We start from the raw sequence: 55635 nt of genomic DNA on the forward strand, positions 1-55635 counted from the left end.
GCACGGCCCCGGCGTTGTTCGGTTGTGTCCGGCTTCGTGGTAGTTGATCAGATGCCGTAGACGGCGAAGGCGTCGTTGTGGTTGAGGAGATCGCGGCGGGCGTGGGCGATGTTGGCTCGTCCGGCCAGGCGGAGCGTGCTGATGCCCAGGTTGCGGAAGCTGGCCAGTGCTCGGGGTGCGGTGCCGGTCCTGACCTGGGAGTTGTCCTCATGGAAGGTGACGTCCCGCACCCAGTGGATCTTGTTTTCTATGGACCAGTGGACCCTCTCGTAGTGGTTGAGGTGAGCGGGGCCTGCGAGGTGGGCGGGCAGGCTGGTGACGCCGAAGACGATCTCCTTCCCGGTCCAGGTTCCGTCGAGGCCGCCGGTGTCACGGCGCAGGCGGAAGACCTGTCCCGCGCCGGGGAAGAGGGCGTCGTCGGCTTGGGCGGTGCGGATCGTGCGACGCTCGGTGCGCCCGTGCCCACGGTCGTCCTCGGCCTCGGTGGTCTCGGTCCACTCGGCGTCGGTACCGGCCAGCAGCGCCTGGGCGGCGGCGCGGGCCAGCGGCTGGTTCCCCTTCAGGATCAGGACGTAGTGGGCGTCGAGCCGGTCCGTGATCAGGTGGGCGGTCTTCTTCGTGGTGTGCAGGGCGTCCAGGGTGAACACCCGGCCGGACAAGGCGAGTTGGGCCAGCAGCATGCGGGCCGCCTCGCCCTCGCCGCGCTTGTCCGGAACCTGCCTCTGGCCGAGGACCGCGCCGCTGGCGTGGTCGACCGCCCCGACCAGGAAGACCCGCCCCGATTCGGTGCGGGCGCCGGTCAGGGCCTTGCCGTCGAGAGCCGCAGCGGGCAGCAGCCCGGCCGGCGCCGGGTGTTCCACGGCCCGCTGGGCGGCGCGGCGCTGTTCGCGCTCGATGGGCCCCGGGGTGTCCGGGACCTCGGGCGTCGGTGCCTTTCCGGTCGCGACGTCGGTGACGTATGCGCAGGTCGCCGCGTCCAGCACGTCGGCATCCAGGTCGGCGAGCACGCGGCGGAAGGTGCGCTCGCTGGGCACAAGGTACTGGCCGGCCAGCGGGTCGTACCGGGCGCCGAGGCGGGCCAGTTTGACCTGCGGGGCGCGGGCGGACCACTGCCAGATCGCGGTCATGGAGTCACCACCGACCACCAGCGTCGCGCACGCGGCCAGCACCAGGATCACCACCAGGGGATGCCGCCGCCCACGCTCCGCACGCCGGTCAGGGACCTGCCGCAACCTGCTGACCAGCGCGGATTCCACTGCCACAGGGTCGGCGGCGAGCTCGGCCTCCCACAGCGCGAGATCGGTGAGCTGGCCAAGGACAGGGCTGATCAGGGAGGATGCGGACACGAGCGCGGCTCCTGAGACGATCTTCTGGCGTAGGAACCTGAAAGATCATCAGAGGCCGCGCTCGTCTGGCAACTCGCACCCCTCCCCCTGGGCAAACGACCCAAAACCCATCAAAGATCAACTACGCCGGGGCCGTGGCGATACCCGCGCAGCACAATCAGCTGTTCCGATCCGGTATTGGTCCTCGCCGTGCGGCTGCGGTTAGCGTGGCCGTGAAATCCAGTTTGCCGGCCACGCGGACGCTGGATTCCTATTCCCGCGACCTCCACAGGAGGACTCAATGACTGATCAGCGCGTCGTCGACTTGTTCGACGAGTTCATGGAGCTGACGAGGGACTTCATCATTCGTCACGGCCTTCAATACGAGGACTACGCCGCGGTCACGCAGTACCTGATCCGGGTGAGCGACGCCGGTGAGTGGCCCCTGTGGATGGACAACTTCCTCGAAGCCACCGTGGACACCACCAGCTACGGCGACGGACCGTGGACACCCAGCGCCATCGAGGGGCCTTACTACAAGCCCGGAGCACCACTGCTGAGCCAGCAGCCCTACACACTGCCGATGCGGCCCGACGAGGCCGGCGACAAGATGCTGTTCAAAGCCACCGTGCACAGCCCGGCCGGCGAGCCCGTCAGCACAGCCGTGATCGACGTATGGCACGCCACGGACAAGGGGCTCTACAGCTTCATCGACGCCGGCATGCCCGACGACTACATACTGCGCGCCCGCATCCCCGTCGACGACGACGGCAGCACCGAGTTCCGCAGCATCCGCCCCGCCCCCTACGAGATCCCCAAGAACGGACCGACGGGCCACCTGCTGAACTCGGTACTCGGACGGCACACCTGGCGCCCCGCCCACCTGCATTTCAGGATCACCGCCGAGGGCTACAAGCCCCTGGTCACCCAGCTCTACTTCGAAGGCGACCCCTACCTCGACAGCGACTGCGCGGAAGGGGTCAAGCAGGGCCTGATCATCCCGCTGAGCAAGACCGAAATCGACGGCGACAGCTGGACGCACGGCGAGTTCGCGTTCGTGCTGCAGCCGCAGTAGCCGCGAGAAAGGAACCGGTGCTCTGATGTGCCACGTCCACTCCGCCGCCCCGCGGCCCCCGTCGTCGGTTCGCCAGGATCTGCGCCGCACCTGCGGCACCGATCCGGTTCCGTACCTGGTGTTCGAGCCCGATACCGGCAGTGCGGGGGGCGGCGGCGAGCCGCCGCAGATCGTGATCGCGTCCGACATCTTCGGGATCAACCCGTTCTACCGGTACCTGGCCGGCCTGCTCGCCGAGCAGGGCTACCGCACGGTTGTCCCGGACCTGTTCCACCGGGTGGGTGAGGCCAGGGACTCCAGCCGGGAAGCCGCGTACGAGCGGCGTGCCCTGCTCGACGACGTGCAGGCTGTCGACGACCTCGGGAAGGTCCTCGATGAGATCGGGGGTGCGACTGGGCGCTTTGGAATGCTGGGGTTCTGCCTGGGCGGCACGTTCGCGCTGCTGACGGCGGCCAGCCGTCCGAACCAGGCAACCGTCACCTACTACGCGTTCCCGAAGGGCGTGGCGGGGGCGAAGGTCCCGACGGACGAGCCGATCGAGGTCGCCGCCCGGACCACTGGTCCGGTGCTCGCCTTCTGGGGACGGCAGGACTACATCGACCCGAACGAGGTGGACCTGCTCGAGGCGGCACTGGAGCGAGCACCCGGTGAGCACGAGGTCGTCTGGTACGAGCGTGCCGGACACAGCTTCCTCGCCGGACTGGCCGAGAAGGGGCACGAGTCGGCGGAAGCCGCCGCCGACTCATGGCACCGCACCCTGCACTTCTTCCGAGGACACCTCGGCGGCTCACCCGCGGCGGCGTGACATGCGTGCAGACGGAGCGAAGGGCGACATAGACGGGAGAGACATGAGCCGGGAAGACACGAGACGGCATCTGAGGATCGAGGGGCGAAGGCAGGCCACGGACGACGTCGTCGAAATCCGGCTGGCCGATGCTGCGGGCGAGCCGCTGCCGGCGTGGGAGCCGGGCGCACACATCGTCCTCAGCCTGCCGACCGGCCTGACCCGGCAGTATTCACTGTGCGGCCCCGACCGGGAGGACGGCAGCTGGACCATCGCCGTCCACAGGTCGCCGACTTCGCGCGGCGGCAGCACCTACGTCCACGACGAACTCCCTGTCGGGTCCGTCATCCCGGTCGAGGGTCCGTACAACAACTTTCCACTCGTGCACGCGGAAAGGTACCTCTTCCTCGCCGGAGGCATCGGGATCACCCCGATCCTCAGCATGCTGCGGCAGTTGCGTGCCGCCGGCATCCCGGATTTCGAGTTCGTCTACTGCGGTCGCCGTCGCTCGCTGATGGCCTACCACGACGAGGTCATCTCCTGGGCGGACAGCAGGGTCACCATCCATGCCGACGACGAACACGAAGGCCTGGTGGACCTCCAGGCACTCCTTGACCGGCACAGGGGCTCGACCGTGTACTGCTGCGGGCCGGAGGGGATGACCCGGGCTGTCGAGGACCTGGCGCTGGAACCGTCGTTGGTGAAAATCGAGCGCTTCCAGTCGTCGCTGCGGACCGATACCTCGAACGACACCGGCTTCGACGTGATCATGTCCGATTCGGGGCACCGGGTACGGGTCGGCCCGGACCAGTCGATTCTCGAAGCCCTCGAAAGCGAAGGCTACGACCTGGACTTCGACTGCCGGGACGGCATCTGCGGCACGTGCGAGACCAGGGTGGTCAAGGGTCTCCCCGAGCACCGCGACGAGGTGTTGAGCGAATCGGAGCGCGCCGAGAACTCGGTGATGATGATCTGCGTGTCCAGGGCGATGAGCGAGGAGCTCGTCCTTGAACTGCCCGAGTGACGAGATGACTCCTTTCCCGACACGTACGAAACACCGTTCAAGAAAGGAAGAGTCGTGAGCACGCTACGGATCGGCAAGCTGCGTACCACGATCGTCGACCTTCCGACGTCCCGGCCGCACCGGTTCGCCAACCACGAGATCCACCACCAGAGTTACCTCCTTGTGGAGGTCCACACGGACGCCGGTGTCGTCGGCATCGGCGAAGGAGTGTCGCCGGGCGGGCCGTGGTGGAGTGGCGAAAGCATCGAGGGGCAGCAGCAGCTCATCGAGATCTACCTCGCCCCGGTACTGGAAGGCATGGACTGCTTGGCGCTCCCGCTGATCCGCTCCGCGATGGACAGGGTGACCCACGCCAACGAGTTCGCCAAGGCTGCCGTTGAGATGGCGGTGCTCGACGCCACCGGCCGGGCGCTCGAAGTGCCCGTCCACCGCCTGCTCGGTGGTGCGGCACGCCTGCGCCTGCCCGTCCGCTGGGCGCTCAGCGGCAGCGGGGAGCAAGAAGTCGCCGACGAGGCCATCGAGCGTCTCGGGCAAGGCCACTCGGCGCTGAAACTGAAGCTCGGTGCGCTGCCGCCCGCCGAGGATCTCAAGCGGGCGGCCCGTCTCATCACCAAAATCGGCGCCGACTACGACTACCTCGTCGACCCGAACGGAAGCTGGGACTACCGCACTGCCGTGACCAGTGTGAAAGAGCTGGAAGCGATGGGCGTGAGCGTTGTCGAGCAGCCGGTCGATCGCCGCGACCTCGCCGGAATGGCAGCACTGGTCGAACGGTCGACGACCCTGCGCATCATGGCGGACGAAAGCATCTGCCGCCCCGTCGACGCGATGTCCGCCGTCACCGCGAGGGCGTGCGATTCGGTTTCCGTCAAGATCGGCAAGGCTGGTGGGCTGCGCGCGGCAGTGGAGGTTGCAACCATCGCCACCCACGGCGGTCTGCGCTGCTACGGCGGCACCGCCATCGAGACGTCGATCGGCACCGCGGCCGCGGCGCACGTGTTCGCCTCGGTTCCGGAGCTCGAGATGGGGTGTGAGCTCATCGGGCCGCTGCTGCTGCAGGACGACCTCACCGTGGCCTCCGTCCGCTACGACAACGGCCACCTCCTCGTGCCCGAGGGCCCGGGGCTCGGCGTCGACGTCGACCGGGACCAGGTCGACAGGTACCGGCGGCGACGGTAGCGAGAACACGGTCACGGACCTCCACGGCTCCGGCGCCGGGGTGAAGTTCCTGATCCGTGAACTGATCCGTGACCGGGACGCGCACTGCCCGGCCACCTTCGACCCCGTCCTGCAGGCCGAGGGAATCGAAGTCCAGGCCCATCTGCTCAACGCCCGCGCGCAGACGAGCAGTCCTACAACCAACACAGGCCCCACCGCATCCTCGCAAGCGCCGCACCGCTGCGTCCTGTCCTGCGCACACGGGGCCATACCTTCCCGGTCCGGCCGACGGCCGGGCCGCATCCGGCACACCGTCACCGCAAAGGAAAAACGCCATGCACATGATCGATCTCGCGTACGTCGGGCGGGGCCCGCACGAGGAACTGGTCACCTACATCGCCGACCAGCAGGGCTTCTACGCCGACGAGGGCGTCCACGTCGCACTGCGCGACGGCTGCACCTGGGACGCACAGCAACTGCGCCGCTGCGCGGTCATCGGGCTGGGGCGGACCGTGCTGTCCCGGCTGAACGACGGCATCCCCTGGGTCGCGCTCCATGTCAACACCGCCCGCCCGCTGTTCTGGTTCCTCGCCCGCCCCGGCCTGACCTCCCTGGCCGACCTGGCCGGCCGGCGGCTGGCGGTGACTCCCCCGCACACCGGTCCCGGCATCTTCACCCGGATCGTGCTGCGCCAGGCCGGCCTCGACGTGGACCGCGACGTGCAGACCATCGTCCGCTGGCCCGGCGACTACGCCATGGACCTGCGCTGGCTGCACGAGGGCAAGATCGACGCCGCCATGGTCGGCGACACCATGGCACCGCAGGCGCTGGCCGCCGAGTACGGCTGGCAGGTGCTGGCCTTCGTCGGCGACCACTTCCAGATCCCCACCGTGGGCGTGGCCGTCGACCCCACCTACACCGACCCGGACGGCCCCGCGGTCCAGGCCGTCGTACGCGCCCACCGGCGCGCCCTGCAGGTGATCCAGAAGGACCCCGACACCACGGTGCGGTACATGCAGACGTTCCTGGGCCGGCACACCGCGGTCGAAGTCCAAGCGCACTACGAGAAGTTCATCGCACCGTATTTCAGCACCGACGGCCACACCGACCTCACCGCCGCCGAAACCGGGCTCACCGCGGTCGCCGCCGAACTCGGCGTCCCCGTCACCTTCACCGCAGCCGAGTTCTACCGCACCGCAACCACCACACCGTAGACGACAGAACAAGACCCGAAGAAACAAGAGAGGAAGAGACCATGAAGGAGTTCCTGGTCGAGCTGACCGCCAGTGTGCCCGAGAGGACCGACCCAGCAGAAGTCGACCGGCGCCGCGCCGCCGAAGCCGTGCGGGCCAGGGAACTCGCCGCCGAGGGCCACCTGTTGCGGCTGTGGCGCCCGGCCGGGGAACCTCGCGTCATCGGCGTATGGCGCGCCGACGACGAGGCGCAACTGCGGGAGAAGGTCCTCGGCAGCCTGCCCCTGTGGCCCTGGGCGACCGCCGTGATCACCACCCTGCAGCCGCACCCCAACGATCCCGGCCCGACCGGCTGATCCTTCCGGCACGGCACCTCACCACCACGGCTCAGTGCGCCGGTCACGACCGCCGCACTGAGCCGGGAGTCCATGAGAGGGAAGCAGAGGGGCCACGCCTCGACACACGCCCGCCCCGTGCCTCACCCGTCGAACCGGAAACAGTAAAGCCCGTGTTCGAGCAGCGGCGTCAGGGTCCCACGGTGGAGCGCGCCGAAGCTCACGACCGCCTCGTTCTCGCCGCTGCTGACGCGAGGCGGATCCGGTGTCGGCCGGAAAGGCAGGCGACCGATGCGGCTGATTCACCGGCCGTCGGCATCGTCTCCACCCGCACCACCGTCCTGGCCGAGCCGTCGCCGGTCACACGTCCGCCGCAGCAACGCACCACCCCGTCAGCGGGGCGCTGGCGTACACCGCCCGTCCCGCTTGCCGCCGCAGTCAAGCGGGGTGACCCTGAAGGGAAGGGCCGGCCTGAGTCTTCTGCCTCTTTGAGCGGCTGCATACGGACTGTGCCTCCCGACCTCTTGTGCCCCTGCCGAGGTGGTGACAGGACGTGTCCCGAGCAGGCCGGCGCCTCGCTGATCCGCCGAAGCACTGACGCGTCGGCTCCGGCGCGACCGGGCACCCTGGAGGCGCGGGATCGCGGAGGTCACCATGTGCTTCGTCCACTCCGGCACCGTGAGAAACGGCAGCCTGATCCAGCAGACGGCCGCGAGGTCGGGCTCGACCGCGCTCTCCGGTCTGGCCACCGGCGAGGGCCGTATCGGCGGCACGGACGTCGTCGGCTCCGGCAGCCCTGACCTGACGGCCGGGCCGGGTGGGGTCAACGTCGTCGACGGATACGGCCGGGTGCTCCACAACCGCTGGAACAGAGATCTGCCTCCGGTCGCCACCGTACGGCCCGGCGAGGTCGTCCAGTTGCTGTGCCGGGACGCGTTGGACATCGGCGAGGCGGCCCGCACGATGACACCGGACGGAACGCTCACCATCGATCTGGGCCTGGTGCACCCGCTCACCGGTCCGGTGGAGATCCAGGGAGCCGAGCCCGGCGACATCCTGGAGGTCGAGATCCTGGACGTCGGTCCTCTGGTCGACTTCGGCTATGTCGTCATCAGCCCGGTCCTCGGTCTCTTCGGATCCCTTCGCCCCGAGCTACTGGCTCCGCTCGCCCCCTGGAGCGAGGCTTCCCAGTTGAGCGACCCCACGCCCGGCCCGGCGGCCGGAGCCATTCCCGAGGACCAGCCGTACAACAGCGGTGCCCCGTTCCTGCAGACGTTCAGGTTCGAGCGGGGCCAGAGCAGTGGTTTCGCCGCTTTCACGGGTGTCGACACCGGTCGGGAGGCGCGGATCCCGATCGCCCCCTTCATGGGCATCCTGGGCGTCGCTCCCCTGCGCAAGGGGATGTATCGCACCTTCTCGCCGGACGTCAGCGGAGGCATGGGCGGCAACACCGACATCCGGCAGCTGGTCAAAGGGTCACGTGTCCAACTCCCCGTGTACGTCCCGGGAGCCATGTTCTCCGCCGGGGACGGGCACATGGCACAGGGCGACGGCGAGGTGACGGGGACGGCCGTCGAGACCCTCATGGCCGTCACGCTGCGCTTCGGCCTGGTGAAGAACACCGTGATCGCCTCGCCTCGGGCCGTCGTCCCCGCAGCGGACCCCACACAGCTGGCCATGCCCGCCGAAATGCTCAACCAGGGCTACTACCAGACCGTGGGCACCGGACCCGATCTGATGGACAACGCGAAGACAGCCGTCCGGGAGATGATCGACTGGCTGGTGAGCGACCAGCGGTTGAGCCTGCACGAGGCCTACACGCTGTGCAGCGTGGCCGGCGACCTGAAGATCAACGAGACGGTGGACCTCCCCAGATGGCTCGTGTCGATGACTCTGCCCCGCGGCATCTTCGGCTGACCGACCCGCAGACGCTCCGATCCGGGTAGGGACCGGGGCCCAGACACCCCGGGATGCCCCGACGTTCCGGTGCGTCGACGTCATCAGGTGCCGACGCTCCCTGCAAAAGCAGCCGCCCGGCGGCGTCGCCGTCGAGCCGACCGATCATGGTCTCGGACGGCCCCGGGGTGGGCTGACCGCCAAGGTTCACCTCGCCGTCGAGCGGGGACAAAAGCCACTGTCCATCGTGATCACAGCCGGTCAGCCGGGTGGCTCGCCGTCCGCTACGAGGCGACCGTGCTGGCCGCAGTCCTCAACGACGGGCTGCAACCAGCACGGACCCGATAGGTCCTAGCCCTTGATGTTGAGCGCAGTTCCGTACAGCCGGTCCACCTTCAACCGGATGACCACCCGACGCTCTGCAACCTGTTGTTCCAGGAACGCATCTTCATCCTCGGGCTTCGCGGCCTTCGGGATCATCCCGAGCAGTTCCCGCCCCACCGCGTCACCGCGAACCGTCGTGATCTCGGAGACCTCGGCCTCGCCTTCGGCGACGGCGAACGACCACACGTCGCCGCCCTGCACATGCAGCGCCGCCTGCGGGTTGCGCCGCAGATGCCGGACCTTGATCCGGTCGACTGTCGTCGAGAACCGCACGATGCGAGCTTCGGCGTCCCAGCTGTACAGCATGGTGGTCAGGTGGGGGTGGCCACTGCGCTTGACCGTGGCGAGCGTACCGAACTGCTGCTTGCCAAGCAGGTTGGAGAGCGTTTCGTCGTCCAGTGGGCGAGGCGCTGGTCCTTGAGTCATGACGTGATCAACGCGCTTGGCTGCCCAGCAATTTCATGAACGCCGTAGGTTCAACGCCCCCTTCCGGTCCTCGTCATGGAAGTGTGCTGCCCCGGCCTGGCCCGCTCGCTGTCCCCTGGCAAGCCCGCGACACAAGGGACCGTTGTTCGAACGGTGGTCGCCGTCCGGCCCAGCCGCCCGGCCTGATCGGCGGCTCCGTCACTTCGAGCCGTAATACAGCCGGAGGAAGTCCTCCATCGCCGCGTTGACGCCGGCGCGGTCACCGGTGGCGAGCAGGTCGAGCAGCAGACCACGGACGGTGGCGAGTCCCAGCCTGGCGCGGTTCCGGGCCACGGCAGGGTCCGCCCCCGCGGCGACCTCGGCGGCCACGAGCGGCTCCAGCCAGTCGTTCACGAGCCCTTCGAGGACCGGGGCAGCCTCGGGACGGCCCCGCAGCGCGTGCCCGTAGATTTCGAAGAAGAGCCGCTCCTGACCGGCCAGTCGAGGGTCCGTCAGCTGCTGCCAGAGGAGCCGCGCGGCATCGGCGGGCGAGAGAGCGGGTTCCAGGCGGAGCCGGGACAGCAGATCACGCTGGCGCTGCTCCGACGTCCGGACGATCTCGACGAGCAGGTGTTCCTTGGAGCCGAAATAGTGGATCAGCATGCGGTGACTGACGCCGATCGCGGTGCCCAGGCCGCGCAGGCTCAGGTCTGCGATGCCGTGTGCCGCGACGTAGTCGACGGCCGCGTTCACCAATTGAGCGCGCCGGTCCCCGTCCGTGCCGGGCGCTGCCTCGCCCTCAGGGTGTGAGCCGACCGTATTCACCACCTCACGAGTGTACCAATTGGTACATGCCCTGTGTACCGTGTGGTACATGAAGTCTGTCACCGTGTCGATCGACGTACCGCAGACGCCCGAGCAGGTCTACGACTTCCTCGATGTCATGGCTCACCACGAGCGATTCACCGACCACTACCTGACCGACTGGCGCTACAGCGGCCCCGGCCGCGGCATCGGATCGTGCGCCACGGTCACAGTCGCGCTGGGCGGCACGAAGACCGACGTCACCGTCGAGGTCGTCGAGGCCGACCCCCCGCGGCGCATCGTCGAACGGAACGTCAGCGCGGCCGGCCGACGCCTGGCCCACGGCACCTACACCATCGAACCGCTGCGGACCGGTGGGAGTCGCGTGTCGTTCACGTACGCCTGGGCGCGCGCCCCGCTCGCCGACCGTCTGCTGGCACTCGTCGTCCGGGCCACGATACGACGCGCCAACCGCACGGTGATGCGACGCCTGGCCACCGAGTTGGCTCACCATGTGTCCGCTGCCGGATCCTGACGTCGGTCCGTGTCGGCCGGGCGCCGGAACTGGCCGCGTCCGTACGTGAAGCGCCGTCAGGTCCTCTTGGAGGTGCTCGCCGATGCCGGTCCGCCGATCGAGCCGGTGTGGTCGGCCACCGACCTCGGCGAGGCCCTGCTCTGGTGCGAGGCACTGCAGGGCCCAGGGACAGAGGCGTCCCCGGCTCAGGCCCGCGCGCCGCCGTCGACCCGTAGGACCGAGCCGGTCACGTAGGAGGAGCGGTCGCTGAGGAGCCACGCGGCGGCCTGCGCGATCTCCTGCGGGTCTGCCGCGCGGCGCAGCGGGGTGTGCGCCGTGAGTCGCTCTCGGAGACCGGGGGATGCTTCTTCCCAGGTACGTATCATCTCGGTCGACGTGTGGCCGGGGGCGATGGCGTTGACGCGGATGCCTTCCGGGCCGTAGGTGACGGCGGCCGACTCGGTGTGGCTGTTGACCGCCCGTTTCATCGCGCTGTAGGCGGGCAGCTCGGGGTTGCCCATCAGGCTGCCGACGGATGAGTTGTTGACGATGGCGCCCGTCCCTGCGGTGGTTCGGATGGCGGCGATCTCGGCGACCATGGCCAGCCAGACGCCCTTGAGGTTCACGTCGTAGATGTGGTCGAGGTCGGCCTGCGGCATCTGGTCCATCGGGCCGGGCCGCTGGATCGTCGCACCGTTGTTGAAGGCGATGTCGAGCCGGCCGTACAGGTTCACGGCTCGGTCCACGGCGGCGCGCACGCTGGTCGCCTCGGCCAGGTCGCACACCACGTACTCCGCGGTGCCGCCCGCCGCCCGGATCTCCTCGGTCACCGTACACAGCGCATGGACGTCACCCGTTGAGCTGCACCGGCCGCACTTCAGCGTCCCCTGTTTTGGACCGGCGCCGGTCACAATCGTTCGCGCACTTCTGAGCCCTGCCCTGCACCGCACGGCCCCGCTCTTCGCACTCGGCCCGAAGACCAGCGACGTGATTCCCTACGACGGCATCCGCCAGGCTGCGCGCCTGGCACCCACAGCACCGTCCTGACAGCGGGGCCGCGCCCGAAGTGGCTGTGACCGCGCTTTCGCGCGCCGGTCACAGACTCGCGAGGAGGCCCTCCAGCGGGCCCGGTACCTGTCCGGGTGCGAGGGTCTCCACCAGGAGACGGCCGTAACGGATCTTGCGGCCCTTCTTCGTGCCCAGGAAGCGCCGCAACTGCTGCTGCCGGGGCCGACCCTGCTGCGCGGGCTGGCCCAGGAAGGTCTGCCAGGCCCGCAGGTCGCCCCCGGCCCCGATGGCCTCCTCCACGCGCGCCGTGCCCAGCGCGCGGATGAGCTCGTCCTCCAGGTCCGCCACGCACACGAAGAAGCCCTCGCGCGGCACCCCGGCCCGCTTCAGGCCGCGGTCGTAGAACCGCTGCTCGCCCACGTCGCACAGTCCCCTCAGGCGCAGGCCAAGACCGGGTGGCCCGAGGAGACCGGCGTAGCGGCCGATACTCATCGCCCCGCCCATCGCCACCACGCACACCCCCTCGGCGGCCAGGTCCCGGCCACACCGTGCGGCCAGCGCCTCGACGGCCGCGAAGTCACTCGGCCCTTCCACCAGCACCGCCGTCCGCAGCCCCAGTCGCACAGCCAGATCACTCGCCGGACCGCCGGGGCCGCCCGCCGCCCAGCGGCTGACCGTGTCCCGGAATACGTGCATGTCCGCCATGGAGCGAGTCTGCACTCCCACCGACCGGCACGACACTGAATATTCGACGGCCCCGCTCGGCACGCCCGCCCCCCTCGTGCTCACCTGAGCCTGACCACCCACCCGGGGTCACGGCGCATGAGCAGACAGGGCTCATGTGTCGGGGTACCGTCAGGGCTCCGCCTCAGGACGGGGCGAGGACGCAGAACTCGTGGCCCTCCGGGTCGGCCAGGCACGTCCACGGGACGTCGCCCTGGCCGAGGTCGAGGTCGGTGGCGCCGAGGGCCCGCAGCCGGGCCACCTCCGCTGCTTTGTCGTCACCGGGGTACGGCAGCAGGTCACGATGGACGCGGTCCGGCACGGTCTTCACGCCGAGCGTGCAATGGCCGGCTCGCCAACCAGTGCCGCGACAGGCGACGTTCGTGCGTCGGCGCACCGAGGCCGACGACCATGCCGTTCGCGCCGGCGGCGAAGGCCATGTTCACGTCGATGCCGACCAGGAACCGCCGGGTACATTCGGCGCCGGTGAGGGGGCGCGCCCAGTCGTACGCCTCCTCCGCCAGGACCTCCGCCGGGCTCCGGCGGTGGAAGCGGGGCAGGCCGGCGAGGAGTGGGTGTCCGTCGGGGGCCTCGCACGGTGCCGGGTCGACCGGGTCCTTTCCCAGCGAGCCGGGGTTGTGCACGCTGTGCCGCACGCCGTTGGCGTCCGGTTCGGACGCGCGGGTCGGCGGGTGCAGCGCGGTCATCAGCTCCAGGCCGGTGACGGCGGTGGAGCCGCGCGACGTCATCACCCGCGACGCGAACGTGCCCAGGAGCCGGGCGAGTTCGGCCGGCGGAAGCTGTCCGGCCTCGCCCCAGTGGCGGGTGCCGAGTGCGTGCCAGGACGGGCTGCACAGCTGGACACAGGCCCGCTGCGAGCCCTGCGCCGGACGGTAGATCCGCGCCCACCGGCCGAACCCGCGCTTCGTCAGCTTCCAGTCGGCCAGCGCCGGGATCGACCTGGCGGGTACGTCAAGGACCAGACCGTCGACGCAGTACGCGACGACGTTGCCGTCTTCGACGTCGACGACGGCCGCGGCCCGTTCCCGAAGCAGGGGTCGGCGCCCGCCAAAGTGTTCGCCGGGGCCGCCTTCTTCACGCCCGGGCGCCGGATTTACGGACACAGCCCGCGCCTCCGCCGGGACGGGGACGCCGGCGGACGTCTCGCGCACCGCCGTGTCCTGCACGGGCGCGGCCGCGTCGGGGACCACCGGGAAGCGCGCCGCCAGGCCGTCCAGGAGCCGGGCGTAGGCGGGTGCGCCGGCCGCCTGCCACGATGCACCACCCGCACATCCCCGGCCGTCAGATGCTCGAGCCGGCCGCGTACCGCCACACCGGACGGGCCCGGGGCGACGAACGGCCCGGCCATCACCCGCAGCCCGGAAGCCGACCGCTCCCGCCGGCCACCCCGGAGGCCGCGGTCGCTGTTGAGGCCCTGGTGGAGGTTCTGATCACCGACAGCCCAGAGCCCGCAACGAGCTGAGAGTTCGGGTGTGTGCTGCGGGATCGTCAGACGGTCCTACGTTGCGGGCAGAGCCCGCTTCGGCCGTCCCGACAAGGCTTGGGGAGTGTCAGAGCTGCACCGTCTCTGTCGCCTGACGCGACGGGTCGGGCGGTGGCGCTGCGGCTGTCAGCCATTGCAGGCGGGGCGGTCCGCCCCGGCCGTCGAATTCGAGGAAGGCCGCCTGCCGGTACTGGAAAAGGGTCAGGAAACCGTCGAGCTTGCGGTAGTCACTCGCACGGTCGCAGGCCCGTACGGTGCCCTGCTTCGCTTCTACGACAAGCAGGTTGCGGCTGAGGTCGCCCGTTCCGTCGTGCACGATCAGGTCGGGACGAACCTGCAGGTCCTGGCCGTCGTCGCCCCATCCCTCGAGATACTTGGTCCGCAGAATCTCAAGGCCCTCGCGATCGCGGTCGTGCCAGCGGTTGTACTCCGAGTCGACGCGGAAACCCTCGCCGAGAGCCGCATCGATACGAGGCTGCAAAGCGCCTTCGACCTTCGCCATCACGGACTGCTCCTGCGTCCGCTCACGGACCACCTCCGGGAAGCGCAGCCACACATGGCGCAGCGCGGCGCGTAAGGCCTCCCGTACGAGACTGTCGGTCTTCGCGCATTCCTGCCGTGTCGTCATGCACGGCAGTATGACGCCGGCCACCGACAACGAGGGCGTCAGGATGTTCGCCGACAGGGTCAGGGAGTTCCGGTGCCGTCGAAGCGCTGAACCGGGTGGAGACGCCCGGCGAGCCGTGTACGGCCGGGCTGGGGTGGCCGCACAGGTGCGACCACCCTCCACCTCGCGCGACAACTCCGCCCTCGCACCCGGCCGGCTGCCCGCGCTCACGCCGTCCCTGTCGGACCCCGCTCACCCGGCCCGGACAGGCACATACCGTCACCTCCCTGCGGCCTGCCCCGCACGGCAGGCCCTCACCGTCCCGTCGCCGGCCGCCCGGCGGGTCAGTCGTCGTCCTTGCGCTGGTGTGCCGCGACCAGGGCCTCGATCATGTCGACGGTGCTGCCCTCGTGGTCGCTGCCGGCCGTTCCGCTGCCCTGCTGGATGTTCGCGGTCCGGTCCACCTCGAGGATCGAGTCGGCGTGCGAGTTGTCGAGCACGGTGATCAGGCTGTCGCCCGCGGCCGCCGGTGCTGCCGCGGCGCCCAGCAGGGCCGCCGCCAGGACGGCGGCCCTACCCAGCGGCCGCGGTGGGACGCGCCCCGGTGTCACGCGCTCACGCCCTGGGGTTCCGGCCGCAGACGCGCGATGTTGCGCTCCAGAAGCTGGGTGGCGGTCTTGACGCCGACTCCGTCCGCCGCGTCCACCACGGGCAGCCGGCCGTCCGCCGCCCTGAGGTCGGCGAGCGCGGAGTGCATCGCCTGGTGTGCGGCGAACAGACACGGCGTGCTGTAGATGGCGACGTCCACGCCGAGTTCGGACAGCTCGGTCAGGGAGAGCCTGGGTGACTTGCCGCCCGCGATCTGGTTGAACAGCAGGGGCTTGTCGCCGACCACCTTGCGGATCCGCCGGATCCACTCCACGCTGCGCACCCCGTCGACCAGCACCACGTCCGCGTCGGTCGCGGCCAGCTTCCCGGCCCGGTGCAGGATGTCGTGCTCGTCGGTGGCGTCCGTACGGGCCACCACCACCATGTCCTGCCGGGTCGCCAGCACCATCTCCAGCTTGGCGAGGTACTCGGACAGCGGCAGCACCTGCTTGCCGTCGGCGTGCCCGCACCGGCGCGGCCGCTTCTGGTCCTCCAGGATCACCCCCGACGCCCCGATGCGCTCCAGCCCCTCCACCACATGGCAGGCGACCTCGGGATCGACGTACCCGTCGTCGATGTCCACCAGCAGGTGGTGCCGGGGGAACGCGCCCCGCAGCCGCTGGACGAACGCCACCATGTCCGGCCAGGCGATGAAGCCGATGTCCGGCAGCCCGTAGTACGAGGCCGCGAAGCCGAAGCCGGAGACGAACATCCCGTCGTAGTGCTCGGCCGCGATCGACGCCGAGTACATGTCGTACACGCCGATCAGCGGAGTGGTCTGCGGCTCGGCGATCTGCTCCCTCAGCTTCTTCCCGTAAGTCAATGTCCGGCTCCTCCCTTGGGGTTCAACACGTCACACGGAAAGGACCGTCACGACACGACCACCCTTTGCCAGGACAAGAGGATCCCTATATCGATCCTGGACCCTCCCCTTGGACTGGCTTTACTCACCTCAATGGCGCAAGCGGTTCACCGGAGAAACGTCACTCGTCGCCCGTCCGCGCCCTGTTGATCCCGCCGTGCGGCCGGGCGCGGCAGCCCGGGGCCGCGCGGGCGGCCGCGTCGTGGCCGGGGCGGGGCGCATGACCGGGCCTGCGCCTGCTGCCCGCATCAGACCGGCGGGGGCTCACCCCCATGCCGCCGCCGGCGTACGGCGGTTCGCCGGCGGAGCCGAGCACCCGCACCGTGCCCCAGGAGGCCGGTGCAAAAGCCGTACCACTCGAGCACACGGCAGTACGTGGCAGGCGGGAAGCGGCCATGAAAAAAGCAGCCCCGCCTCCGGGATACCGGAGGCGGGGCTGTGCGGAGCGCCGGGCAGGCCTTGCACCTGCATCTCCCCGCAGGAAGCGGGACGTCTTTCCTTGGACCACCAACGCCAGGCCGACCGCCACATGTTCGGGCGGCCTGCTCAAGATCAATGATAACGCAGCCGCGGCGTCCCGACATCCCGGGGCGTTCAGATCAGCGGAATGGTGACTTCGTCCTCGACCGGCGGCTCGAGTTCCTGCGCGCGGTTTCCGGTGGCCGCGAAGCAGCGCAGCCGGACCGCCTCCGGAGTGACGTCCAGGCGCAGGAAGCACTTGAAGAACGGCGGGCTGTAGGTCGCCGAGCCCGGCGAGAAGAGCTGGGTGTAGATCTTCCGCACGGGCAGGCGGAAGCGCGAGGTGCGGCCGGGGCGGCCGCCCGCGCCCAGCAGGCTCGCGATCAGACGGGTGCGCCGGGTGACGGGGGCGGGCGGGCCCTGGGTGCGGGTCGGCGGGATGCCGAGCCGCTCGGCGACCACGGCCGTCGCCTCGGCCTCGGTGAGGGTGAACAGGCGGCGCAGGCGGAGCCTGCGTCCGTACAGCCTGCTGTAGAAGGCGAGGGAGTCGCCGCGCAGCGGGTAGCAGCGGAACTCCTGCTCGGTGACGTTCGCGACGCAGACGCGGGGGATGGTGTGCGTGGCGTGCATGAAGGCTCCGCCGCCGCCCGACACCACGTACTGGATGGTGCGGCCGTCCACCTGCACCGGGTAGCGCTGGTAGTTGTGGATGTCGCCGCCTATGGCCGCGACATAGCGGTGGTCCGGGTCGCGGACGAGGTCGTCGACGGTGCCGCCGCCCTCGATGGCGCAAGGGTGGTGTTCGCCGTCCACGTACAGCGGCGAGCCGGTGACGAGGATCTTGGGGAGAGGTCCCTTGGACACCTCGCGCAGCCATGCGCCCTGCTCGGCGTCGAGGGTCCCCAGCAGTCCCGTGTCGATGCCTATGATCCGCACCGGCCCGGCGTCGATCGCCCAGTACGGGCCCGGCTGGACGGCCTGTTGGGCTGGTGAGGAGCGCAACTTCCGTGCTTCGGTGAGGCGTTGTCCGCCGGACGGGTGCGGCCGGTGCCACAGCAGCGACCGCAGCCAGGCCCGCGAGAGGGGGCGCGGCGCGGGCTCAGGGGCGAGTGGCGGGGCGTCGTCGCAGAAGACGCGCATGAAGCCGCCGAGGTCTTCGTACCAGTCGTGGTTGCCGGGTATCGCGTATATGGGTGCCTGGTAGTTCTGGTACGGGCGGAAGAACTTCGTGCCGTAGTCGTCCGCACTGCCGACGGGGTAGATCACGTCGCTGGCGATGACGGCGAATTCTGTTCCCTGACTGACTTTCAGAAAGCCGGGGACGACGGCGTATTGGGGATCGTCTCCCTCGCCGGTGTCTCCGATGACCATGAAGGAGAACTCGTCCGGGTCCTCGCGCCGGATCACCTTGGTGGCGGGTGCTCCGGCGGCCGTCCGCTGTGCCGCCCAGCGGCTGCGGGTGTGGCCCGTGGGATCTCCGAACCAGGAGGCCAGCACGCCGTTGCGTGCGGCCCACAGGGTCTTCGGGTTGAGCCACGAGAGTTTCTCGACCTGGTGCGGCATGAGGTGCTGGTACTCGCCGTGTTCCAGGGTGCCCCAGCCGGCGCCTTCGGCGGTATCGCGTGAAGAGTCAGACACCGGTGAACCGTAGCAACGACCCAGGAGCGGGCGGGGAAGGGGTGAACAACGGCGTCAGTCCCAAGATGCTCACCCAGAACCTGCGCATGCTGGAGCGCAACGGTCTGGTCGAGCGGAAGGTGCGCCCCGTCGTGCCACCGCGGGTCGAGGCCTCCCGCCGCCGCTTCGGTGCCTGACGGGCGGCGAGGCGGGTCGTCGGCCTTGGCCTCGCGGATGACTGTCCCGGCCGCGCGTCCGGAGCCTGCCTGTCGAACAGCGCCGGGTCCGGACCGGGAGTAGTACGTTGCCTCTCATGTACGCCACGCGAGTTTCGCGACGCGTGAAGGCAGCCCCGGCGGCCGTCTATCAGGCGTTGACCGACCCGGACGCGGTGGCAGCCTGGCGGGTGCCCGCCGGCATGACCAGCCGCGTCCACGAATTCGACCCTCGCGAAGGCGGCGCCTTCCGCATCTCGCTCAGCTACCAGGACGCGGCCGTTTCAGGGAAGTCGGCCGCTCACACGGACACCTACCACGGCCGCTTCGCACGACTGGTTCCCGGCGAACTGGTGGTTGAGGTCTTCGAGTTCGAGACGTCCGAGGACGCGTTGCGCGGCACGATGACGATGACCACGTCGCTCACCCGGGTGGGCGACGCGACCGACGTCGTGATCGTGCATGAGGGCATTCCCGATGACGTACCCCGTGAGGACAACGAGTTGGGTACCCGTATGGCCCTGGACAACCTCGCCCGGCTGGTCGAGGGCAAGCGCTAGATCAGCGTGGCAGCCGCCGGTGACGTCAGGCTCCGGGCGCCGGCGGGCCGTTCATGCGTGGCTGCCCAGGTCGCGTACGAGGTCGAGCGCCCGCCCCAGTGTGGTGAGCCGGGCGTCGAGCGTCTCGCCCGCGGGGTAGAGGCGGACCGTGTCGACACCGGCGGCCTGCCAGACACGAAGGCGGTCACGCACCATGTCCTCGGTGCCGATCAGTGTCGTGGCGAGCACCATCTCGTCGGTGACCAGACCTGCCGCGCCGTCCCGGTCGCCGGCCTGCCAGCGCTCGTGCACCTCGGCGGCGGTCTCCGCCCAGCCCTGCCTGCTGTAGGCGTTGTTGTAGAAGTTGGTCGTGGCGGACCCCATCCCGCCCAGGCTGAAGGCGAGTTCCTTCTTCCGGCCGGCCACCATCGTGCGCAGCGCGTCCTCGTCCTCGGCGAAGGCCACTTCGGCGCCCTGGCAGACGTCGAGGTCCGCGCGTGTGCGTCCGGCCGCCGCGAGCCCGGCGTCCAGGTGGTCGAAGTATGCCTCCTTGGCGCCCTCCGGCACGAAGCTCGTGCCCAGCCAGCCGTCCGCCACCTCCCCCGTGAGCCTGAGCATCTTCGGGGAGAGGGTGGCCAGATAGATGGGCAGGTCGTACTCGGCCCGTATCGACATCCGCATGGGTCTCGCGCCGGTGCCCGGCAGCGGAATGGTGAACTCCCGCCCCTCGTAGGCGATCTTCTCGCCCGCGACGGCCTGCCGGACGATCTCCACGGTCTCCCGCATCCGGGACAGCGGCCGCGCGAACGGCACGCCGTGCAGTCCCTCGATCACCTGAGGTCCGGACGGTCCCAGGCCGAGGAGGAAGCGCCCTTCGGAGATGTGGGAGAGGGTGAGGGCGGCACGGGCGATGGCGGCCGGGGTGCGTGTCGCGAGCTGGATGATCCCGGAGCCGAGCAGTATCCGCTCGGTCCGTGCCGCCAGGTAGCCCAGCGCAGAGGGCGCTTCGGCCCCCCAGGCCTCGGCCACCCAGCAGATGTCCATCCCGAGCTTTTCGGCTTCCACCACGAAGTCGACGCTCTCCCGCCAGTTCCCCGCCGACGCCTCGATCGTCGTCGATGTACGCATCACGCACCGGCCCCTTCCCCGCCTTCGGCCATCTTCCTGATCGCGTCGACCGTGCCGGCCATGCTCCGCTCGAACTCCCGCAGCCGTACGAACACGATCTTCTGCTCCTTCTCCGGCATCCGGTCGATCGCGAAGGAGAGCCCTGAGCGGCCGGGGCCCATCTGCATCCACTGGGTCAGCTCCGTGCCGCCGTCCGCCGCCTCCAGGCTGAAGCGCCAGACGGAGCTGGGGTGTTCGGGATCGGCGACCGCCCAGGCGAACACCCGGTACGGCTCCCACTCGACGATGTAGGAGGTGGTTTCCCACTCCCCCAGTGCCTCGTGCTTGCTGCTGCCGACGAAACGGGCGCCGAGTGCGGGGCCGGCCGCCCCGTCGAGCCACTGGACCGACTGCAGCTCCGCGCTCAGTGCCGGCATCAGCCGGATGTCCGAGACCAGCCTCCACACCTGCCGGGGCGGAGCGTCGATCCGTGTCCGCACCTCGACCGCCGGCTTGTCCGCATAGCGTGCGCCCGTCCACTCCATGGCTTCGCTCGGCCTCCCTCTGCATCCCTGCCGGAAAACACCTTAAAGTGGGCCCTGACCTTGAGAGTTGCGTAGATAGACTCACTTGTCAAGGAGGCCCCCAAGCGCACGCCCGAGAGACGAGAGGACGAGGACGAGGGCGGGAGCCCGAGGGCGGGGGGCGGGGGGCGAGCCGTGCTCAGGCGGTGAAGCGCCGCCGGATGTCCGGCCGCTCGGCGAGATGCGCGGGATAGCCGGGCCCGAGACGCGGGTGGGTGTCCTCCGCCGTCATGGGCTCCCCGCAGCCCGCGCAGACCACCTCGGCGGCGCTCTCGTGGCCGCAGCGGTCATGGTGAAAGACGACCGGCGGTCCCTGCTCGCCGCTGAGCCAGCGGTTGCCCCAGGTGTTCATGGCGGCCAGTACGCCGAAGAAGTCGCGGCCCTTCTCGGTGAGCACGTAGTCGTAGCGCACCGGATCGTGCTGGTAGGCCCTCTTCTCCATGAGGCCCTCGTCGACCAGGCGCCGGAGCCGGTCGGTCAGGGTGTTGCGGGCGATCTTGAGCTCCTGCTGGAACTCGTCGAACCGTTTGATTCCGTAGAACGCCTCCCGCAGGACCAGCGGCGTCCACCAGTCGCCGAGCAGATCCATCGTGCGCGCGATGGAGCAGGGCCAGTTCGCAAAGGAAGTCCGCCTCATGCCCTCAGCATACGAGGGTCTTATGACAGGACTCAGCAGTTCGGGGCGGACCGGCGTAACGCTCCCGCCCGTACCTCTCTCCCGGGGCGTCCTCGGGCGGCAGGCCCGGCCGCTGCGGCTTTGCAGCGGCCGGGCAATGATGCGCGGGCCAGGAAAGGCGGCATCTACGGCTCTGTGCGCCTGAAAGCCGCAGCCCTGCTGCAGATCCTGGTCGGACTGCCCGCGCTGGAGCATTCCAGCGAAGCCTTCGCCCGGCACTCCTGCGAGGCCTACGCCGCTCTCAACGGCCATCACCTCACCCCACCGGCCCAAGGGCGCCGTGGCCCTGGTCCGCGACGCCTCGGCCGCCGCCATCGGCGTCGCCCGGACCGCCCGCCCACGGCGCGCCCGGGATGCCCCGTGAAAAACCGCGGGGCCGCGCACGATTGCCCTCAGCCGGGCGAAGCGCCCGGCGCCGCGTCCTTGGCCAGGCGGCGCGGAGCGCCGCAGCACATGGCGTCCGCGCGGGCGGTCAGCGGCGTCGCAGTGACGCATCGAGCAGGGAGGGCGGGGTGTCGTGCTTTTCGTGTGCGGCCAGGTCGGTGCCGGGGGCGACGATCGCGTCGATCGCGTCGAGTACGTCGGCGGAGAGCACGGTGTCCGCGGCGGCGAGCTGCGAGTGCAGGTGGTCCGTCGTGCGGGGGCCGATGATCGCGCTGGTCACGGCGGGGTGCGCGGTCACGAATCCGAGCGCGAGCTGGATCATGGTCAGACCGGCCCCGTCGGCGACTTCGGCCAGCTGCTCGACGGCGTCGAGCCTGGCCCGGTTGGAGGGGATGGTGGTGTCGAAGCGCTGCGGCATGAACGTCGAGCGGCTGGTGGTGATGTCCCGGCCCTCGCGGATCGCGCCTGACAGCCAGCCCGAGGCCAGCGGGCTCCACACCAGCACACCGAGCCCGTACTCCTCGGTCACGGGCAGGATGTGGGTCTCGATCCCGCGCTGCAGGATCGAGTAGCTGGGCTGTTCGGTGGCGTAACGGCTCAGGTGATGCTCGCGGGCGGCCCACTGCGCCTGCACGAGGCGGTACGCGGGGAAGGTCGAGGAGCCGAAGTAGCGGATCTTTCCCGCGCGTTGCAGGTCGGTCAGAGCCGACAGCGTCTCCTCGTCGCTGGTGTCCGGGTCCCACCGGTGGATCTGGTAGAGATCGACGTGGTCGACGCCCAGGCGGCGCAGGCTGTTGTCCAGCTCGGTGACCAGCCAGCGGCGCGAGGCGCCCCGGTGGTTGCGCTCGTCCCCCATCGGCATGCCCGCCTTGGTGGCCAGCACGATGTCGTCGCGGCGGCCGGCGATGGCCTTGCCGACCATCTCTTCCGACTCGCCGCCGCTGTACATGTCGGCGGTGTCGATGACGTTGATCCCCGCCTCGAGGGCGGCGTCGACGACGGCGGTGACCTCGTCCTGGGTGGTGCGCCCGATCGCGCCGAAGTTCATCGCGCCGAGCGCGAGGGAGCTGACCTGCACACCGGTGCGGCCCAAGGTGCGGTACTGCATGAGCGTGTTCCTCCATTGCGGGTGAAGCGTGGCGGCAGGGCACTGCGCGGCTTGGCCGCCGGCTCCCTGCTCTGACATCATGAGCAAACGGAACCTCGTTCCGGAAAGAACATACGGAACGTCGTTCCGTTTGACAAGCTCGGCAGCGGAGAGGACGGCGCGGTGAACGACGGCAACGGGGGCGGGGGCGGCGACGGGGGCGCGGGGCAGACAGCCCGGCCCCGGCGGGCGGACGCCCGGCGCAACAAGGAGACCCTGCTCGACGCGGCCGCCGCGGTCTTCGTCACATCGGGCGTGGAGGCGCCGGTACGCGACATCGCGGCCAGGGCCGGCGTCGGGACGGGCACGATCTACCGGCACTTCCCCACGCGAGCGGATCTCATCATCGCCGTCTACCGGCACCAGGTCGAGGCCTGCGCCGAGGCCGGCCCCGCCCTGCTGGCGACCTGCCCAACTCCCCATGCCGCACTGGGGCGGTGGATCAACCTCTTCGTCGATTTCCTGGTCACCAAGCACGGACTGGCCGCCGTGCTGCAGTCCGACGACGCCGGTTTCGAGGCGCTGCACGCCTACTTCCTCGACCGGCTCGTGCCCGTGTGCGCCCAGCTGCTCGGCGCCGCAGCCGCCGCCGGCGAGATCCGCTCCGACGCGGACGCCTACGAGCTCATGCGCGGCGTCGGCAACCTCTGCATCGGCGCGGACAGCGATCCCCGCTACGACGCACGCCGACTGGTCGAACTCCTCATCGCGGGACTGCGCCTGACGCGCTAGCCGCCGCGCGTACCGGAACCGGAACGCCGTCCGGGGCACCCACTGCGCCCATCCGGAACTATGTTCCGGGCGCTGGCGGGGTCGACAACTCCCCGCCCCCCGCCGACGGCTCGGCGCACGCGGCCGGACACGCCGGCCTGGGCGTGGCGGGCCGCCGGACCGACGAGTTCGACAACCCGCGGATCACCCCCGTACGGAAACCGGCCGCCGCCGCGGCCACACTGACCGCGGCGGCGGCCGGATGGACCGTCACCGCCCCTATGGCGGCGCCCCCGTGGGCGCGACCGGCCCCAGCGGCTGCTACCGCCTGTGGTTGTTGCGGTCGTTTCCGTCAATGTTGATCGTCCTGACCTTCGTGGTCACCTTGACGACCTTCTTGATCACGGCACCCTCGGAATTCCTGGTGGTCTTGGTTGTTTTGGTGGTCGTGGTGATCTTGAGGCCCTCGTCGGTCAGTTCCTTCTTGACCGTCGTGCTGGTGGTGGTGGTGGTCGTGCTGTTCCTGGACAGCCCCGTGATCTCGCCGGCCTGATGGCCCTGATGGCCTGCCACGACCGTGGCCACGGTCCCGGTGTGCGGTGTCGCCGGGGTGGCGGCGAAAGCGCCGGAGGGTATCAACGCGCCTCCTGCCGCCAGAGCGGTCGAGGCAGCGAGCGTCACAAGGCGCTGGGTACGGGAAGTACGGGTCATGGGAATTTCTCCTCCGTGAGAAATGATCAGGGTTTCCGAACAGTCCTGCCGATTCGCAGCCATTCGGTACTTCGGTGACGAGATGCATGTCCGGTAATTCGCACTGTGCGAGCAGTTCCGGAATGTGTGAGGGCCAGTTGCTGTTGAACGGGCCCGCATCTCTATTAGGCACCGGCAGGCGAAGGGAGTCATGCCCCTTAAACGCGTGGCAGGGAAACTCGGGACTTGACGGACCGCGGCAGCTGTGACGCGGACGTACTCACACGGCAGCTGTAGTTCGTGAGGCGTGAGGCATCGCCGCTGGCCAGCGTGGTGGGTGGGGTGCCTGCGGCAGGGGTACGGCCACCGGCATCGTGATCTTGTGTGACGAAGAATCAAGAAGCGGTGGCCGCGCAGGCCACGGTAGTACACGCCGGGTGGGACGGGTTGTTCGAGGGGTTGATGGGCCGGTTCGCGAGCTGCTTCCCGCGCCGGGAGACCCGGCTGACCTGCCGGAACATGGTCTCTGGGCTGCTGATGGTCAAGGAATCGGCGAACTGCTGGTCGTTGGCCGAGGCGATCGGCCACAGCGGTCCGCATGTCCTGCAGCACTTCTTGTCGAGGGCCCGCTTCGACACCGAGGCAGTCCGCCGGTCGGTCGCGGCCTGGACGGTGGAGCAACTCGGCGAGAGGAGGTGATGTTGGTGGTGGACGAGACGGGCGATGAGAAGTCGTCCCTCGACGCGGTCGGCGCGGCCCGGCAGTACTCCGGGGCGCTGGGCGGGATCGGGCTGTGCCAGGTCGCGGTACACCTCTCCTACGTGAGTGCCGAGGGGCACGCGCTGGTCGACCGTCGGCTGTACCTGGGCGAGGCATGGGCGGCGGACGACGAGCGCCGTGAGCTGGTCGGGGTGCCCGACGAGAGGGTGTTCGCCACCAAGCCGCAACTGGCCGGCGACATGCTGGAGGACGCCCACGCCTCGGGGGTGCACACCGCGTGGGTGGCCGCCGACGAGGTCTACGGTGGACGGGAGTTGCGTGCGCGGATCCGTGCGCTGGGCTACGGCTACGCGATCGCGGTACCCACCAGCCACCGGGTCACCACCCCGGGCGCCGGGAAGAAGAAGGTCACCGCGCTGCTGGAGCGGGTGCCGAAGCGGGCCTGGATGCGGCTGAGGACCGGCCATGGCACCAAGGCCGAGCGGCTCTACGACTGGGCGATGATCGACGTGAACCCCGACGATGCGCCGCCCGGACAGGCCGCCGGGCACAGCCAGGTCCTGGTCCGACGCCACCGCCGCACCGGCACCCTTTCCTTCTACCGGACCTGGCACCCCGACCCGCAGCCGATATCGGTGCTGGTCAGCGCGGTCTGCCGCAGGTGGCGGGTCGAGGAGGACTTCCAGGGAGCCAAGGGCCTGGCCCACCTCGACACCGGCCAGGTCACCTGCTGGACGTCCTGGCACCGCTGGAGCCTCATGTCAATGATCGCCTACGCACTTCTGGCCGTCGGCGCCCTCCACGAGCGGCAACGCGCCCACCCCGCCAACTCCGACGACGAGTTGGCCATGGTGCCCGTCAGCCCGCGCGAACTCCTCGCGCTATTGCGGGTCTTCGCCCTGCCAAGGCCCCGCCAGGACACCGATCCGGCACACGCCCTGCGCTGGTCGAACTGGCGTCGCCGACACCAGCATCGCGCGACGGCCTGCCACCGCCGCTGGAACAACGTCACAGCAGTGGCCATCGCATGACAGGAACCTCACGAGTCACGAACTACAGCTGCCGTGACTCACCCGCCGAAAACCGGCGCGCAACCGTCTGTGACCAGGCGCCACGGCGGTGCCTCGGCCGCCGTCCGGCGGCGGTGGGCCGGGTATTAGCCTGGCAGTTCTGGGCTGGATCATCACCGGACATCTGACCGCCCGACGCCGGCGGAACACCCCCGCCACTGTCCGTCCGGGACAGACGAGAACGGAGCAGCCGACGTGAGCGACACCCGACCCAGTACCCGGAAAGGGGCCGCGCCGCCGGCGGCCGATCTGCCCGAGCCGATACGCGGGCACCGGCGTCGCACGCTGAAGCTGCTCACCGTCTGCGCCGCCGGGCTCGTCCCGTGGACGGTCCTGCTGGCGGCGACGCTGCCGTCCGTGTACGAGGTCCGCCAATGGCGCGTGACGTGGGTCGGATTCGACGCCCTGCTCATGGTCGCGATGGCGTCCACGGCGCTTCTCGGCTGGCTGCGGCACCGCGCTGTCATCGTGGCGGGGATCACGACGGCGGTGCTGCTGATCTGCGACGCGTGGTTCGACGTGTCGCTCGCTTTCGGCACCTCGGGGGTGTGGCTGTCGGCGGTGCTCGCGGCGTGTGTCGAGCTGCCGCTGGCCTTCTACCTCATCCGCCGGGTGACGGGGATGATCTCGTTGGCGCAGTGGCCCTCCGCCGGGGCCCCGGCCGGCAGCGGCACGCAGCCTGCCGTCCCGGACGCCTGACCGGCGCCGCGCGCCGGGGCTGTTCGGTCAGACGTCCCCGGCCGGCAGCGCGTACAGCTGCGGAAGGTTGACCACGATCGCCTCCTGGGTGCTGCGGGCGATGACGACCACGGCCTCTTCGGCGGGGTCCGGATTCTCCTCGCGGTGCGGCACGAACGGGGGGACGAAGATGTAGTCGCCCGGAGAGGTGCGCAGGCGCACCTCCTGCGGCTGCGGTCCGGCGTCGTCGAGGAAGACGAACTCGGGGTGCCCGCTCACCACGTAGATGGCGGTCTCGGATTCACCGTGGTGATGGTCGGAGGAGGAGGTGGAGGGCGCGACGTGGGTCTGGCCCATCCACAGCTTTTCGGAGCCCACCGCCTTGCCGCTGACGGCGGCGAACCTGCGCATGCCCCCGGTCTGCGCGGTGTCGCCGTCGAGCGCGTCGGCGCGGATGTGGTGCAGGCGGGCGCGCAGGGGTGTGGCCGGGCGCCCTGCGGCGTCGTGGAGATGGGGGTGGAAACCTTCGCCGGGGGTCGTCAGCGGCTCGCTCATGAATGGGGACGCTAAAGCGGTCCATAAAAGGATGTCAAGAGGTGCCCATTGGCCTTCACCTGCGGCAATGTTCCCGTAATGCAGGAGGGGAACCGGTGGAATCCCTCGTCCGGGCAACTGGCCGGGCAGCATGCGCGCATGCATATCCCCGCGAAGGCGGACTACGCCACGCGGGCCCTGTTGGAGCTCGCCCGCGAACCTGCCCGTCCGCTCACGTGCGAGGCCATCGCTTCCTCGCAGCAGATCCCGTTCCGGTTCGTCAACCACCCGTCGCTGAAGCGACGGGCTCAAGAATTGAACTTCTTCTCCAAGCGCGCCAGGTGCCCACGCTTCAAGTCGAAGCGGAAGTCCCGCGCCTCGGCGCAGTACACCGGCTCGGCGTTCACGTTCCGCGACGGCCGGTCGAAGCTCGCGAAGATGGCCGGGCCGCTGGTTCGTGTCGATGCTGTGCGACGACCCGACGGTGAAGCCGCTCGTGGCCACCGGTGCGGCGGCAGGGATCGACGCCGGCCTGGACCACCTGCTGACCCTGTCGACCGGTGAGAAGATCGCCACCCCCGGCACGAACGCCGCGACCGGGAGAAGGCACGCCGTAAGGTCGCCAGGATCCATGCCCGGGTCACGGACCGGCGCGGGGACGGCCTGCACAAGCTGACCACTCGACTCGTGCGCGAAAACCAAACGCTCGTGATCGAGGACCTGACCGTGCGCAATACGGTCAGGAACCGGAATGGTCGTGGACCGCTTCTTCCCCCTCCTCCAAGTTGTGCTCCCCTGCGGTGCCTTGCAGGACAGGACGCCGCTGAATGTCCGCACCTGGACGTGCGACTGCGCAATGGTCCACGACCGGGACGTGAACGCGGCGAAGAACCTTCTGGCCGCCGGGCCGGCGGTGTCTGTCTGTGGAGCTGGTGCAAGACCTCAACGGAGAACTCCGGGCGGGCAGTCGGCGACGAAGCAGAGAACCCCACGGCGCGAGCCGTAGGAGTCCCCCTCGTTTACGAGGGGGAGGAAGTCAGGAAGCGCTCGACGTGATCACCGAGCTGACGGCGGCGAGGCGATGGGCGAGGTCGTCGGCGGGGATGTCGATGAGCTCGTAGCCGAACACGCGGTAGCTCTGTTCGTGGACACGTTCGAATACCAGCGATTCCTGGAAACTGATCCGCCGAGCGGGGGTGGGCTCGCAGAACCCCAGATTGCGGATGAAGAGCACCTGTCGCTCGTAGATCCCCTCGGAGGTGATCCGTTCGAGCTCCGCGGCCAGCGCCTGGGACACCGGCCGACCCAGGTAGGTGGCGAGCGCCAGCGTGCAGACCGGTGACCGGTCAAACACCTGGACAAAGTCCGTGGTGGCGGCCTCCAACTGCCGCTGTCGCTGCAGAGCGACGATCTCATCGATGAAGGACGCCCGTGTCCATGGCGCGTCCTCGCCCTGAGCCTGAGCTTGTGCGATGACCGCTGTCGCCGCCTCCTCGATGACCCCATGGCCGAGCTCGGCCAGGCACCGCAGGATCGATGTCTTGCCCGCGCCCGGTGTGCCGGTCAGAACGTAACGCCGCATGATCGGAAGCCTTTCGTGCATGTCGAGACAGGCCCGCCGGTCTTGGCAGTGCCTCTGATGGAGGCATCGGGTCGGTGAAGCCCTGGGAAATGGGGTGATGGGACAGTGGCGGATTCTCGAACGGCTCACATGCCGGAGACGCTCACCATGCCCACGACGCTGAACCATGGCGTACAGCCAGGGTGTTCAACGTCGTGCTCACTTCCATTACAGTCTCCCGGCCAGGATCCCGGCAACCACATCTAGGTCAGCAGGTACGAGACCGCCGCCCCTGCGGAGGAGATCCCCGGCGTCGGCATCGCCGGGTCAAGGCCGAGGGCACAAGCGTCCGCCGCTGCTTCAAGCCGTCTCCCGAGGCCATCGCCGAGCTCACCGGCCTGCCCTCCCCCGGCTCCGGCAGCGCGTGAGAATCCTGCGTCTAGCGGTCTGCCACGGAGTGGCCGGCCGATTGCGCGGCCCATGAGGCGAGGATGCGCAGACGGTCGTGGCTGGGGGTGCCGCGCTCGGCAGTCAGGGTGATGAGCTGCTGGTCGGGATCGGCGGTGCAGGTGAGGAAGGACCAGTCCAGGGTGAGCCGGCCGACGACCGGATGGTGCAGGACCTTCGTGCCCGTGCCCTGGACCGCGACGCGATGGGTACCCCACCACCGCCGGAAGTCGGGGTCCTGAAGTGACAGCTCGCCCACCAGTTCCGCCAGCCGTGGATCCTTGTCGGGTCCCGGGCGGCCTGCATGCGCAGCTGCGCCAGGCTCGTCTGTGCCACCCAGTCCCAGTCCGGGTACAGCGCTCTGACGGCCGGGTCGCAGAAGACCAGCCGTACGAAGTTGCGTTTCTTTTCCGGGATCCGCGCGAAGTCGGTGAACAGGGCGGCCGCCATGGGGTTCCAGGCGAGGATGTCCGTGCGCCGGCCCAGGACGACGGCCGGCGTGGTGGACAGGTCGTCCAGCAGACGCCGCAGCTGCGGCTGGACCTTCTGCGTGGTGCGCCGGCGGGGCCGGGCGGCGTCCCGGCCGGACAGTTCGAACATGTAGGCACGCTCGCCGTCGTCGAGCCGCAGCACCCGCGCAAGGGTGTCCAGCACCGGTTCGGAAGCCTGGCGGCGGCCCTGCTCCAGGCGCGTGTAGTAGTCGGGGCTGATCGACGCCACACCCATGGCTGCCACCCCGACGTGCCGGCTGGCCTGTGCATCAGAAGGGCAGGGTGACAAGGAGTGCGGCGAGGGCTCCTTGCCCTCTGCCCTTCTGCGGGCGTGCGGTCCGTATCGGCATGCGGGGCACTATGCCATCCGCCCGCAGCGTCCCCTCAACGCGGCCTGGGCCGGGCGGACTTGGCGAACCGACGGGGTGAACCGACTTGGTGAGCGGAGCGGGTGAGCGGAGCGGGTGAGCGGAGCGGGTGAGCGGAGCGGGTGAGGGCGAAGGTGCTGGGCCGGTGCTGCGGGCGCGGCCGCGTCCGGCCTCGTGGTCCAGGGGCTTGTCGCTGCCTTTGTCACCTGGTCTTCTGTACGCCGGGTGATCCGTGACGCGTGTTCGCCCGGCGGCTGCGGGCGGACCCGGGCACGGGGACGGGGACGGAAATGAGGATGGGGCGGCGTGGAATCAGTGGCGGGGCTTGGCGTGCGGGGCGCGGTGCCCGAGGGGCTCGGCGTGGCGATACGGGATACGGCCGAGGAGATCGCCGCGCTGCTGCGCGCGGGCGCCGGCATGGAACTTCGGGTGCCGGACTCGCAGTGGAGCGTCGGGGAGGCGGCGGCACATCTGGCGCTGGCCAACGAGCTGATGGCGGACATCGCGGCGGGCCGTGCGCGCGGTTACGGGGACGGCACGCCGCAGAGTCTTGCCGCGGCCAACGAGCAGGGGCTCGCCGCGTTCGGTGAGCGGGGGGCCGAGCCGCTGGCCGGGATGATCGTGGAGCAGGCCGGTGCGTGTCTGAGGGCTCTGGAGGAGCGGGGCGCGGAGGGGACGGTGGTCACTCCGCTGGGCCCGATGGGACCGGATGTGCTGGGGTCGTATCTGCTCACGCACATGCTGGGACACGGTTACGACCTCGCCCGTGCGCTGGGGCGTGCGCACATGATCGACCGCGGGCGGGTGCGGCTGACGCTGCCGTTCTTGACGACGGTGATGCCACGGGTGACCGACACGGCCCGCACGGCCGGGCTGAGCGCCTGCTATGCGATCCGCCTGTGGGGTGGCGGCCGGTTCGGTGTGCGGGTGGCCGGGGGTGCGGTGTCGGTCGATGAGCGGCTGCCGGAACGTGCGGACTGCACCATCCTCATCGAGCCGGTCACTTTTCTCCTGATGGCGCTCGGGCGCCGCGGCCAGTGGGGCGCCCTCGCTCAGGGCCGCATCCTGGTCGGGGGGCGCAAGCCCTGGCTCGCTCCGCGTTTCCCGGCTCTCTTCAAGGCGCCCTGAGCGCCACGGGCCGCGGCGGCCGGACAGGGGACGGCGGTCTGAAGCCGTACGGGATCGGTGCTCTGACGCCGTACGGGACCGGCGTTCACCCGGGACTCACCCGGGTTCGGGGGCGCTGACGGCCGGGGCGGCGCCGAGGAGGCCGAGGAGGGTCTCGCGGTGGAGGTCCGCGATCGGGCCGAGGAAGTCCGGGTGGCGCAGCAGGGGGGCCGCGCGGTGGTCGCGCGGGCTGGGGATGGTCAGCCGGCGTGCGTCGCCCACGCTGTCGGGGCCGTGGTGGGTGGCGGCCAGGCAGGCGGCGGCCAGGGCGGCGAGGTCGGCGTCGGCCAGCAGGCAGGCCGCCCAGCTGACGACGGTCTCGTCGACCTGGGTGCGCCAGGTGTGGGTGGCGTCGGTCAGCGGGGGTGCGTCGGCGCCGGTGACGAAGTCCAGCCGGCCCGAGCCTCCGGGGCCGAGCAGGTCCAGCAGTTCGGCGTCCAGCGCGGTGGGGTAGCGCAGAGCGGCGGCGATGGTGGCCGCGTGCGCTGCCTGCGCTTCGGCCAGGGCCTGGTTCAGCGGGCCGGCGGCCGGGGGGAAGGCCGACAGCAGCCAGCGCGTGGAGGCCGTGATGACGGGCGAGAGATCAGCGGGCATGGTGGACCGTCCTGTGCGTGTGCCCGCCTGTCCTGGGTGTGCCGGTGTGGGTGATCCGGTCGCGGGCACTGCGCGCCCGGGCGGGGATGGGCGTGGCGGACAACGGTACGGCGGCCTTCCGCGGGGGCGACAGGAGCTGCGTCACAGCCGGGTGCGGTGTGGCGGCGCGGCCGGGGTGGTGCGGTGCGGCCGGGGGCGGGTGGTGGTGCTCGCGGCGGCCCGGCAGGTGCGCGGGGGCGGGGCGGAAAACGTCGTCGTGGGGCTTTGCCGCGGGGTGAGTGCGGCGGGGAGACGCGCGTCACAGTCGTCGATGTCACATCCTGCCGGGCCGGCCCGTCATGGAGGTGTATCCGCACACAACGGCAAGGAGTGCACTCATGGAAGCCCGACTGGACCTTCTCGGCAGCCCGCTCGTCACCAAGTCCTTGAGGCACCTCGTCTCGGCGGGCAGGGTGGCGGCGGACTCGGCGCTGCCGGCCGCGACGCAGGAGCTGGTGAGGCTCCGCGCCAGTCAGATCAACGGCTGCGGTTTCTGCACCGACATGCACACCAAGGACGCCGCGCACGCCGGGGAGACCTCGGTGCGCCTCAACCTGGTCGCGGCCTGGCGGGAGGCCACGGTCTTCACCGACGCCGAGCGCGCGGCCCTGGAGCTGACCGAACAGGGCACCCGCATCGCGGATGCGGCCGGCGGGGTCACGGACGAGGCCTGGGCGAACGCCGCCAAGTACTACGACGAGGAGCAGCTCGCCGCGCTGGTGTCGGTCATCGCCCTCATCAACGCCTTCAACCGGCTGAACGTCATCGTGCGGCAGCCCGCCGGTGACTACCAGCCCGGCCAGTTCGGATGACAAGGAGCGGCCGCCGGGGGGCTGTTGGTGCCGGCCGGTACCAACAGCGGCGCACGCTCCGGGCACCGCTTGCCGGTGTCCGGGCCTCCCGGTGACCGACTTCGCCGTGTACGACTTCTCGTGTGCCGCGCCTGAAGCCGGCTGGGAACTCTGGAGGATTCGGCGGCGGGCGCAGCGATCGTCGGTGACGTGGCGGGCCGGGCGGACTGTTGGCTCGTACCTAGCCGAGCATGCGGTCGAGGTTGAAGGCGGCGCTGATCAGAGCGAGGTGGGTGAAGGCCTGGGGGAAGTTTCCGCGCTGTTCGCCGGTGTGGCCGATCTCCTCGGCGTAGAGGCCGAGGTGGTTGGCGTAGGTGAGCATCTTCTCGAAGGCGAGGCGGGCCTCGTCCAGGCGGCCCGCGCGGGTGAGTGCCTCGACGTACCAGAAGGAGCAGATCGAGAAGGTGCCTTCCTCGCCCTGGAGGCCGTCGGGGCTGGCCTGGGGGTCGTAGCGGTAGACCAGGGAGTCGGACACCAGGTCCTCGCCGAGGGCGTCGAGGGTGGCGAGCCATTTGGGGTCGGTCGGGGAGATGAACTTCGCCAGCGGCATCATCAGCAGGGAGGCGTCGAGGATGTCGCTGTCCTCGTACTGGGTGAAGGCGCGGCGTTCGGCGGACCAGCCGTGGCTCATGATCCGCCGGTAGATCGTGTCGCGGGCGGCGCCCCAGCGGACCATGTCGGCGGGCAGGCCGCGGTGCCGGGCCAGCCGCATGGCGCGTTCGATCGCCACCCAGCACATGAGGCGGGAGTAGAGGAAGGTCTTGCGGCCGCCGCGGGTCTCCCAGACTCCCTCGTCGGGCTGGTCCCAGTGGGTGCACACCCAGTCGACGAGTCCGCTGATGTTGTCCCAGTGGGCGCTGGAGATGGGCTTGCCCCACTTGTCGTAGAGGTAGAGGGAGTCGACGAGTGCCCCGTAGATGTCGAGCTGGAGCTGGTCGACGGCGGCGTTGCCGATGCGTACGGGGGCTGAGCCGCGGTAGCCCTCGAGGTGGGTCAGTTCGCGTTCGGGCAGGTCACGGCATCCGTCGATGCCGTACATGATCTGCAGGGGGCCGGTGGGCCCGGGCGGCCCGGACTCGGTGCACTGCACATGTTCCGAGAGGAAGCCCATGAAGGCCTCGGCCTCGTCGGTGAAGCCGAGCCTGAGCAACGCGTACACGCAGAACGCGGCGTCGCGGATCCACACGTAGCGGTAGTCCCAGTTGCGTTCGCCGCCGATCTGTTCGGGCAGGCTGGTGGTCGGCGCGGCGATGATGGCGCCGGTGGGGGCGTAGGTGAGGAGTTTCAGGGTGAGGGCGGAGCGGTGGACCATTTCCCGCCAGCGGCCGCGGTAGCGGGACTGGGACAGCCAGCGGCGCCAGTAGCGCACGGTCGCGTTGAATTCTCTTTCCGCCTCGGCGACGGCGCAGAAGCGGGGTGCCACCTCGCCGCCGATCTGGTCGATGGTGAAGACGGCCGTCTCGCCCTCGTGCAGTTTGAACAGGGCCCATACGTCCGGGCCGGCGACCTCGATGGGCACGGTGGAGGTCAGGGCGAGGCGCAGCGAGGCGGAGGCGAAGACGGCCTGGCCGTTCTCGGCGTGCACGGTGTGGGGTGCGGTGCCGTATTCGAAGCGGGGGGCGACGAGGGTGCGGAACGGGAGTGCTCCGCGCACGCACACCACGCGGCGGATGAGGCGGTGGCGGTCGGCCTCGCGTGAGTCGTCGACGACGGGCATGAAGTCCTGGATCTCGCCGACTCCGTCGTCCGCGAAGAAGCGGGTGATCAGGACGTTGGTGTCGGGGAAGTAGAACTGTTTGGTGCGGGCGGGGACGTCGGGGGCGAGTTCGAAGGAGCCGCCCCGTTCGGCGTCGAGGATCGAGGCGAAGACGCTGGGTGCGTCGAAGCGGGAGCAGCAGTACCAGTCGATGGTGCCGTTCGTGCCGACGAGGGCGGCGCTGCGCAGGTCGCCGATCAGTCCGTGTTCGGCGATCGGCAGGTAGCGGTGGGTGCCGGTGCCGTAAAAGCTGCCGGGGCCGGTGTGTGTCGTGTTCTTCGCTCCGGCCTCAGGAGTCGCTTGAGCCACGTCAGCCTCCTTGGGCTTCGCCCGAGCCGCCCCCTGGTGTCCAGGCTAGCGAGTTGTCCGCACTCATGGGCCTGCGGAGCGGCTGGAGCGGGGGCTGTGTGGAGCGGGGGCTGTGACGGCACGCCCGGGGGTTCAGGGGCGGGGGCGGGCGGGAGTCTGCGGGGAGAGGTGGCGGGCGAGTACGCCGAGGGCGGCGGTGACTTCTGCGAGCTGCTCGGGGGTGCTGTCGCCGAGGGCGGCGGCGAGGGCGTCGTCGATGGTGGTGGCCCGGACTTCGGCGACGCGGCCGGAGAGGTGGGGGGCCTGGCGGACGAGGAGGCGGCGCCGGTCGGCGGGGTCCGGGGCGGTGATGACGGCGCCCGCTTCTTTGAGGCGGGCGACGGCGGTGGAGACCTGGCTCTGGGGCAGGCCGGTGCGGGCGGCGATCTCACCGACGGCGCTGTCGGGGTGGGTGGCGAGGTCGCTGGCGACGATGAGGACGGACCGGGTGCTGCCGCCGTGGCGGGCGGCGCCGCCTTCGGGTTCCGGCATCGCGGTTTCGCCGATTTTCATCAGGGTGCGGCCGAGGAGGAACAGGTCGACTCCGTTCATGACCCCAGATTACATCAAGAGAGATGCATCTATCTTGATGCATCTAAATAGATGGGTTACTGTCCCGGCAGGCTCCCGGGCACCGCCGGGGCGGAGAAAAGGAGCACCGACCGTGCGGACGTGGCGAGCAAACCCGTGGGCCGTCCTGGTGACCCTCTCGCTCGGGTTCTTCATGACCCTGCTGGACCTGACGATCGTGAACATCGCAGTCCCGGACATGATGAGCAGCCTGGACGCCTCGCTCGACCGGACGCTCTGGGTGGTCAGCGGTTACGCCCTGGCCCTCTCGGTCCTGATCATCACGGCGAGCCGGCTCGGCGACCTGCACGGGCCGCGGACCCTGTTCGCGGCCGGGCTTGCGGTCTTCACCCTCGCCAGCGTCGCCTGCGGGCTCGCCCCCACCGCGAACGCCCTCATCGCCGCCCGGGCCGTCCAGGGCCTGGGCGCGGCCCTGCTCACCCCGCAGACGACGACACTCGTCGTCGCCGTCTTCCCCGCCGAACGGCGCGGCAGGGCCATGGGCGTGTGGGGCATGGTCGCCGGGCTGGCCACCCTCTCCGGGCCCACCCTGGGCGGTTTCCTGGTCTCCGCCGCGAACTGGCGCTGGATCTTCCTGGTCAACGTGCCGGTCGGGGCGGCCGCGCTCGCCTTGACCTTCCTGGTGGTCCCCGACATCCGGCCCGCCCGCGCGCACCGGTTCGACCTGACCGGCCTCCTGCTGTCCGCCGCCGCCCTGTTCTGCCTCGCCTTCGGCCTGCAGGAAGGCGAGAACTACCGGTGGGGCGCGGGCATCTGGGCGCTGCTCGCCGCCGGGAGCGCACTGGGCGCCGCCTTCGTGCTGCACCAGCGCCGCCGCCAGGACCGCGAACCGCTCATCCCCTTCGCGCTGCTGCGTGACCGCAATTTCACCGCGATGACCGCCCTGGTCGGATTCCTCTCCGTCGCCATGCTCGGCCTGGTCCTGCCCTTCAACCTCTACCTGCAGTCCGTGCTGCACCTCAGCGCCGTCAAGGCCGGTCTGGTGCTCGCCCCCTCGTCCCTGGTGTCCATGACGGTCGGCCCCTTCGCCGGCCGCCTGGCCGACCGCATCGGCGGCAGGTACCTCCTGCTCACCGGGCTCGGCTGCTACGGCGCCGGCATCCTCGCCATCACCCTGACCGCCTCGCCCGCCACCGCCTGGTACGCCTTCGTCCCGGCCACCCTGCTCACCGGGCTCGGAGTGGGCTGCATCATCGCCCCCATGTCCGCCGAGGCGATGCGCACCATCCCCTCCCATCTCGCCGGCGCCGCCTCCGGCGTCAACAACACCGTCCGTCAGATCGGCTCCGTGGCGGGCGCCGCCGCCGTCGGCGCCCTGCTGCAGGGCCGCCTCGCCGCCGGGCTCGCCGCCGGGCAGACCTACCCCGCCGCCCTGCACACCACCGCCGTCCTGCCGCTGGCCGTACTGGCCGCCGGGGCGCTGGTCTGCCTGCCGCTGCGCCGCCGCACCCCGGCCGCCGCACCGGCCTGTGCCGGCCGGCCCGCCGCCGACCACTGACCACTGACCGCAGACCGCACGGCGCGCTCCGTCGGCCGCAGACCCGTACGCCGCGCGCCGGCTCCGCCGCACGCCGGCTCCGCCTCGCGCGGGGGCGGTCAGCGGGCCGCGGGCTGGGCGGGCAGGCTGAAGACGTGGCCCGGGGAGACGATCTTCGTGATCGCCTCGCCGAAGAGGGTGCTGGGCTCCGCGCCGTTGTGGTCGATGTCGGTGTTCAGCAGGACCACGAGGGTCGCCTGCGCCGCGGGGAGGTAGACGGTCAGGGATTCGTAGCCGGGCAGGGAGCCGTTGTGCCCGATCCAGCCCTGGACGTCGAAGATGCCCAGGCCGTATCCGGCGCCCGGGATCGTGGTGGGGGGTGTGGTCAGCCGCTGCTTCTGCGTGGCCGGGCTGATCAGGGTGGTGCCGTCGGGCAGGACGCCGGTGGCCACCGTGCGCGCCCACACGCGCAGGTCGTCCAGGTCGGAGATCATCGCGCCGGCCGTCCAGGCCCAGGACGGGTTCCAGCCGGCCGTGTCCTCGACCTTCCCGGTCGCGGTCTGGCCGGTGTAGCCCTGCGCGTGCGGGTCGGGGAAGGCGGCGTCGGTCGGGAAGAGGGTGTGGCGCAGGCCCGCCGGGGCGAGGACGTTGTCGTGGATGTAGTCCTGGACCGGCTTCCCGCCGGCCTTCTCGACGGCCAGGCCGAGCAGGATGAGATTGGTGTTGCAGTAGGAGAACTTCTGGCCCGGCGGGAACAGCACGGGGTGCTTGAAGGCGTAGGCGAGCAGCTGCCGCGGGGTGAAGGGGCGCTGCGGATCGGAGGTGAAGGCCTTGAAGAAGCCCGGGTCCTCGGTGTAGTTGAACAGGCCGCTGCGCATCCCGGCGAGCTCGCGCAGGGTGATCCTGTCTCCGTTGGGCACCCCGGCGACGTACCTGCCGATCGGGTCGTCCAGGCCCGCCTTGCCCTCATCGACGAGTTTCAGCAGGGCCGTCACGGTGAACGTCTTGGTCTCGCTGCCGATCCGCGTGTACAGATCCGGCGACATGGGCCGGCCGTTGCTCTTGTCGGCGACCCCGAACGACCGTATGTAGGTGCCCTGGCCGGGTGTCCACAGGCCCACACTCACCCCGGGCACGTTCGCCTCGCGCATGACCTGCTGCACGGTCCCATCGAGCTGCCGGGTCACGGCGGGGGTGAGTGTGCGGACCTCGCCCGTCGGCGAGGCGGAGGGCGAGGGCGGCTGCGGGGCGGTGGACGGGGGCGGCTGGGGGGCGGTGGCCGCGGTGCGCACGGACACCGGTGCCCCGGACGCGGCCGGGCCCGTGAGCGGCACCGTCAGCATCCCCACCGCCGTGGCGGTTACGGCCCCCCTGCGCAGTCGTCCGCACGCGTGCGTCATGGGCCCACTCCCAGCAGCCGGGGACGGAGCCCGTGAGCGTGGCGGCCGAGAGCGCGGGACAGCTGCGCGGCGCACCGCAGGTCACACAGCCGTGCCGTGGACACCACCCGCAAACTCCTGCCTCACCAGCATAGGAGCGTGGTCCCTCCCCTGCCCGTCGGGCGGCCCAGGTCCCGGGCGGTGCGCTCAGCGCCGCAGCGCACCGGACGGCCGGCACGGTACGGACGGCCCGGCCGTTCGGTCAACTCGGCTGCGGGTACAGATTTCTGACCGTATGTCAGCCATGTTGCCGCGGGCCGGCCGGGGCGGCCCGGTGCCGCTTGCCGGCGGCCGGACTCGCCCCGTGCAACCGCCCGCCCTCCCTTGATCGTCCCCGCCCCCGGGGAAGCGCGGCGGGAGGGGATCGTGCGGTGCGAGGTCACATACGTCTTGAGGACGAGGGCCGGGGGGAGAGGAAGTGAGTCTCCTGCTCTGTCCGCCGGCCGTCCTGGCCGCGGTCGTCTCCGGCCTGGTGTTCCTGGGCCGGGCACTGGCAGCCGCCGGGAGAGGCGGGCTCGCGCACTCACTCCGCGGTCTCGCGTATGTCATCGCGGCGGGCGCGGCCGCGATGTACGCGTGGGGAATCCTGTACGTCGCGGGCGCGGCACTGGTGGCGGAGGACGGCGGGGCGGACTCGTCTCCCATCCGGTCGTGCCGCACGGGCGTGGAGGAACGCGACTACCGGATCGACGACTACCAGATCGGGTGGGTGCCGGTGCGGTTCGTGTGCCATCGAAGCGACGGGACCACCTACGACCGGGCGGTGCCGGGATATGTGAACCCGGCGCTGGCCGGCCTCGTGGTCACCGCGGTGGCGCTGGCCGCATCCGCCCGATGGGCGGACGAGCGCGCGCGGAGGCCGTGAGCATGCTGGCGTGCCGCTGGTCAGTTTCTTCTTGTTCGCGGCCGGACCCGTTCCGAGTACGTGCAGGTGATGGATGGCGGAAAGACGGTTCTTTCGATGTCCAGTACGTCGATCCGGATCAGCTTGGTTCGGCCCGGGCCCGGTGAGCAGCGGCGCGGCGGTCACATCGCAGTCCCGGCGGCGTGGGGGCGTGGTGGTCACAGGCCCAGGGAGATGGCCAGCCGGGTGAGTTCGGCCGTGCTGTTGATGTTGAGCTTGGCCCGGATACGGCGGAGATAGGCGTCGACGGTGTGCTTGGAGAGCCCCATGTGGCGGGCCGTCTGCAGGTAGGTGCGCCCTGCGGCGATATGTCGCAGTGTCTCCTGCTCCCGCGGGGCCAGGGCGGGGACGGGGGCTTCGGCGTGCGGCGTGGCGAGTGTGAGGCTCATGGGTTTTCCTCCGACGTGTCGGCTCGGTCGTCACCGCTCACACCCTTGAAAGCAGGGGACATGTGACCGAATAAGGCGTTTTGTCCGCTTTATATAAAGGCTGGCCGGGGGATTTCATGACGGTGTCCGCCGCCTGTCACAGGCCTGTCACAGCGGGACCTCGCGGGTTTGCCGCGGCGCGGTCACGGACGGACCGGCGGGCCGCGCCCCGGCGGCAGCGCCGGGTTGGTGCTCCACGGCCCCCGGGATCATGCTTGTCAGAAGAGCCCCGGCCGTGCAGGTTCCCGAAGGACGAGATGAGCGGCGATGGAGCGACTTCCCACCCATCCTGGTGAGCGGCCACACGAGTCGGACGCCTCCCCCGGTCCGGCCCGCACGGCCACCGCCACGGCCACGGCCACGGCCACGGCGACCGTCGACGCGCGGGGCATCGTGACGGGGTGGAGCGAAGGCGCCCGGCAGCTGCTGGGCTACCTGCCCTCGGAGATCCTGGGACAGCCCGCCGCCCGCCTGCTCGCCGCCGGTGCCAGCGCCGGCGCCGGCGTGGCGGCGCTGCGGGACGCGGCCGGACAGGAGCGGTGGAGCGGCACCGTGGCACTGCGGCACCGCGACGGACGCCGGCTCCGGCAAGAACTGCTGGCGCACCGCCGTACGGCGGACGGCCCCGGCACCGAGTGGCTCGTGGTGTCCGCCGTGAGCGCCGCACCCCAGGGGCAGGCGCCTGCCGGTACGCCCGGAGGAAAGACACCCGAAGGAACAACGCCTGGCGCACAAGCAGCCGGAGGCGCGACGTCCGGGAGCGAGGCCTCCGGGAGCGAGGCGTACGGGGGCGGGCCGCCCGGGAGCGGTCAGCTGGGGGAATGGGTGTTTCGCCAGGCGCCCTGCGTCCTGGCCGTCTTCGACGCGGACCTGCGGCTGGTGCGGGCCAATGCCGGTATGGAGCAGGCGCTGTCCCTCACCGAGGACCAGATGCGCGGGCTGCGGCTGCCGGAGATCGCGCCGCATCCCGTGAGCGACGAGGCCGAGGCGAAGATGCGCCGGGTGCTGGAGGGCGCCGGCCCGCAGCACCTGCGCCCCGGCGCCGGCCCCGCGGGCACCGGGGCGGAACACGGCTGGTCGACCTCCCTCGTCCCGCTGAAGGACCCCGCCGGCCAGGTGCGCGCGGTGTGCCTGGCGGCGCACCCGCGGCGCCAGGAGCACCTCGCCCGGCAGCGGATGCTCCTGCTGAGCGAGGCCTCGGCCCGCATCGGCACTACCGCGGACAGCGGGCGCACCGCGCAGGAACTCGCCGACATCGCCGTCCCCCGGCTCGCGGACTTCGCCGCCGTCGACCTGCTGGACGCCCCCCGGCACGGCGGCGGGCCCTCCCCCGCCGCCCCGGCCGGGCTCCTGTCCATGACCCGCGCCGCGGTGCGCTCGGTCCTCGAGGACCGCCCCGCTCCCGCGGCCGGCGGGAAAACCCTCTACCCGGCCCTGTCACCGGTGGCCCGCTGCCTGGCCCAGGGCCACGGCGCCCTGTACGACGCCACCGACCCCGACCTCGTCCGGTGGGCGCGGCAGGACCCGGGGGCCGCCCGGCTCATGGGGAACGGAACGCACTCGGTGATGGTGGTGCCGATGCGGGCCCACGGCGCCACGCTCGGCGTGGCCCTCTTCGGCCGCAGCCGGCGCCCGGAGCCCTTCGAGGCGGACGACCTGTGGCTGGCCGAGGAACTCACCGCCAAGGCGGCCGTCGGCATCCACACCGCCCGCCGCGACAGCCGGGAGCACACCAGCACCATGACCCTGCAGCGCAGTCTGCTCCCGCAGACGCTGCCCGACCAGGGAGCCCTGGACATCGCCACCCGCTACCTGCCCGCCGGCACCCAGGCCGGCGTGGGCGGCGACTGGTTCGACGTCATCCCACTGTCCGGCGCGCGGGTGGCCCTCGTCGTGGGCGACGTGGTCGGCCACGGCATCCGTGCCTCCGCCACCATGGGCCGGCTGCGCACCGCGGTGCGCACCCTGGCCGACGTCGACCTGCCGCCCGACGAGCTGCTCACCCACCTCGACGACCTCGTCCTGCACCTGTCCGCCGACGAGGCCGGCACGGACGGCGCCGCCGAGAGCGCCGGAGGCATCGGCACCACCTGTCTGTACGCGGTCTACGACCCGGTCTCCCGCCGCTGCGCCTTCGCCCGGGCCGGCCACCCGCCGCCCGCCGCGGTCACCCCGGACGGCGCCGTCCGCTTCCTCGACGTCCCGGCCGGCCCGCCGCTGGGCCTGGGCGGCCTGCCGTTCGAGACCTTCGAGACCGACCTGCCCGAGGGCAGCCTCCTGGCCCTCTACACCGACGGTCTGCTCGCCGCCCGCGACCACGACATCGACGAGGCGCTGGACAAGATGTTCGCCGCTCTCGCCCGCCCCGCGCGGACCCTCGACACGGTCTGCGACAGAGTCCTCACCGCCATGCTCACCCACCGCCCCGACGACGACATCGCCCTGCTCGTCGCCCGCACCCGAGCCCTGCACGCCGACCGGGTCGCCGCCTGGGACCTGGCCTTCGACCCGGCCGTCGTCGCCCGCGCGCGCCGGCACGCCACCGACCAGCTGACCGCCTGGGGACTGGACGACGCCGCCTTCATCACCGAACTGACGGTCAGCGAACTGGTCACCAACGCCATCCGCTACGGCCGGCCGCCCATCCAGCTGCGGCTGATCCATGAGGAATCCACCCTGACCTGCGAGGTCTTCGACTCCAGCAGCACCGCCCCGCACATGCGGCGCGCCCGGACCTTCGACGAAGGCGGCCGAGGCCTGCTGCTGGTCGGCCAGCTCGCCCGGCGCTGGGGCACCCGCCACGCCCTCACCGGCAAGACCGTCTGGGCCGAACAGTCCCTCTCCCCCGGCTGACCGCCCGCCCGACCCGGAAAACGACCGCCCCCGCCCCCGCCCCCGGTGCCGGTGCCGGTGCCGGTGCCGGTGCCGGGGGCGGTGCCGGGGGCGGGGGCGGTGCCGGGGGCGGGGGCGGTGCCGGGGGCGGGGGCGGTGCCGGGGGCGGGGGCGGTGCCGGGGGCGGGGGCGGTGCCGGGGGCGGGGGCGGTGCCGGGGGCGGTGCCGGTGCCGGGGGCGGTGAGTTCGGCGGGGAGAACACGTCAAAGCCGTACGACGACCAGGGCGACGTCGTCCCGTCCGCCGCTGCTGACACCGAGGCGGGCGAGCAGCATGTCAGCCAGGCGTTCGGGAGCAAGACGGGTGTGGCGGGCGAGGGCGTCGGTGAGCCGGCGCAGGCCGGTGTCGATGTCCTCCCCCCGGCGCTCGACAAGCCCGTCGGTGTAGAGCACGAGGGTGTCTGCCGGGCTGTAGGGCAGCTCGGCCTGGGGGCGGGACATGTGGCGGGGACGGGCTCCCAGCGGGGGGTCGGTGGCCTGGTCGAGCAAGCCGAAGGAGCCGTCGGGGTGCACCAGAACGGGCGGGAGATGGCCGGCACTGCTGTAGCGGATGCGGTGGCCCCGGTTGTCGATGACGGCCAGGGCCGCGGTGGTGGCCAGCGCCCCCTCCACCGAGCGGGCATACAGGCCCAGTACCTCCAGCGCTCTGGCCGGCTCGCGCAGGGCGCGGACCGCCGCGGACAGGGCGCTGCGGAGCATGCCCATCGCCGCGGCGGCCTCCAGGCCGTGCCCGACGACGTCACCGACGGCCACGGCGAAGCCGTCGGGCAGATCGACCACGTCGTACCAGTCGCCGCACACGTTCAGGGACCCGGCGGCGGGCATGTAACGCACCGCGATGTCCTGGTGCCCCGCCAGGTCGGGCGAGCGCAGCATGGCCTCCTGCAGGGTGACGGCGACCTGGCGTTCCCGGGCGTGCGCCTTGCGCAGCTCCTCGTTCAGCTGCTGCAGTTCACGCGCCCGCGCATACAGCTCGGCCTCCATCGCCTCCCGCTCGCCCAGCACGCTGATCCTCTGCGCGCGCAGGGAGCGGGAGAGGACGAACTCGGTCACGTCCTCCACCCGGTGGATGATCCACTCCACCTGCCCGTCCGCCCCCAGCACCGGGGTGTTGATCGGCGACCACCACCGCTCCTCGAACACGCCCGGACGGCCGGTGACGGGGATGTCGTACTTCTGCACCGCCATGGTGTCCGGTTCCTTCGAACGCAGCACCCAGTGCAGGGAGGCATTGAGGTTGCGCACCCCGTCGGCACCCGGGTCCGCGGGATTGTCGGGGAAGGCGTCGAACAGATACCGCCCGACCAATTCCGCCCGCGTGCGGTTGGTCGCCACGAGGTAGGCCCGGTTGACATCCACGATCACCAGGTCGCGGCCCAGCACCAGATACGGGCTGGGCGTGGCGGCGAACAGCCCCCGGTAGTCGATCCGCTCCCTCACCACACGCTCTCCCTACCGCCCCGACACCGCGATCCGCACCCCGCCCACGAACCCACCCGGTCTCACCCGGATCCACTCGATCCCACCCGGTCTCACCCGGATCCACTCGATCCCACCCGGATCCGCCCGGTTCACTCGGTTCCACTCGATCACGACACGGGGCCGGCCGCGCTGCGGGAGCCCGGTGAGACCGGCGGACACCCGCGGCGCCGCCGCCCGCGACGCGATCAGCTCCACCAGCCGCAGGCCGGTGCGCGGCCGCGGGGGCCGGCGGCCGCGCGGTCTTCTTGGGCCGGCCGATCCGCCCGGCCCGGGTCCGCCCGCCGGCTGGACCGCGTCGCCCGGCGGGCGTTCCATCGAAGGGTGGCTCCTTTGCGTATCGACGTGCACGCCCACCTGTGGAGCGCTGGGTATCTCGACCGTCTCGAGCATCTGGGCAAGACCGGCACCGCCACCCAGCGCGGGATCGGCGCCGACGCGACCGAGACCGATCTGGAGCGCCGTTTCGCGCTGACGGACCGGGCGGGCATCGACCTCCAGGTGCTCTGCGTGGCACCGCACTCCCGCACCTGGCCGGGGAGTCCGACGCGGTGGCGCTGGCCGGCGCGGCGAACGAGTCGTACGCGCAGCTCGTGGCCCGCTTCCCCGAACGCTTCCGGGCCTTCGCCGCGCTGCCCCTGCCCCATGCCGACGCGGCCCTGCAAGAGCTCACCCGCGCCTTCGACGACCTCGGGGCGGTCGGTGTCGGCGTGACCACGACCGTGCTCGGCCGCACACTCGCCGATCCCCTCTTCCACCCCGTCTACGAGGAACTCGACCGGCGCGGCGCCGTCCTGTACATCCACCCGGCCGGCGAGGGCGCCGGGGGCGGACCGCCTCGTCCTCGGCACGGATTCCCCCTACGAGGACGGGGAGGTGTTCCTGCGGGCCGTGGACCACATCACCGACTCGGGGCTCACCCCGGAGGAAGCCACGATGACCCTCGACACCAACGCGGCGGACCTGCTCGGCCTGTCCGCGCCGTGAGACCGCGGAACGCCGCCCCTCCCACCGCTTCAGAGGCAGGAGAAACGTCAGCCGCTGCCGCCGGTGCCGCCGCGGCCGCCCATGCCGCCGCTCTCACAGCCGGGCCCGAGACAGATCCCGCCGGTGCCGCCCTTGCCGCCGCGGCCGCCGTCGCCGGTGCCCACCGCGGCCCCGCCCGTCCCGCCGGTGCCGCCGTTGGCGCTGCCGCCGCAGATCCCGGCGCAGATCCCGCCCTGCCCGCCGATACCGCCCTCACGGCCCGGCGCGCCGGTCGTACCGGTGCCGCCGTTGGCGCTGCCGCTGCACAGCCCGGCGCAGATCCCGCCCTGCCCGCCGTTGCTCCCGTTGACGGTCCCGTTGCAGTTGCCCGCACACACCCGGTCGCCGATCCGCACGCTCCCGTCGCCCACCTTGACGGTGCCCAACGACCCGCTGCCCAACGACCCACTGCCGAACAACCCGCTGCCGAACTGGCCGCCGCCGCCCGGCTGAGTGCCGCCGCCCGGCTGGGCGCTGCCGGCGGGAAGCTGCCGGGCGGCGGCCACCGCCGTCGTATGGCTCTGCGGTACCGGCGCCGCCATCGCGGCCGGCGCCAGCGCGCCGACCGCCACACCGGCGGTCAGGGCGGTCGAGACCGTGAGACCGAGACGGACCTTCCAAGAACGCATACGCATGGCATTCCTCTTTCCAGAGAATTATTTTCCGTACCGCGGTTTCCGCTGTATCGAATAAACCCGGCCGAGGTCCCCGCCGTCACGGCCCGTGAATTCGGGGCTTGACAGGAACGCCCCGGCCCGCACCGGGCCGGGGCGTTCAAAAATTTCCTCAGGATCCGAAGAGGGAATTCAGGCCCATCAGCGCGGCCCAGTCCCCGTCGCGGACCTGCTTGTCCCAGGTGTCGAACTCCTTCGCCGAGATCTTGTACTTCTTGACGACGTCGTCCTTCTCCGCCTGGCCCGACTCCACGGTCAGCACGATCCGTATCTTGTCCACGCCCGTGAGTTCCGACTTGGGCTTGTCGGGCAGGTCGCCGAACGTGAAGCAGCCGAGCCCGCCGAGTCCGCCGGGCTTGCCGGGCTCTCCCGGCCGGCCGGGCTCACCGCCCTTGCCGCCTTCCCCGCCCTTCCCGCCTTCCCCGCCCTTCCCGCAGTGGGACAAGTCGGCCGGGGCCGTCTGGCTGGTGCCTGTGACGGCACCCGGCGCCGCCTGGGCGGCGCACGCGGTGCCGGTGGCCAGGGCCACCGAGGCCACCGCCAGGACGAGCGGACGCTGCCAGCGAGTTCTGGACATGGGGGTTCTCCGTTTTCCTTGAAGCAAGGCTGTGGTTCTGCGGGCGCCGCGCCGGCCGTCCGGCTCCGCGCACTGGCCAATGGGGGTACGGGGGTGGGGAGTGGGAGTGGGGGGTGGGGGGTGGGGGTGGGGGTTCCTGGAGGGGGAGGTGGGGGCGGAGGCCGTACGGACCTCCGCCCCCACCGGGGCGGGACGGTCAGAAGATGCTGCCGCCGCCGGCGCCACCGGCGCCGCCCAGGCCGCCGAGGAGGACACCGAGCCCGCCCGCGCCGCCCTTGCCGCCGTTGCCGCCCTCGAAGACACCGAAGCCGCCGTTGCCGCCCTTGCCTCCGTTGCCGCCGATGAAGCCGTCGCCGCCGGAGCCGCCGGAGCCGGCGCTGCCGCCGAACAGGCCGGTGCCGCCGTCGCCGCCCCTGCCTCCGTCACCGCCGATGACACCGTCGCCACCGCCACCACCGCCGCCGCCACCGCCGCCGGACAGAATGCCGTCGCCGCCGTCGCCGCCCTTGCCTCCGTCACCGCCGACGCCCAGGACGCTGCCGCCGCCGGAGCCCCCGGAGCCCCCGCCCCCGCCGATGAAGCCGCCGCCTCCGTCACCGCCGTCACCGCCGGCGCCGCCGCCGTGGACGAAGCTCACGACATGCGCGGCGGGCATCGGGGCGGCCATCGCGGCGGACGCCGGAAGGACGATGCCCCCGGTGATCACCGCGGCCGAGGCGGCGAGTGTCGCAAGGCGGAAGCCCCGGCGCTTGGGACGGACGTCGCTCTGGGTGTGAAAAATACGGGTCATGGGTTTTCTCCTACCGATACAGGGGGCTCTTCTGCCTGCCCCGGGAATTCGGGACGGCGATCGGCGGACCGTTTTGCCGGGACCGCCACACCGGGACAACTTGCGGTTTCGGTGAAAGAGACAACCCTCCGCGAGGATTTCCGTCCTACCGTCCTGCCTCATTTCTTTTCCGGATTTCCGTTCCGGTGAGGCCCGCACTTCAAGTAGGCCCCACGGGCATCGCACGGTCACGTTCCGAGGACTCGTGACTTGACCAAGCGGAATCAATCGGGTAAAGCGCGCAAAAAGACGCCGCACGGTGGTCCTGGGACACCATGCGGCGTATGCGCGCCGCCCCTCGACAGCCCCCCGCCTCACCGCACTTCACGGGCCCCTCGGGCCCGGGCGGCGCTGCCGGACACCGGGCGGCGACCGGCGCTGCTAGGACCCCTCCGGGCCGGGCGGTTGCTGTTGCTGCTCCTCCTGCGGTTCCTGCTGCTGTTGCTGGTCCTCCTGCGGTTGCTGCTGTTCCTGCCCTGTATCGGCGGGCGCGGGTCCGGAATTCTCAGGCGCCGTGTTCTGGGGCGCGGACGTCTTCGGCCCGGGCTCTAAGGAGGACGGGGCGGAGGACGGCTCCTGCGGCTTCGAGGACTCCCCGGACGACGGCGCCGACTGCTGCGACGACGGCGGTGACGACGGCTCGGAGGAGCCTGGCGAGGACGGCCCGGACGACGGAGAGGACGGCTTGCCCGACTCCGACGAGGACTTGTCCTTCGACGGCGACGACTCCTTGTCGGACGCCGACGGTGACGACGGCTTCGACGGCTCGGACGACTTCGACGACTTCGACGACTTGCCCGACTCGGACGGCTTGGACGGCTTACCCGACTCAGAAGACTTGCCCGACTCGGACGACTTCGACGGCTTACCCGACTCGGACGACTTCGACGGCTTACCCGGCTCAGACGACTTCGACGGCTTACCCGACTCAGACGGCTTGGACGGCTTACCCGACTCAGAAGACTTGCCCGACTCGGACGACTCGGACGGCTTGGACGGCGTACCCGGTCCCGGCGAGGTTTTGCCGTTCGAGGGTGTCTGTTCCTTGCCTGGCGTGGACGGCCCTGTCGGAGGCGGGGGCGGGGGTGGTGTCGTCTTCCTGTCGTGCTCGCCGCGGTGGTCGCCCTGGTCGCGGGTGAACCAGTCGCCCTTCTCCGGGCCTGCCACGACGAACTTCTTCACCGGGCGGGGCGCGGGCGCGACGACGACGACGTGCGAGGGCCGGTAGCCCGACCACGACTCGCCCACCGGCTTGGGGTCGGTCTGCTGCGCGGCCGGCGGTGTCATCGGGTTCCCGCAGGCGCAGCGCACCCGCGGTACTCCGCGGTCGTCGACCAGGACGGCGGTACCCGCCTGCAGCACGGCCTGGTAGCTGGTGGCGGAGCCGTTGCGGTAGCCGTGGTTGGTGACCCGGGTGTCCGCCCGGAGCTGTACGGGGGTGAGGGTGCGCAGATAGCCGGGGACGGCGGAGGGCTGGATGCCCAGCACCGAGGCGAAGGCCGCGTTCTTCGACGGGGCCGCCTTGAGGGCGGTGATCTGCTTCTCCACGTCGCAGCTGGCGACGTTGCGTGTCCCGCCGTAGAGGCCGGGGGCGTCACCGTTCACGCTCTGTGCCGCGTTGCCCGCGGCTGTGGAGGGCAGCGAGGGTGTCGCCGTCGGTGCGGCGCTCTCCTTCGCGGTCGACTCCGTGAACGGATCCGCGCCCGTGCTCCCGGCGGACTGCAGGAAGACCTCGCCCCGCTGCTGGTTCGAGATGCCGTCGGAACGGGTGAACACGAGGATCAGGGCCACCGCCGCCACGATGGCGGTGGCGACCACGGCCACCCGGGGCGCGGACTTCCACCACGGGTGGTGCGGGCCCCCGTCGCCGCCCGGGCCTTCGCCGCCGGGCGGCGGGGGCGGCGGTCCCGACCGCCCGCCGCCGCCGGGGCGGGTTTCGGCGTCCGGGGGTGTGGGCCGGTTCGGCTGGGAGGGACCCGCCAGCGGCCCCGACGGAGGACCTTTGGGACGGTCGGACGACGGTCCGGACGGCGACGGTAGGACGCTCACGAGCTCCACTCCCGGCATCGGGGTCTGCGGCACACAGGCCGGCGGCACAGCCTCAGGAAACCCGCAACACAACCTCCTGCCGTCGGCCCCGCGCCCTCCCCCTCGCCTCTCCGCCTCACCGGTTCCTCTTCACCCCATTGTGTGCGGCCCTCCCGCACACCTCGCAAGCCGACGGCCCCGCGCACCGGCAGGAGCGGACACGGCCCGCCCAGGCGGGCGGCGTACGGCCGGACGGGTGTACGCCGCGCGGCCAACCGGGGGTACGGCGTGCGGTTAACCGGGGGTACGGCCGAAGACCGGCCGGGCCCACCGGGGCGGATCCGGCACCGGGCCGGGTGCCGGAGCGGGTGCCGGGGCGGCTTCGGCGACCATGGGCACCACCTGGGTCGGCGCGTGCACGTCCTTGCCGCGAGCGGCGCCGGCGCCGGCGCCGCTCGCGGCGGCCCGCAGTGCCGCCACGAACTCCAGGCAGGAGTCGTAACGGTCCTCGGGGACCTTCGCCAGGGCCTTGGCCAGTACGCCGTCCAGCGCCGGCGGGATGCCCTGCCGTTGCTCGCTCAGGGGCGGGGGCTGGTCGTACTGGTGTGCCCACAGCAGCGCCATGTCGTCGTCCCGCTGGAAGGGCGGGCCGCCCGCGAGGGTCTCGTAGACGACGCAGGCGAAGCCGTACAGGTCGCACCGGCCGTCCACCGGGCGGCCGGAGATCTGCTCCGGGGCCACGTAGTCGAGCGTGCCGACGAACTCGCCGACGGTCGTGAACCCGGTCAGCGACAGCGACTTCTTCGTCAGCCCGAAGTCCGTGAGGTAGACGTACTCGGGGTGATCGCTGTCCGTGCCCCGGGCCACCAGGATGTTGCCGGGCTTGACGTCCCGGTGCACCAGGTCGTGTTCATGGGCCGCGTCCAGCGCCGACGCCACCTGCCCGGCGATCCGCAGCGCGGCCGGCACCGGCAGCGGGCCGTCCCGGTCGAGCAGGGCCCGCAGATCCAGCCCCGAGACGTACCGCATGGCGATGTACAGGACACCGTCCGTCTCACCGGCCTCGAAGACCGGCACGATGTGCGGGTGGTCGATCGCGGCGGCCACCCGCGACTCGTGCGTGAAGCGGCGCCGGAAGGTGTCGTTGCGGGCCAGTTCCGGGGCGAGCAGCTTCAGCGCGACCGTACGGTCCAGACGCAGGTCCTTGGCGCAGTACACGACGGCCATGCCCCCGCGGCCGATCTCGCGCTCCACCCGGTAGCCCGCGATCTGCGCCCCGATCAGGCCCGAGGCCCGGCCGGAGTACAGCTCCATCCCCCCCGACGCCGCACCCATCACACACCGCCGGCCCACCGTGCGAGCGCCCCGGGACAAACCCCCGCGCCACCGGAACCGGCTCCCGGAGCGAATCCCGGCGCAGCCGTGTGGACGGGCCGCTCACCCATGCCCGAATTCTATCCAGCGCTCCCCCGGGCCGCTTGATCACGGCCGGTGCGCAGGCGGGCATCCCGGACGTGGCGCCGGCCCAGCGGTTCACGGCCGGGCGGCGTGAGGTGCGCAGGCCTCATCCGCCAGGGCGTGCCCAGGCCTCATCGGCCAGGGCGTGCCGCAGGCTGCCGCCCCCTGCCCTCCGCGCCCTGCTCGCCCTGCTCGCCGCGCCCTGCCCTCCACGGCCTGCCCTCTGCGGCCTGCACGCGGAGAGGGCGCGAGCGGGTCAGGGCCGGGAGAGCCAGTCGGTGTAGCGGGTGGGGGCGAGGCGGGCGTTCTTGTCGGTGAGGACGTCACCCTTGACGGCGGCGAACATGCCGGCGGTGGGGTCGGTGACGACGGTGCGGCTGTCGCCCTTGTGGGACAGGGTGATCCGGCCCAGCTCGTCCAGGGGGAAGATCTCGGGGCCGGCGATGTTGCGGATGCCGTTCAGCGGGGCGCCCACGGCGACCTCCGCCACCGCGCTGGCCACGTCCTTGGAGGCGATCGGCTGGATCGGCGTGGCGGGCAGCCGGACGGTGTCGCCGTCGGCGGTCCAGGACAGGACGGCGTCCATGAAGTCCATGAACTGCGTCGCCCGGACGATCGAGTAGGGGATCGGCCCGGCCGCGAGGATGTTCTCCTGGAGCGCCTTGGCCCGGTAGTAGTCCAGCTCCGGCACCTGGTCCGTGCCGACGATCGAGAGGATGACGAAGTGGCCGGCGCCGCCCTTGTGGGCCGCGGCCAGAAGGTTGTCCATCGAGGTCTGGAAGAAGGCCGGGGAGGCTTCGTCGAAGGTCGGGGAGTTCGTCAGGTTGACGACGACGTCGGCTCCCGCCACCGCCTTGTCCAGTCCCTGGCCGCTGATGATGTCGACTCCGGTGGACTGCGAGTGCGGTACCGCCTCGTGCCCGGCGGCGTTCAGATCCTTGACGACCTGCGACCCGATCAGCCCGGTACCGCCGATGACTGCGATCTTCATGACATACCTTTCGTCGGAACTATGTCCGGAATATTCCACATGAACCCGCATGCGGGCGCGGCGAGGAACGGCGCCCCGGCCCGCCGGGGGGCGGGCGGCGTCAGTGACCGCCGACGAACGTGACCGTCTCGCCCAGCGGCGCGCGGCCCGTACGGGCGCAAGCCGCCCCGGCGTCCTCGAATCCGATCGACATGCCGCAGAAGAGGATCAGCCCATCCGGGGGCGAGAGGACCTCCGCGACGGTCCTGTGGTACTTCGCCCATGCCATCTGCGTGCAGCTGTGCAGCCCTTCGGCGCGCAGCAGCAGCATGACGGTCTGCAGATACATGCCGGCGTCGGACCATTGCGGCCGGCCCAGGTCACGGTCGATGTAGCAGAACAGGGCGGCGGGCGCGCCGAAACACTCCCAGTTCGCGGAAGCGGCCCTCTGGCGCGCCTCCAGGTCCTCGCGCGAAATGCCGAGTGCGCCGTAGCGCTGCTCACCGAAGGCGGACCGGCGTTCGCGGTAGGGGGACTTCAGCGCGGGCGGGTACTGCTCGTACTCCGGCTCGTCCCAGGGGTCGCCCGCGGCCAGGCGCTCGCCGGCGCGCTTCTTGAGTTCGGCCAGCGGCCCGCCGGTCAGTACGTAGGCGTGCCACGGCTGGAGGTTCGATGCGGACGGCGCCCAGGCCGCGGCGGACAGCACGCGCTCCAGCACCTCTTCCGGGACCTGCCGGCCAGTGAATCCGCGCACCGCCCGCCGGCTCGTGACCGCCTCATAGACGTCCAAGATCGCCCGCCTCCCGTTCGCTCAGCACATCCATCTCTGTCACACTCGATAAAGTATCACTCAATACTATCTCGTGTATAACTATCTCTGCGTACGAATCCTCCGCCCCGGGTTCCCCGGCCCGGGCACCGCCCTTTGGAGAACGTCCATGGCCACGCTGCTGCACATCGACTCGTCCGTGTTCCCCGGCGAGGCGTCCTCGTCCCGTTCCGTCGCGGACGCCTTCCGCAAGGCCTGGCAGGAGCAGCACCCGCAGGGCACGGTCATCTACCGCGACCTCGCCGCCAGCCCTGTCCCGCACATCACCGCCGACGCCTGGTCCGCCGGTTACGCCGCCCCGTGCGAGCACACCCCCGGGCAGTCCGCCGCGTTCGCCGCGCGCGTGGAGCTCATCGAGGAACTGGAGCAGGCCGACGCCGTCCTGATCGGCGCCCCCATGTACAACTACTCGATCCCCTCGACCCTCAAGGCATGGCTGGACAACGTGCTGCTGCTCGGCCGCACCGCGGGCCCGGCCCCCTCCGCCCAGGGCACCCCGGCCGTCGTCGTCGCCAGCCGCGGCGGCTCCTACGCGCCCGGCACCCCGCGCGAGGGTTTCGAGTTCGTACAGAACTACCTGGAGGCCGTCCTCCAGGGCACCCTCGGCCTGGACCTGGACTTCATCGTCCCGGAACTCACCATGGCCCCCCGCAACCCGGCCATGTCCGAACTGGTCCCCCTCTACGAGGCCTCCCGCGAGCGCGCCTTCCAGGACGCGAGCGCCAAGGCCAAGCAACTCGCGAAGCGCCTCGCCGCGTGACCCCGGCCGGGCGGCGCCCGGCCGCTCCGCACGCGGCGCAGGCGCAGGCAGGCGCAGGCAGGTACAGGTGCAGGCAGGTGCGGGTGCGGGTGCGTTCCGGCTGCGGCGGTGCGTGCGCGGCTGCGGCGGTGCGCTGCGCGCAGTCCATGGCGGTGCGGGCCGGGCGCACCAGGCGTCCGTCCCGGCCGTGCCTACGGCCCGCCCTCGCCAGGGCCGCCTTCGCGGCACCGACCGCCACACCGGCAGCCCTGCGGGCTATGGCGGCCCCGGCGAGGGCGGGGGACTCCGGCCTGAAGCCCTCGCCGGCCGGCGCGCCGCGGCCGCGGACCCCCGGCCCACGTGCGGGCCGTGTTGTCCTGCCGCCGCCGCGCGCGATCAGAGGCACACCCGCACGGACGGCGGGCCGGCGGGCGGGCGCCGAAAGAGCCCCGTCATCCACGCCGGCCCAAAGGCGGTTCGCCGAGGAGAGCAAGCTCGTCATCGCCGGGAGCCCGGAAGAACTTCACGTACTCCTCGAGCAACTCGCGGCCGACCGGGACGGTCCCCGGCCCGCCCTCCCGGCTGCGGCTTCGAGACGGCGGCACAGCTCATCAGCCGGGGCGGCCAGGCAGTGCAGTTCAACCCAAACGCCGAGTGCGCGCGCTCCCGCACGCTTCTCGTCCCGCTCACAACGCGCCCAGAAGCCGAACTCCAGGATCACCGTCCGTCCCAGCCTCAGCAGCTCCCGGGCATGCTCCCACAACCGCCCCTCGAGCCGGTCGCGCGCCCGCTCATCGAACAGGTCGATGCCGAGAGCCGCCATCCATTCGTCCGGGCACAGACGCACCACCGGGATCCTGCCGGCCAGGCGCCCTGCCAGCGTCGTCTTCCCCGAGCCAGGAAGCCCGCACAGCAAGATCACGACCAGGGCACGCCGCCATCAGACGCCTCCACCGCACCACTGCCGCAAGGCCACTCCGGCATGCTCGCGCAACCGCTCCACCGAACGGAAACGGTTTCCGCCGGACAGACCCGTGAGATGCGCAGCGGCCAAACGCGCCCGCGCGGCAGGCGGCCGGTGCGCGGGCGCGCTTACACCTGGCCGCCTGCGGGATAGGCGAACCGGGTCAGCAGATCCGTCAGCCGCTCAGGCTCGCCGGGCCCCAGTTCGGCAACCAGACGCCCGGCCAGCGGCTCCGCCGCCACATGAGCCGCATCGAAAAGCTCCACGCCCTCGGGCGTGATCTCCACCGCCCGCACCCGCCGGTCCCCCGGAACACTCCTGCGCACGGCCAGCCCCTTGCGCTCCAGGTCGTCCACGACCCGCATGATTCCCGCCTTGTCCGACCCCGTCGCCGCCGCCAGGTCCCGCTGCACCGTGGGCCCGCGGTCGACCAGCACGATCAGCACCGCGAAATGCCGCAACTCGACGCCGAGCGGCCGAAGCGCCTCCTCCATCACCGCGGCCGCGCGCCAGTGCGCCCGGCGCAGCAGCAGGCCGAGAGCGAAAGGCGAGGCGTCCCCGGGGCGGTCGGTCACACGCGAGGCGGTGGCTGTGTGCGCAACGTCGGCGGTCATGAGACCACATTACAACCATCTATTCTTTCGATACGGTCTCATTTGAAACTAAATGCGGGTATGTCCGCTACGGCCCTGTCACCTCACGCCGCAGAGCCGGCCAAGACCGCGGGGCGGCCCGCCGCCCGCGGCCGGTTACACCGGCAGGCAGTCCAGGCGTGCCGTCAGCCGGGCCCTGCCCGACCGGTCCAGCCAGGTGCCGACGTCCATGAGGCCGGCGTGAGCCTCCCGCCAGGATGCGCAGCGGATGCCGCAGCAGGTCTCGCTCGCCCCGGTGAACACCTTCACCGCCTCAGGGGTGCTCCCGCAGGACGCGGGCGGGCGGCCCCCGCGCTCCTCCCGCCGCGGGCCCCGGCCCCCGGTCCGATCCCGACCGAACGGCACACCCCGGCCGGCGCGCCCGCGGGCATCGCCGTCACCGCCGCCTACCCGTACGACACCGCCGGCAAGACGCCCGCCACCCATCCGGCCGGGCAGCCGACCGCCCTGCCAAAGGCCGCCCCGGACGCCACCGCCACGCCCCCGGGCCGGCCGGGCGGCGCAGCCAGGCCGCCGCTCGCCCCGGCCTCCGCTCGCCCCGGCCGCGGCCCGCCGGGGGTACTGCGGGAATGCGTCATACGGTCTCCTCCAGCCCGCCGGGGGACAGCGGGTGACGGGCCCGGGCCCGACCTGTGCTCGCCGCGCCCCCGGCGGCCAGGACCAGTCCGGTCACCGCG

At 71.2% G+C, this 55635-nt stretch carries 51 protein-coding genes and 9 pseudogenes; 24 read left to right on the forward strand and 36 right to left on the reverse strand.

What is annotated here, in order from left to right; translation table 11 throughout:
- Positions 1–47: 47 nt before the first annotated feature.
- Entirely contained in the window at positions 48–1346 is a 1299-nt protein-coding gene (locus OG819_RS57515) for an ISAs1 family transposase (protein WP_266650140.1), read from the reverse strand.
- 280 nt (positions 1347–1626) lie between these two features.
- Here OG819_RS57515 and OG819_RS57520 point away from each other — a divergent pair, with 280 nt between their 5' ends.
- The 8 genes and pseudogenes from OG819_RS57520 to OG819_RS57555 all read left to right on the forward strand — a co-directional run.
- Complete coding sequence (locus OG819_RS57520; protein WP_266638881.1) at positions 1627–2400, forward strand: dioxygenase; 774 nt, start codon at positions 1627–1629, stop codon at positions 2398–2400.
- 25 nt (positions 2401–2425) lie between these two features.
- A complete protein-coding gene (locus OG819_RS57525) occupies positions 2426–3205 on the forward strand; it encodes a dienelactone hydrolase family protein (protein ID WP_266638882.1) in 780 nt (259 codons plus the stop codon).
- 43 nt (positions 3206–3248) lie between these two features.
- Positions 3249–4208, forward strand: coding sequence for a PDR/VanB family oxidoreductase (locus tag OG819_RS57530; protein ID WP_266638883.1), 960 nt, complete (start codon positions 3249–3251; stop codon positions 4206–4208).
- Positions 4209–4262: 54 nt separating this feature from the next.
- Entirely contained in the window at positions 4263–5387 is a 1125-nt protein-coding gene (locus OG819_RS57535) for a muconate/chloromuconate family cycloisomerase (protein WP_266638884.1), read from the forward strand.
- 314 nt (positions 5388–5701) lie between these two features.
- Positions 5702–6580 carry an ABC transporter substrate-binding protein gene (locus OG819_RS57540; protein WP_266658212.1) on the forward strand — a complete coding sequence of 293 codons (879 nt, stop codon included), beginning with the start codon at positions 5702–5704 and terminating at the stop codon, positions 6578–6580.
- Positions 6581–6621: 41 nt separating this feature from the next.
- Complete coding sequence (locus tag OG819_RS57545) at positions 6622–6915, forward strand: muconolactone Delta-isomerase family protein (RefSeq protein ID WP_266658214.1); 294 nt, start codon at positions 6622–6624, stop codon at positions 6913–6915.
- 657 nt (positions 6916–7572) lie between these two features.
- Positions 7573–8811 (forward strand): acetamidase/formamidase family protein, encoded by a 1239-nt coding sequence (locus OG819_RS57550; RefSeq protein WP_266638887.1) that lies wholly within the window; start codon positions 7573–7575, stop codon positions 8809–8811.
- 151 nt (positions 8812–8962) lie between these two features.
- A pseudogene (locus OG819_RS57555) lies at positions 8963–9070 on the forward strand (IS5/IS1182 family transposase); the annotation flags it as partial.
- 71 nt (positions 9071–9141) lie between these two features.
- Here OG819_RS57555 and OG819_RS57560 read toward each other — a convergent pair.
- Positions 9142–9600, reverse strand: coding sequence for a PPOX class F420-dependent oxidoreductase (locus OG819_RS57560; protein ID WP_266658216.1), 459 nt, complete (start codon positions 9598–9600; stop codon positions 9142–9144).
- A gap of 198 nt (positions 9601–9798) precedes the next feature.
- On the reverse strand, positions 9799–10407 hold the full coding sequence (locus OG819_RS57565) for a TetR/AcrR family transcriptional regulator (RefSeq protein ID WP_266658218.1): 609 nt from the start codon (positions 10405–10407) through the stop codon (positions 9799–9801).
- A 46-nt stretch (positions 10408–10453) separates the two neighbouring features.
- Here OG819_RS57565 and OG819_RS57570 point away from each other — a divergent pair, with 46 nt between their 5' ends.
- The gene (locus tag OG819_RS57570) at positions 10454–10918 is read left to right on the forward strand and encodes an SRPBCC family protein (RefSeq protein ID WP_266658220.1); all 465 of its coding nucleotides are present in this window, start codon (positions 10454–10456) and stop codon (positions 10916–10918) included.
- A gap of 185 nt (positions 10919–11103) precedes the next feature.
- On the opposite strand, the gene OG819_RS57575 is transcribed toward OG819_RS57570, so the two are convergent.
- The 8 genes and pseudogenes from OG819_RS57575 to OG819_RS57610 all read right to left on the reverse strand — a co-directional run bounded on the left by OG819_RS57575 (position 11104) and on the right by OG819_RS57610 (position 18346).
- Entirely contained in the window at positions 11104–11847 is a 744-nt protein-coding gene (locus tag OG819_RS57575; RefSeq protein WP_266658222.1) for an SDR family oxidoreductase, read from the reverse strand.
- A 145-nt stretch (positions 11848–11992) separates the two neighbouring features.
- A complete protein-coding gene (locus OG819_RS57580; RefSeq protein ID WP_266638892.1) occupies positions 11993–12610 on the reverse strand; it encodes a TOPRIM nucleotidyl transferase/hydrolase domain-containing protein in 618 nt (205 codons plus the stop codon).
- A 163-nt stretch (positions 12611–12773) separates the two neighbouring features.
- Positions 12774–12956: pseudogene (locus OG819_RS57585) on the reverse strand (VOC family protein); the annotation flags it as partial.
- A 55-nt stretch (positions 12957–13011) separates the two neighbouring features.
- Positions 13012–13881: pseudogene (locus tag OG819_RS57590) on the reverse strand (hypothetical protein); the annotation flags it as partial.
- Between the two features lie 318 nt (positions 13882–14199).
- On the reverse strand, positions 14200–14760 hold the full coding sequence (locus OG819_RS57595; protein WP_266638893.1) for a hypothetical protein: 561 nt from the start codon (positions 14758–14760) through the stop codon (positions 14200–14202).
- A gap of 323 nt (positions 14761–15083) precedes the next feature.
- The gene (locus OG819_RS57600; protein WP_266638894.1) at positions 15084–15350 is read right to left on the reverse strand and encodes a hypothetical protein; all 267 of its coding nucleotides are present in this window, start codon (positions 15348–15350) and stop codon (positions 15084–15086) included.
- Positions 15347–16210 carry an isocitrate lyase/PEP mutase family protein gene (locus tag OG819_RS57605; RefSeq protein ID WP_266658224.1) on the reverse strand — a complete coding sequence of 288 codons (864 nt, stop codon included), beginning with the start codon at positions 16208–16210 and terminating at the stop codon, positions 15347–15349. Before OG819_RS57605 ends, OG819_RS57600 begins: the two co-directional genes overlap by 4 nt.
- A gap of 633 nt (positions 16211–16843) precedes the next feature.
- On the reverse strand, positions 16844–18346 hold the full coding sequence (locus OG819_RS57610; RefSeq protein ID WP_266658226.1) for a metallophosphoesterase: 1503 nt from the start codon (positions 18344–18346) through the stop codon (positions 16844–16846).
- Positions 18347–18396: 50 nt separating this feature from the next.
- On the opposite strand from OG819_RS57610, the pseudogene OG819_RS57615 reads away from it, so the two are divergent.
- Positions 18397–18495: pseudogene (locus OG819_RS57615) on the forward strand (winged helix-turn-helix transcriptional regulator); the annotation flags it as partial.
- 143 nt (positions 18496–18638) lie between these two features.
- Positions 18639–19100, forward strand: a complete 462-nt coding sequence (locus OG819_RS57620; protein WP_266638897.1) for an SRPBCC family protein — start codon at positions 18639–18641, stop codon at positions 19098–19100.
- A gap of 51 nt (positions 19101–19151) precedes the next feature.
- On the opposite strand, the gene OG819_RS57625 is transcribed toward OG819_RS57620, so the two are convergent.
- The 4 genes from OG819_RS57625 to OG819_RS57645 form a co-directional block, all read right to left on the reverse strand.
- Positions 19152–20207 carry an LLM class flavin-dependent oxidoreductase gene (locus OG819_RS57625; protein ID WP_266658228.1) on the reverse strand — a complete coding sequence of 352 codons (1056 nt, stop codon included), beginning with the start codon at positions 20205–20207 and terminating at the stop codon, positions 19152–19154.
- The gene (locus OG819_RS57630; protein ID WP_266638899.1) at positions 20207–20731 is read right to left on the reverse strand and encodes an SRPBCC family protein; all 525 of its coding nucleotides are present in this window, start codon (positions 20729–20731) and stop codon (positions 20207–20209) included. The genes OG819_RS57625 and OG819_RS57630 overlap by 1 nt, the downstream gene beginning before the upstream one ends.
- 178 nt (positions 20732–20909) lie before the next feature.
- Complete coding sequence (locus OG819_RS57635) at positions 20910–21407, reverse strand: helix-turn-helix domain-containing protein (protein ID WP_266638900.1); 498 nt, start codon at positions 21405–21407, stop codon at positions 20910–20912.
- 511 nt (positions 21408–21918) lie between these two features.
- Positions 21919–22938 (reverse strand): aldo/keto reductase, encoded by a 1020-nt coding sequence (locus tag OG819_RS57645; RefSeq protein WP_266638901.1) that lies wholly within the window; start codon positions 22936–22938, stop codon positions 21919–21921.
- Positions 22939–23100: 162 nt separating this feature from the next.
- On the opposite strand from OG819_RS57645, the gene OG819_RS57650 reads away from it, so the two are divergent.
- A complete protein-coding gene (locus OG819_RS57650; protein WP_266658230.1) occupies positions 23101–23709 on the forward strand; it encodes a TetR/AcrR family transcriptional regulator in 609 nt (202 codons plus the stop codon).
- A 300-nt stretch (positions 23710–24009) separates the two neighbouring features.
- Here the strand turns inward: OG819_RS57650 and OG819_RS57655 are convergent, their stop codons facing one another.
- Positions 24010–24399: a hypothetical protein gene (locus OG819_RS57655; protein ID WP_266658232.1), complete on the reverse strand. Its 390-nt coding sequence runs from the start codon at positions 24397–24399 to the stop codon at positions 24010–24012.
- Positions 24400–24897: 498 nt separating this feature from the next.
- Between OG819_RS57655 and OG819_RS57660 the strand changes: the two are divergent.
- Together OG819_RS57660 and OG819_RS57665 are read left to right on the forward strand one after the other, a co-directional pair.
- Positions 24898–26129: pseudogene (locus tag OG819_RS57660) on the forward strand (IS701 family transposase).
- Positions 26130–26363: 234 nt separating this feature from the next.
- Positions 26364–26867, forward strand: coding sequence for a hypothetical protein (locus tag OG819_RS57665; RefSeq protein ID WP_266638904.1), 504 nt, complete (start codon positions 26364–26366; stop codon positions 26865–26867).
- 27 nt (positions 26868–26894) lie between these two features.
- On the opposite strand, the gene OG819_RS57670 is transcribed toward OG819_RS57665, so the two are convergent.
- A complete protein-coding gene (locus tag OG819_RS57670; protein ID WP_266658234.1) occupies positions 26895–27401 on the reverse strand; it encodes a cupin domain-containing protein in 507 nt (168 codons plus the stop codon).
- 138 nt (positions 27402–27539) lie between these two features.
- On the opposite strand from OG819_RS57670, the gene OG819_RS57675 reads away from it, so the two are divergent.
- From OG819_RS57675 to OG819_RS57685, 3 genes and pseudogenes are all read left to right on the forward strand, one after another.
- Entirely contained in the window at positions 27540–27944 is a 405-nt protein-coding gene (locus OG819_RS57675) for a transcriptional regulator (protein ID WP_266658250.1), read from the forward strand.
- A gap of 63 nt (positions 27945–28007) precedes the next feature.
- Positions 28008–28067, forward strand: a pseudogene (locus tag OG819_RS57680) (hypothetical protein); the annotation flags it as partial.
- 64 nt (positions 28068–28131) lie between these two features.
- The gene (locus OG819_RS57685) at positions 28132–28386 is read left to right on the forward strand and encodes a zinc ribbon domain-containing protein (RefSeq protein WP_266658236.1); all 255 of its coding nucleotides are present in this window, start codon (positions 28132–28134) and stop codon (positions 28384–28386) included.
- 30 nt (positions 28387–28416) lie between these two features.
- Here the strand turns inward: OG819_RS57685 and OG819_RS57690 are convergent, their stop codons facing one another.
- Both OG819_RS57690 and OG819_RS57695 read right to left on the reverse strand, forming a co-directional pair.
- Positions 28417–28962 carry an ATP-binding protein gene (locus OG819_RS57690; protein WP_266638906.1) on the reverse strand — a complete coding sequence of 182 codons (546 nt, stop codon included), beginning with the start codon at positions 28960–28962 and terminating at the stop codon, positions 28417–28419.
- Positions 28963–29380: 418 nt separating this feature from the next.
- Positions 29381–30168, reverse strand: a pseudogene (locus tag OG819_RS57695) (helix-turn-helix domain-containing protein).
- A 394-nt stretch (positions 30169–30562) separates the two neighbouring features.
- Between OG819_RS57695 and OG819_RS57700 the strand changes: the two are divergent.
- The gene (locus tag OG819_RS57700; protein WP_266638931.1) at positions 30563–31375 is read left to right on the forward strand and encodes a maleylpyruvate isomerase family mycothiol-dependent enzyme; all 813 of its coding nucleotides are present in this window, start codon (positions 30563–30565) and stop codon (positions 31373–31375) included.
- Positions 31376–31471: 96 nt separating this feature from the next.
- Here the strand turns inward: OG819_RS57700 and OG819_RS57705 are convergent, their stop codons facing one another.
- Complete coding sequence (locus OG819_RS57705; protein WP_266638908.1) at positions 31472–32008, reverse strand: hypothetical protein; 537 nt, start codon at positions 32006–32008, stop codon at positions 31472–31474.
- Positions 32009–32385: 377 nt separating this feature from the next.
- Here OG819_RS57705 and OG819_RS57710 point away from each other — a divergent pair, with 377 nt between their 5' ends.
- On the forward strand, positions 32386–32859 hold the full coding sequence (locus OG819_RS57710) for a carboxymuconolactone decarboxylase family protein (RefSeq protein WP_266658238.1): 474 nt from the start codon (positions 32386–32388) through the stop codon (positions 32857–32859).
- 220 nt (positions 32860–33079) lie between these two features.
- Here OG819_RS57710 and OG819_RS57715 read toward each other — a convergent pair whose 3' ends face one another.
- Positions 33080–34876, reverse strand: a complete 1797-nt coding sequence (locus OG819_RS57715) for a glycoside hydrolase family 15 protein (protein ID WP_266658252.1) — start codon at positions 34874–34876, stop codon at positions 33080–33082.
- 219 nt (positions 34877–35095) lie between these two features.
- Entirely contained in the window at positions 35096–35554 is a 459-nt protein-coding gene (locus tag OG819_RS57720; RefSeq protein WP_266658240.1) for a helix-turn-helix domain-containing protein, read from the reverse strand.
- A gap of 112 nt (positions 35555–35666) precedes the next feature.
- Here OG819_RS57720 and OG819_RS57725 point away from each other — a divergent pair, with 112 nt between their 5' ends.
- Positions 35667–37091, forward strand: coding sequence for a DHA2 family efflux MFS transporter permease subunit (locus OG819_RS57725; RefSeq protein ID WP_266658242.1), 1425 nt, complete (start codon positions 35667–35669; stop codon positions 37089–37091).
- 98 nt (positions 37092–37189) lie between these two features.
- Here the strand turns inward: OG819_RS57725 and OG819_RS57730 are convergent, their stop codons facing one another.
- Entirely contained in the window at positions 37190–38470 is a 1281-nt protein-coding gene (locus OG819_RS57730) for a serine hydrolase domain-containing protein (RefSeq protein WP_266658244.1), read from the reverse strand.
- Between the two features lie 457 nt (positions 38471–38927).
- On the opposite strand from OG819_RS57730, the gene OG819_RS57735 reads away from it, so the two are divergent.
- The gene (locus OG819_RS57735) at positions 38928–39374 is read left to right on the forward strand and encodes a hypothetical protein (RefSeq protein ID WP_266638912.1); all 447 of its coding nucleotides are present in this window, start codon (positions 38928–38930) and stop codon (positions 39372–39374) included.
- A 197-nt stretch (positions 39375–39571) separates the two neighbouring features.
- On the opposite strand, the gene OG819_RS57740 is transcribed toward OG819_RS57735, so the two are convergent.
- Entirely contained in the window at positions 39572–39802 is a 231-nt protein-coding gene (locus OG819_RS57740; protein WP_060900198.1) for a response regulator transcription factor, read from the reverse strand.
- Between the two features lie 306 nt (positions 39803–40108).
- Here OG819_RS57740 and OG819_RS57745 point away from each other — a divergent pair, with 306 nt between their 5' ends.
- The gene (locus tag OG819_RS57745) at positions 40109–42694 is read left to right on the forward strand and encodes a SpoIIE family protein phosphatase (protein WP_266658246.1); all 2586 of its coding nucleotides are present in this window, start codon (positions 40109–40111) and stop codon (positions 42692–42694) included.
- A gap of 242 nt (positions 42695–42936) precedes the next feature.
- On the opposite strand, the gene OG819_RS57750 is transcribed toward OG819_RS57745, so the two are convergent.
- Both OG819_RS57750 and OG819_RS57755 read right to left on the reverse strand, forming a co-directional pair.
- Complete coding sequence (locus tag OG819_RS57750; protein ID WP_266653064.1) at positions 42937–44172, reverse strand: SpoIIE family protein phosphatase; 1236 nt, start codon at positions 44170–44172, stop codon at positions 42937–42939.
- A gap of 12 nt (positions 44173–44184) precedes the next feature.
- Positions 44185–44529: a hypothetical protein gene (locus OG819_RS57755; protein ID WP_266658248.1), complete on the reverse strand. Its 345-nt coding sequence runs from the start codon at positions 44527–44529 to the stop codon at positions 44185–44187.
- Between the two features lie 41 nt (positions 44530–44570).
- Here OG819_RS57755 and OG819_RS59045 point away from each other — a divergent pair.
- Positions 44571–44975 (forward strand): annotated as a pseudogene (locus tag OG819_RS59045) (amidohydrolase family protein); the annotation flags it as partial.
- Between the two features lie 270 nt (positions 44976–45245).
- Here the strand turns inward: OG819_RS59045 and OG819_RS57765 are convergent.
- From OG819_RS57765 to OG819_RS57795, 7 genes and pseudogenes are all read right to left on the reverse strand, one after another.
- Positions 45246–45872 (reverse strand): hypothetical protein, encoded by a 627-nt coding sequence (locus OG819_RS57765; protein WP_266655605.1) that lies wholly within the window; start codon positions 45870–45872, stop codon positions 45246–45248.
- A gap of 151 nt (positions 45873–46023) precedes the next feature.
- Positions 46024–46488: a DUF1153 domain-containing protein gene (locus OG819_RS57770; RefSeq protein ID WP_266653066.1), complete on the reverse strand. Its 465-nt coding sequence runs from the start codon at positions 46486–46488 to the stop codon at positions 46024–46026.
- Between the two features lie 196 nt (positions 46489–46684).
- Positions 46685–47278 (reverse strand): hypothetical protein, encoded by a 594-nt coding sequence (locus OG819_RS57775; protein ID WP_266638918.1) that lies wholly within the window; start codon positions 47276–47278, stop codon positions 46685–46687.
- A gap of 1122 nt (positions 47279–48400) precedes the next feature.
- Positions 48401–49384: pseudogene (locus tag OG819_RS57780) on the reverse strand (DUF6777 domain-containing protein); the annotation flags it as partial.
- Between the two features lie 255 nt (positions 49385–49639).
- Positions 49640–50659 carry a serine/threonine-protein kinase gene (locus OG819_RS57785; protein WP_266638919.1) on the reverse strand — a complete coding sequence of 340 codons (1020 nt, stop codon included), beginning with the start codon at positions 50657–50659 and terminating at the stop codon, positions 49640–49642.
- A gap of 400 nt (positions 50660–51059) precedes the next feature.
- On the reverse strand, positions 51060–51794 hold the full coding sequence (locus OG819_RS57790) for an SDR family oxidoreductase (protein ID WP_266638920.1): 735 nt from the start codon (positions 51792–51794) through the stop codon (positions 51060–51062).
- Between the two features lie 100 nt (positions 51795–51894).
- Positions 51895–52563, reverse strand: a complete 669-nt coding sequence (locus tag OG819_RS57795) for a nitroreductase (protein ID WP_266638921.1) — start codon at positions 52561–52563, stop codon at positions 51895–51897.
- Between the two features lie 148 nt (positions 52564–52711).
- On the opposite strand from OG819_RS57795, the gene OG819_RS57800 reads away from it, so the two are divergent.
- On the forward strand, positions 52712–53362 hold the full coding sequence (locus tag OG819_RS57800) for an FMN-dependent NADH-azoreductase (RefSeq protein ID WP_266638922.1): 651 nt from the start codon (positions 52712–52714) through the stop codon (positions 53360–53362).
- A gap of 502 nt (positions 53363–53864) precedes the next feature.
- Here OG819_RS57800 and OG819_RS57805 read toward each other — a convergent pair.
- The 3 genes from OG819_RS57805 to OG819_RS57815 form a co-directional block, all read right to left on the reverse strand.
- A complete protein-coding gene (locus tag OG819_RS57805; RefSeq protein WP_266638923.1) occupies positions 53865–54263 on the reverse strand; it encodes an ATP-binding protein in 399 nt (132 codons plus the stop codon).
- Between the two features lie 170 nt (positions 54264–54433).
- A complete protein-coding gene (locus OG819_RS57810; RefSeq protein ID WP_266638924.1) occupies positions 54434–54919 on the reverse strand; it encodes a MarR family winged helix-turn-helix transcriptional regulator in 486 nt (161 codons plus the stop codon).
- 135 nt (positions 54920–55054) lie between these two features.
- Positions 55055–55207, reverse strand: a complete 153-nt coding sequence (locus OG819_RS57815; RefSeq protein WP_266638925.1) for a hypothetical protein — start codon at positions 55205–55207, stop codon at positions 55055–55057.
- Between the last annotated feature and the right edge of the window lie 428 nt (positions 55208–55635).

It is taken from the genome of Streptomyces sp. NBC_01549, from assembly GCF_026339955.1.
Classification (GTDB): Bacteria; Actinomycetota; Actinomycetes; order Streptomycetales; family Streptomycetaceae; genus Streptomyces.

What these genes read in the sequence shown, in the direction of transcription:
- OG819_RS57520 (WP_266638881.1), top strand. Translation starts at nt 1,627, where the DNA reads ATGACTGATCAGCGCGTCGTCGACTTGTTCGACGAGTTCATGGAGCTG.
- OG819_RS57525 (WP_266638882.1), top strand. Translation starts at nt 2,426, where the DNA reads ATGTGCCACGTCCACTCCGCCGCCCCGCGGCCCCCGTCGTCGGTTCGC.
- OG819_RS57530 (WP_266638883.1), top strand. Translation starts at nt 3,249, where the DNA reads ATGAGCCGGGAAGACACGAGACGGCATCTGAGGATCGAGGGGCGAAGG.
- OG819_RS57540 (WP_266658212.1), top strand. Translation starts at nt 5,702, where the DNA reads ATGCACATGATCGATCTCGCGTACGTCGGGCGGGGCCCGCACGAGGAA.
- OG819_RS57545 (WP_266658214.1), top strand. Translation starts at nt 6,622, where the DNA reads ATGAAGGAGTTCCTGGTCGAGCTGACCGCCAGTGTGCCCGAGAGGACC.
- OG819_RS57560 (WP_266658216.1), bottom strand. Translation starts at nt 9,600, where the DNA reads ATGACTCAAGGACCAGCGCCTCGCCCACTGGACGACGAAACGCTCTCC.
- OG819_RS57570 (WP_266658220.1), top strand. Translation starts at nt 10,454, where the DNA reads ATGAAGTCTGTCACCGTGTCGATCGACGTACCGCAGACGCCCGAGCAG.
- OG819_RS57580 (WP_266638892.1), bottom strand. Translation starts at nt 12,610, where the DNA reads ATGGCGGACATGCACGTATTCCGGGACACGGTCAGCCGCTGGGCGGCG.
- OG819_RS57595 (WP_266638893.1), bottom strand. Translation starts at nt 14,760, where the DNA reads ATGACGACACGGCAGGAATGCGCGAAGACCGACAGTCTCGTACGGGAG.
- OG819_RS57620 (WP_266638897.1), top strand. Translation starts at nt 18,639, where the DNA reads ATGTACGCCACGCGAGTTTCGCGACGCGTGAAGGCAGCCCCGGCGGCC.
- OG819_RS57625 (WP_266658228.1), bottom strand. Translation starts at nt 20,207, where the DNA reads ATGCGTACATCGACGACGATCGAGGCGTCGGCGGGGAACTGGCGGGAG.
- OG819_RS57630 (WP_266638899.1), bottom strand. Translation starts at nt 20,731, where the DNA reads ATGGAGTGGACGGGCGCACGCTATGCGGACAAGCCGGCGGTCGAGGTG.
- OG819_RS57635 (WP_266638900.1), bottom strand. Translation starts at nt 21,407, where the DNA reads ATGAGGCGGACTTCCTTTGCGAACTGGCCCTGCTCCATCGCGCGCACG.
- OG819_RS57645 (WP_266638901.1), bottom strand. Translation starts at nt 22,938, where the DNA reads ATGCAGTACCGCACCTTGGGCCGCACCGGTGTGCAGGTCAGCTCCCTC.
- OG819_RS57655 (WP_266658232.1), bottom strand. Translation starts at nt 24,399, where the DNA reads ATGACCCGTACTTCCCGTACCCAGCGCCTTGTGACGCTCGCTGCCTCG.
- OG819_RS57670 (WP_266658234.1), bottom strand. Translation starts at nt 27,401, where the DNA reads ATGAGCGAGCCGCTGACGACCCCCGGCGAAGGTTTCCACCCCCATCTC.
- OG819_RS57675 (WP_266658250.1), top strand. Translation starts at nt 27,540, where the DNA reads ATGCATATCCCCGCGAAGGCGGACTACGCCACGCGGGCCCTGTTGGAG.
- OG819_RS57685 (WP_266658236.1), top strand. Translation starts at nt 28,132, where the DNA reads ATGGTCGTGGACCGCTTCTTCCCCCTCCTCCAAGTTGTGCTCCCCTGC.
- OG819_RS57690 (WP_266638906.1), bottom strand. Translation starts at nt 28,962, where the DNA reads ATGCGGCGTTACGTTCTGACCGGCACACCGGGCGCGGGCAAGACATCG.
- OG819_RS57705 (WP_266638908.1), bottom strand. Translation starts at nt 32,008, where the DNA reads ATGCCCGCTGATCTCTCGCCCGTCATCACGGCCTCCACGCGCTGGCTG.
- OG819_RS57710 (WP_266658238.1), top strand. Translation starts at nt 32,386, where the DNA reads ATGGAAGCCCGACTGGACCTTCTCGGCAGCCCGCTCGTCACCAAGTCC.
- OG819_RS57720 (WP_266658240.1), bottom strand. Translation starts at nt 35,554, where the DNA reads ATGAACGGAGTCGACCTGTTCCTCCTCGGCCGCACCCTGATGAAAATC.
- OG819_RS57730 (WP_266658244.1), bottom strand. Translation starts at nt 38,470, where the DNA reads ATGACGCACGCGTGCGGACGACTGCGCAGGGGGGCCGTAACCGCCACG.
- OG819_RS57740 (WP_060900198.1), bottom strand. Translation starts at nt 39,802, where the DNA reads ATGAGCCTCACACTCGCCACGCCGCACGCCGAAGCCCCCGTCCCCGCC.
- OG819_RS57745 (WP_266658246.1), top strand. Translation starts at nt 40,109, where the DNA reads ATGGAGCGACTTCCCACCCATCCTGGTGAGCGGCCACACGAGTCGGAC.
- OG819_RS57755 (WP_266658248.1), bottom strand. Translation starts at nt 44,529, where the DNA reads ATGGAACGCCCGCCGGGCGACGCGGTCCAGCCGGCGGGCGGACCCGGG.
- OG819_RS57765 (WP_266655605.1), bottom strand. Translation starts at nt 45,872, where the DNA reads ATGCGTATGCGTTCTTGGAAGGTCCGTCTCGGTCTCACGGTCTCGACC.
- OG819_RS57770 (WP_266653066.1), bottom strand. Translation starts at nt 46,488, where the DNA reads ATGTCCAGAACTCGCTGGCAGCGTCCGCTCGTCCTGGCGGTGGCCTCG.
- OG819_RS57775 (WP_266638918.1), bottom strand. Translation starts at nt 47,278, where the DNA reads ATGACCCGTATTTTTCACACCCAGAGCGACGTCCGTCCCAAGCGCCGG.
- OG819_RS57785 (WP_266638919.1), bottom strand. Translation starts at nt 50,659, where the DNA reads ATGGAGCTGTACTCCGGCCGGGCCTCGGGCCTGATCGGGGCGCAGATC.
- OG819_RS57790 (WP_266638920.1), bottom strand. Translation starts at nt 51,794, where the DNA reads ATGAAGATCGCAGTCATCGGCGGTACCGGGCTGATCGGGTCGCAGGTC.
- OG819_RS57800 (WP_266638922.1), top strand. Translation starts at nt 52,712, where the DNA reads ATGGCCACGCTGCTGCACATCGACTCGTCCGTGTTCCCCGGCGAGGCG.
- OG819_RS57810 (WP_266638924.1), bottom strand. Translation starts at nt 54,919, where the DNA reads ATGACCGCCGACGTTGCGCACACAGCCACCGCCTCGCGTGTGACCGAC.